Source organism: Streptomyces canus 299MFChir4.1 (genome assembly GCF_000383615.1).
Taxonomy (GTDB): Bacteria; Actinomycetota; Actinomycetes; order Streptomycetales; family Streptomycetaceae; genus Streptomyces; species Streptomyces canus_C.
This window is the reverse complement of record NZ_KB911602.1, coordinates 80,783-138,453: the sequence shown is the minus strand read 5'-3', so window position 1 is coordinate 138,453 and position 57,671 is coordinate 80,783. Positions and strand designations below refer to the sequence as shown.

Here is a 57,671-nt window from a genome sequence, read left to right as displayed (position 1 = left end):
AACTGCCCGTCGACCCGGCCCACCCCCTGCAGTCCTTCGAGCAGGAGCAGGCGACCCTCTGGGACACCCCGCTCAAGGACCACGCCATCCAGAACACCCTCCAGTTCGTGCTCGGCAAGCGCCCGATGTCCGAGTGGGACGCGTATCTCGCCGAGTTGAAGGCGAAGAACATGCAGCAACTCGTCGACCTGCACAACAAGGCGCACGAGCGGTTCAGGAAGGAGAACGGGTGATCCTCCGCGTCCCCGCCGAGCCGGGCCGTACCGGCCGGGTACGGGCGGCGACCGGTCGTGCCAGGGCGGGGTCCCACGACACCCCGCCCGCCGACCGACCCGGCACCGCCCCGCGCCGCCCGCCCGCGGGGCAGCGGCCGCCGGAGGACCGCGAACCCCCCGCCCCCTCCTTCGGCACCGGCTCCCTCTCCCGCGCCGCAGCCCTGATCCACACCCTCCTCACCGTCGAGGCCCTGCTCCTCGTCGCCGCCTCCCCGGGCCTGGCGGGACTGCTCCTGCTGGGCCCGGCCCCGGCCAACCTCCCGCTCGCCGCCGTATGCCTGCTGCCCCTCGGTCCGGCGACGGCCGCCGCCCTGTACGCCCTCGACCGCCGTGACCGCGACCTCGCCGACCTCCACCCGGCCCGCTGCTACTGGCGCGGCTGGCGGCTCAACGCCGTCCCCGCCCTGAAGCTGTGGACACCCATGCTGGCCTGGCTCACGGTCATCGCGTTCACGCTCACCCACTTCACCGCCACCGGCCTGCCCCGCTGGTGGGCGGTGCTGCTCGCGGCCGTCGGCGTCGGCTCCCTCCTGTGGGGCGCCCACGCGCTCGTCCTCACCGCCCTGTTCGCCTTCCGGGCCAGGGACACCGCACGCCTCGCCGGGTACTTCCTGTTCCGGCACGGCCGCGCCACCCTCGGCGCCGCCTCGCTGCTCGTCCTGACGGCCGCCGGGACCGCCGTACTGACCGAGGCGCTGCCCGCCCTGCTCGCGGCCCCGCTGCTGCTGTCCCTGCTGCACAGCAGCCGTCCGGTGATCGCCGAGACCCAGGAGGACTTCACCGCATGAGCCCGTCGAGCTCCAAGATCCCCTATGGCGGCGACTACAACCCCGAGCAGTGGCCGCAGGAGGTCTGGGACGAGGACCACCGGCTGTTCACCCGGGCCGGCATCGACACCCTCACCGTCGGCGTCTTCTCCTGGGCGCTCACCCAACCCGCCGAGGACACCTATGACTTCACGGTCCTCGACCGCGTCCTGGACCGGGCCGCGGCCGAGGACCGGCAGGTCTGCCTGGCCACCGGTACGGCCGCCCTGCCGCCCTGGCTCGCGAAGAGGTACCCCGAGGTCAACCGGACCGACTTCGAGGGCCGCAGGCACCGCTACGGCCAGCGCCACAACTTCTGCCCCAGCTCACCGGCATACCGCCGACTGGCCACGGAGATGGCGTCCCGGCTCGCCGAACGGTACGCGGATCACCCGGCGTTGCTCGCCTGGCACATCAACAACGAGTACGGCGGGACCTGTTACTGCGACCTGTGCGCCGCCGCCTTCCGTGACTGGCTGCGGGATCGGTACGGCACCCTCGACGCCCTCAACGACGCCTGGTGGACGACGTTCTGGTCGCACCGCTACACCTCTTTAGAGGAGATCGAACCGCCGAGCGCCCTCACCGAGCACTGGCGAGGCCCCGACCACACCGCCTTCCAGGGCATCACGCTCGACTACTTCCGCTTCACCACCGACGCGCTGCTCGGCTGTTTCCTCGCCGAGAAGGAGGTGATCCGCGCCCGTGATCCGGTCACCCCCGCCACGACCAACTTCATGGGCATGTTTCGCCCCCTCGACTATCACCGCTGGGCGTCCCACCTCGACTTCGCGTCCTGGGACAGCTACCCGCCCCTGGACGCCCCGCCGCCCTGGGCCGCCCTGGCCCACGACCTGATGCGCGGCCTCAAGGACGGTGCCCCCTTCTGGCTGATGGAGCAGACCCCGTCCACGACGGCCAGCCGTGACGTCAACCCATTGCGCAGACCGGGGGAGTTGCGCCTGGCCACCTTCCAGGCGATCGCGCACGGCGCCGACGCGGCCCTCTACTTCCAGCTGCGGGCCTCCCGGGGAGCCTGCGAGAAGTACCACGGAGCGGTCATCGGCCACGCGGGCCGCGACGACACCCGGGTGTACCGGGAAGTGGCCGCGTTGGGCGCGGAGGTGGAGCAGCTCGGGGATGCCTCCCTCGGCGCCCGCACCCCCGCCCGCACCGCCCTGCTCTTCGACTGGGACAGCTGGTGGGCCCTGGAGATCTCCGACGGCCCGTCCCGGCTGGTCAAGTACCTGGACGTGGTTCACCCCTACTACCGGGCCGCCCGCGAGGCAGGCGCCGACGTGGACGTCGTGGCGCACACCGCCGACCTCACCCCGTACGACGTGGTCCTCGCCCCCGCCCTGCACATGGTCAGGGGCGACCTCGCCACCCGCCTCGAAGCGGTGGCGGAACGCGGCGGCACGGTCCTCGCCACCTTCCTCTCCGGTCGCGTCGACGAACACGACCGGGCCTTCCTCGCGGACGTCCCCGGTCTCCTCGCGCCCCTGATGGGCATCCGGATCGACGAATGGGACTCCCGCCAGGCGGAGTTCGCCCAGCCCGTCCCCGAAATCGGATCATCGGGACGCCTCGTCTTCGAGATCGTGCAGCTGAGGGGCGCCGAGACCATCGCCACGTACGGCACGGACTTCTACGCGGGCACCGCCGCCGTCACCCGCAACCGGTACGGGCAGGGCGAGGGCTGGTACGTCGCCACCGCCCTGGACCAGCCCGGCGTGGACCAGGTGGTCCGCCGCGTTCTGGCCCGCCACGGTCTCATCGGCCCGTACGCCGATCACGAGGGCCTTGAGACCGCGACCCGTGTCGCGCCCGACGGAACCCGCCTGCGCTTCCTCCTCAACCACACGGCTGAGCCGGTCGAGTTGACCGCTCACGACACCGCGACCGACCTGCTCACCGGCAAGCGGACCGAGGCGGGCGACCCGCTCACTCTCGACCCGAGGGGCGTCGCCGTCCTCAGGCTTCAGTAGACGGTGCGCCCCCGCGCATCCGGCACCCCGGACTTCCGGAAGAAGTAACTGTTGACCTGATCGCGCCATTCGCGGGCACTGCGGAGCTGCTCCTCGAACCGCTCAGCCACCCGCGCGTGGCGCGCGGGGTCCACCAGGTCCACCAGCGAGGCCCACACCCGCTGGGCCGCCTCCACCTCCTCCACGCCCTCGAAGTGCGTGTCGTAGATGTGCTGGATCACCGTCTTCCCACTCTTCAACATGTGCCCGTACGACACGTGGTGGAAGAACAGCAGCAGCTCGTCCGGGCAGGTCTCCGCAGACTCGTACACCTCGGCCCAGGGCTTCGCGTACTGCCCCGCGTACCCGGTCCCGCTCGCCACGCTCCGGTCGACACCGACGCCGTCGCGGTCGGCGAAGTGGTAGGTGCCCCAGGGGCTGTACTCGTACCCGTCGACGCTCGGCCCGTAGTGGTGCCCCGGCTGCACCATGAACCCGATCCCGAGGGGAGCGGTGTACTTCTCGTACGTACGCCACGAACCGTCCAGAATCGAGCGCAGACCCTTCGCGAGCCCAGGGGCGCTCCCGAAGGTGAGCCCGGTCCATTCGTCGAGGAACCGATGCGGATCGCCGCCCGGCTCCCAGGCCAGCCGCCCGAACGTGTACAGGTTCGCCTGGGCCAGCGGATGCCCGGTCCAGAACGGGTCGTCCCCTACGTTGGACACGGCCACGAGCCCGCCGCGCGCCGACGCGCCGACCGTGGACTCCCCGGCGATCCCGAAGCGCAGCACCTGGCTCCACATCGGCCCCAGCCAGCACACGTGCCGCTGCTGCCCGGTGTACTCCTGGGTCGCCTGGAGCTCCACCGCCAGCCGCGTGCCCGGCATCGCCCCGATCAGGGGGGAGACCGGCTCCCGCACCTGGAAGTCCATCGGCCCGTGCTTGACCTGGAGGACGGCGTTGTCGGCGAACTCCCCGTCCAGCGGCACGAAATGGTCGTACGCGGCCCGCGCCCGGTCGGTCGAGCGGTCCCGCCAGTCCTGGCGGTGGTCGTAGACGAAGGCCCGCCAGTGGACCGTACCGCCGTACGGCTCCACGGCGGCGGCCAGCATGTTGGCGCCGTCGGCATGGGTGCGCCCGTACGCGAACGGGCCCGGCTGTCCCTCCGAGTCGGCCTTCACCACGAAACCGCCGAAGTCGGGGATCGCCGCGTACACCCGGGCGGCCGCCCCGGCCCACCACGCCGACACCTCCGGGTCGAGCGGATCGGCCGTCGACAGACCGCCCAGCACCATCGGCGCGGCGAAGGTCACCGACAGATGGACACGAATACCGTACGGCCGCAAGGCGCTCGCGATGTCGGCCACTTCACCGAGCCGCTCGGTCAGCAGCCGTGCCTCGGCCGCGTGCACGTTGACGTTGTTGACGGCCACGGCGTTGATCCCGCAGGCCGCGAGCAGCCTGCCGTACCGCCGCACCCGGTCGAGGTCCCCGCGCGCCCGCCCGTCCTCCCAGAACAGCGACCCACCCGCGTACCCGCGCTCGACCTGGCCCATGACCGGGTGCACGGCCACGTTGTCCCAGTGGTCCAGCATGCGCAGCGGCAACTGCGGTTCATGGAACGCAGGTTGAGCCTCGCCCCGGAGCGCCGCCTCCCCGAGCCGTACGACGTGGAAGAACCCGTACAGCAGCCCGCGCGCGCCGGACGCCGTGACGGTCGTACGGCCGTCACGGCGTCCGCAGGTGAACGCCTCGCCGGCGTCGTCCCCGATCAGCTCCAGGACGAGATCGGGGTCTTCGCGCACGACCGCGCCCCCGAACCGCTCGCAGGCCTCCGCCACCTCACCCTGGACCGTGTCCACCAGCGGACCCGAGCCGCGGATCAGGGTCCGCCGGGTGCCGATCGGCCGGAACGCCACGTCCGGCAGCCAGGCCGGATCGACACCCTGCATGAGACCCCCAACGCTTCTGCTCAGGCGAGCAGTTCGACTTCCGAGACCACCGCCTCGCCGTCGAGCACGAGACGGTACTTCCCGTACGTACCCGGAGACCTCACCGAGAACGCCCGTGTCTGCCGGTCCCAGGCGAAGGACTCCCCGGACCGCTGGTCGAGGGTCTTCCACGTGGTCCCGTCGTCCGAGCCCTGGAGCGTCCAGCCGGTCGGGGCCTTCGCGCGGTCCGACGACGAGGTCACCGTGTACTGGACTCCCTTGACCTCACCGGACACCGGAAGGTCCACGGAGGTCACGGTCGCGTCCGTCGCCGAGGTGTTGTCGAACAGCGCCCCGTCCCCGGCGAGCACGTCCGCACGCGGCGTCGGCACCTTGTCGTCCTGGGTGATCGACACCGGGGCGGCGTTCTTCCCGGTGCCCCACTTGGACGGCCGCGGCCCCATGTCGAAGTCCAGGACGGCACCCTTGGACAGGACCGAGTGGGGGAGCGAAGTCGACGTCCAGGGCTTGCCGTTGACCCTCAGGCCCTGCACGTACACGTTTCGCGCACTGTTCTTCGGCGCCCTGACCACCAGGTCCCGGCCGTTCTCCAGATGGACCGTGGCCTTGGTGAACAGCGGTGAGCCGACGGCGTATTCGCCGCTGCCCATCACCAGCGGGTAGAAGCCCAGCGCCGAGAACAGGAACCAGGCCGACTGCTCGCCGTTGTCCTCGTCCCCGTGGTAGCCCTGCCCGATCTCGCTGCCGACGTACAGCCGCGACAGCACCTCACGGACGTTCGCCTGCGTCTTCCAGGGCTGGCCGGCCGCGTCGTACATGTAGTTGACGTGGTGGGCGACCTGGTTGGAGTGCCCGTACATGCCCATCCGGACGTCCCGTGCCTCCGTCATCTCGTGGATGACACCGCCGTAGGAGCCGACCAAGTCCGGCGAGGCCGTCTCGGGCGTCGCGAAGTACTCGTCCAGCTTGTCGGCGAGACCCGAGCGGCCGCCGTACAGGTTGGCGAGGCCCCGGCTGTCCTGCGGGGCGGTGAAGGCGTAGCCCCAGCCGTTGGTCTCGGTGTAGTCGTACCCCCACACGCGCGGGTCGTACTTCGAGGACTCGACGCGCCACTCACCCGTCTCACCGCGCCCCTGGAAGAAACCGGCCTTGGAGTCGAAGAGGTTCACGTAGTCCCGGGCCCGGTTGAGGAAGTACGCCGACTCCTCCTTGTAGCGCTTCTCGCCGGTCTTCGCGTACAGCGCCTGGCCCATCCGCGCGATGCCGTAGTCGTTGAGGTATCCCTCCAGCGCCCAGGACAGGCCCTCGTGGGTGCCGGTGCTGGTGTAGCCGAGGAAGGGCGAGGTCTCCATGCCCTTGCGGCCCACACCGGAGGACGGGGGCGCGACCGTGGCGTTCTTCAGGGCCGCGTCGTACGCCGACTTCGCGTCGAAGTCGACACCCTTGACGTACGCGTCCGCGAAGGCCACGTCCGAGGAGGTGCCGGTCATCAGGTCCGCGTAACCGGGGGAGGACCAGCGCGAGGTCCAGCCGCCGTCCTTGTACTGCTGGACGAACCCGTCGACCATCTCGCCCGCCTGAGAGGGTGTCAGGAGCGAGTAGGCCGGCCAGGTGGTCCGATAGGTGTCCCAGAAGCCGTTGTTGACGTACACCTTCCCGTCCACGATCTTCGCCCCGGTGTGCGTCGGGGTGTCCGGAGAGGGCATCGGGGAGAACGGGGACGCGTACTGGTACTTCGAACCCACCTTCTCGAAGCCGGAGTTGGGGTACAGGTACAGCCGGTACAGACTGGAGTACAGCGTGGTCAGCTGGTCCTGCGTGGCGCCCTCGACCTCGACCTTGCCGAGCAGCCGGTCCCACTGCCCCCGGGCCCGGTCGCGGACCTTCTCGAAGGAGGTGCCGTCCGGGATCTCCTGGCGCAGGTTGTCCTTCGCCTGGTCGAGGCTGATCAGCGAGGTGGCGAGCCGCAGTGTGACGGTCCGGTCGGCGCCGGCGTCGAAGCGCAGATAGCCCTTGACCCCGCTCGACGAGCCGTCCGTCACCGGCCGGTCGAAGACGCCGTAGACGAAGAGCCGGGTGGCGCCGGTCGACAGCCCGGACTTCACGTCCGAGTACCCGGTGAGCACGCCCGCGTCCTTGTCGAGCGTCAGCCCCGCCTGGTCCGTCACGTTGTCGAAGAGCACGCTCGCGTCGTCGCCCGGGTAGGTGAAGCGCAGCGCCGCCGCGTGGTCGGTCGGCGCCATCTCCGTCTTCAGCCCGTTCTCGAACCGCACCCCGTAGTAGTACGGCCGCGCGGTCTCGTTCTCGTGCCGGAAGGCCAGCTCCCGCGCCTCGCGGCCGGTGTCCGGGGCGCCTGAGGCAATCGACGGCATCACCTGGAAGGTCTGCCGGTCACCCATCCACGGGCTCGGCTCGTGGCTCGCGCTGAACGCCTGGATCGTCGGCAGGTTGTCGCCGTTGTTCGCGCGCGCGTAGTCGTACAGCCAGCTCAGCGAGGACGCGTTGGTCACCGGCGTCCAGAAGTTGAAGCCGTGCGGCACGGCCGTCGCCGGGAAGTTGTTTCCGCGCGAGAAGCCGCCGCTGGAGTGGGTGCCCCGGGTGGTGAGCGCGTAGTCGGACAGATGCGCCTTGGGCTCCTCCGGCGCGGCCCGCTCCAGCGTCACGTCGTCCAGCCAGCCCCGGAACTTCGCCGGCCCGCTCGGGGAGTCGTAGGCGACGAGGATCCGGTCGACGGTCTTCCCGGCCGCGACCGCTCCGATCCGCGCGACCACGTTGTTCCACTGGTTGACGTAGAGGGCCTTCGAGGCGCCCTGTCCCTGCGGCGAGAGCGGGAATCCGTGCTGGTCGCGTGCCCCGAGATCGCTGAGGAAGGTGCCGTCGGTGAAGGCCAGGTCCACGGAGACGTTGGTCGCGTCGTAGTCCCGGTCGCCGTCCGCCATCGACGGGAAGATCCGGTAGGACAGCCGGGTGAGCGCGTCGACCCGCACGTCCACGTCGAAGACCTTGTTGTACGAATACGCCCGACCGTCCGCGATGTGCCGACCGGCGTAACGCAGAGCTCTCTTTCCGGTGAATCCGGCGCTCGCCTTCGCGGTGGGCGATCCGCTCGGACCACGGTCGACCAGCGAGAGCATCTCCGGTGGCACCGGCCCGTCGCCGCCGCCCGTGGAGAACTGCACGTCGGCCAGCTGCAGGATGTCGGAGGCGCCGTTGTTCGCGGTGATGTCGAGCCGGAAGTGCTGGTACTCGGCGACGGCGGCCGCGGGGATGTCGTACGACTTCGTCTGGAAGCGTTCGGCGAAGGTCTCGCCCGCCCGGGTGTCGAGGGTCTTCCAGTCCTTGCCGTCCGTGGAGCCCTTGAGCGTCCAGTCCCTGGGGTCGCGCTCCGCGAAGTCGTTGGCCGAGGTGAGTGCGTAGGTGACCGCCTTCACGGGTTTGTCCAGATCGAACTCCACCCAGCCGGTGGAGGCGAAGGCCAGCCACTTGGTGCCCGGCTCGCTGTCGGCGAGATTCTCCTTCACCTCGCCTCCGGAGGTGTTCTCGGCGCTCGCCCGGACATCGGTGACCCGGTCGGTGACACTGCCCGGGATGCCGGTGCGGTAGCCGCCGTCGACGCCCGAGGCCCGGCCGTGATCGACGGTGCTGATCCAGTCGGGGGCCGGTTCTCCCGCCTCGAAGGAGGAGGTGAATCCCTGGTCGGCCGGGGTGGGAGCCTCGGGCAGGGCGACCGCAGCGCCCTGGGAGCCCACCGTCATGACAAAGGCGGCCGTGAAGACGACCGCCGTACTCCGTCTGAGCCGAGTTCTGTACCGATCCATCGGCGAGTACCCTCCCTGCACAAGGACGGACAACGTTGTCACACAATCCGTGCAAGGATCAGTAGGGGCCCAAGTGGACGGTGATGTCAAGGGTGTTGGCTGTGGCATTCGAGGCGTATGTCGCGGATTTTTCCGGCAAGCTTCGCACAGGGCGCTCATATTTCCGCGAGGTCTCAACTCGAACACACCCAAGACCAACATTGCATTCGATCTTGCTACGCCGACCGGAAGTGGACTATACCTGTCGGCGATTCACCCCACTTGCACGAACCTCCTGCACGAACCTGCTTGACCTGACCGCGGTGCCGGGGAGGATCCGGTTCACCGCCTGAGTCCTGGAGAAGGCGAGGACTTGAGCATGGGATCCACTTCCGCAGACAGCCACGGTGATGAAGGTGTCGGCCGCCGCGATCTGATCAAGCGTTCGGCCGCGCTCGGACTGGCCGCCGTCCCCGCGACCGGTTTTCTGTCCGCCTGCGCCAGCGGCGGCGGCGACGATTCGAGCGACAAGAGCACCAAGGGCACCACCTCGAAGGACAACCCCTTCGGTGCGGCCAAGGGCAGCAAGCTCGACGTCGTGATCTTCAAGGGCGGCTACGGCGACGACTACGCCAAGGCGTGGGAGGCCGACTTCCAGAAGAAGCTCGGGATCACCTCCACCCACACCGGCACCCAGGAGATCACCGGAAAGCTCCAGCCGCGCTTCAACGCTGGCAACCCGCCGGACATCGTCGACGACTCCGGCGCCCAGCAGATCAAGCCCGACGTCCTCTACAAGAACGGGCAACTGCTCGACCTCGCCGAGGTCCTGGACGCGCCCGCGATCGACGACCCGAGCAAGAAGGTCCGCGACCTCATCATCCCGGGGACCCTCGACGCGGGTCTCCAGGAGGGCAAGATCGTCGCCCTCAACTACATCTACACCGTCTGGGGCCTGTGGTACTCCGGCAAGCTCTTCAAGGAGAAGGGCTGGGAGGAGCCCAAGACCTGGGACGACTTCCTCGCCGTCTGCCAGGACGCCAAGAAGCAGGGCATCGGCGGCCTCGCCCACCAGGGCAAGTACCCGTACTACATCAACGTCGCCATCATGGACCTGATCGCCAAGAAGGGCGGTCTGGACGCCATGAAGGCGATCGACAACCTCGACCCGAAGGCCTTCGTCGGCTCGGACGCGGCCCAGGCCGGCGTCGAGGCGATCTACGAGGTGGTGGAGAAGGGTCTGTTGATGCCGGGCACCAACGGCCTCACCCACACCGAGTCCCAGACCCGCTGGAACCAGTACAAGGCCGCCTTCATCACCTGCGGTTCCTGGCTGGAGAACGAGCAGCTCAAGCAGACGCCGGCGGACTTCGACATGAAGTTCATGCCGATGCCGCTGCTGCCCGGCAGCGCGCTGCCCTTCGAGGCGATCCGGGCCGGCTCCGGTGAGCCCTTCATCATCCCGGCCAAGGCCAAGAACCTGCCGGGCGCCAAGGAGTTCATGCGGCACATGCTCTCCAAGGAGTGGTCGACGACCTTCGCCAAGGAGGCCAACTCCCTCACCATCCTCAAGGACGGCGTGGATCCGAGCGTGAAGCTGCGCCCCGGCACCCAGTCCACCGTCGAGGCATCGAAGGCGGCCGGTGGCAACACCTTCCGTTACCTGTACACCGAGTGGTACAGCGAGATGGGAGCGGCGATCGAGGCCGCGTCCAACGAGCTGATGGCCAAGCGCATCCAGCCGAAGGAGTGGCTGAAGCGGGCCCAGGCCGCGGTCGACAAGCAGGCCAAGGACCCGGCCTCCAAGAAGAACCACCGGGACTGACCGCACGCCGTTTCCCGGGCCGGAGCACTCCGGCCCGGGAAAGGACCCCAGGGGCAGGAATCGCCAATGCACAAAGGGCAGTACAGGTTCGTCGCGGGATTTCTCTTCGCTCCCGTGGCGCTCTACCTGATCTTCGTGATCTGGCCCTACATCCAGACGATCGGCTATTCGCTGACCGACTGGAAAGGGCAGTCGCAGACGTTCAAGTTCATCGGCCTGGACAACTACAAGGCGCTGTTCCACGACGACGTCTTCATGCAGGCGATCTGGCACAACATCCTGTTCCTGATCTTCATCCCGGTGATCACCATTCTGCTCGCGCTGTTCTTCGCGTTCATGCTGAACGCGGGCGGCCGCAGCAAAGCCGGCGGAGTGCGGGGAGTCGCCGGATCGCAGCTCTACAAAGTCGTCTACTTCTTTCCCCAGGTGCTGTCGCTGGCGATCGTGGCCGTGCTGTTCAACGCGGTGTACCGCAGTGACGGCGGCGGACTCCTCAACGGAATCCTGATCAAACTCGGCCTGGTCGACGCCGAGAATCCGGTGGAATGGCTCAACGAGCCCAACCTGGTGCTGTGGATGCTGGTCATCGCCGTGGTGTGGCACGGAGTCGGCTTCTACCTGGTGTTGTTCTCGGCCGCCATGCAGTCCATTCCGAAGGACATCTACGAGGCCGCGCTCATCGACGGCGCGGGCCGCAACCAGTCCTTCTTCCGCATCACGCTGCCGCTGCTGTGGGACACCGTGCAGACCGCCTGGGTCTATCTGGGCATCGTCGCGATGGACATGTTCGTGCTGGTGTCGTCGATGACCCAGAACATGGGCGCCTACGGAGGCGGCCCCGACCATCACAGCGACGTGATGTCGACGGTGATGATGCGCAACTTCCAGTACTTCGGCAAGAGCGGATACGCCTGCGCGATGGGCGTCGTCATGCTGCTGCTCACCCTGGTCCTGTCCGTGGTCATGCTGCGTGCCACCCGCCGCGACCGCGTCGAGTTCTGAGCGGGAGAGATACGACGATGAGCGCACCCATCAAGGAGACCGCCGCCGTCCCGGCACAGCGGGCCACGGGCACGGCCCCGGCCCGTCCGGGCGGCGAGCGCAGCGAGGGCGTCGTCCTGAACGCCTTCTCGCACGGCTTCCTCGCGCTGTGGGCCCTGCTGATCGTGCTGCCACTGCTGTGGCTGGTGCTCAGCTCCTTCAAGACCGATGCCCAGATCGGCGGTTCGGCCTTCGGCTGGCCGCAGAACTGGTCCCTGGACGTCTTCGGACGGGCCTGGGAGAAGGGCATCGGCGACTACTTCCTGAACACCGTCATCGTGCTGGTCTTCTCGGTACCGCTGACGATGCTGCTCGGCTCCATGGCCGCCTACGTCCTGGCCCGCTACCAGTTCTGGGGCAACAGGTTCCTGTACTTCTTCTTCGTCGCGGGCGCGATGTTCCCGGTGTTCCTGGCTCTGGTCCCGCTGTTCTTCATGGTGAAGCGGCTGGACATGCTGAACACCTACCAGGGGCTGATCCTGGTGTACGTCGCCTACTCGATGCCGTTCACGGTGTTCTTCATGCACGCGTTCTTCCGGACGCTGCCCACGGCCGTCTTCGAGGCCGCGGTCCTCGACGGCGCCTCGCACACCAGGACCTTCTTCCAGGTGATGCTGCCGATGGCGAAGCCGGGCCTGATCAGCGTCGGCATCTTCAACACCCTCGGTCAGTGGAACCAGTTCATCCTGCCCACGGTGCTGATGCAGCCGCAGAGCGGCGACGATCCGGAGCGCTATGTGCTCACCCAGGGCCTGATCCAGCTCCAGCAGCAGATGGGATACGCCTCGGACCTGCCCGTGCTCTTCGCCGGGGTGACCATCGCGATGATCCCGATGCTGGTGGTGTACCTGTCCTTCCAGCGCCAGGTGCAGGCGGGGCTGACTTCGGCGACCTTGAAGTAGCGCTGCGCGAGCGCACACACGCGCACCGTCCCCGGTTCCGGTGACGGTGCGCTCACGTGTGCCCTACGCCCCGGATACTGTTCAACCTCTTGACGGGAGGCGACCCGAACGGCTCAGCTTAGAGTTCACTAGTTGGACATAGACGGGGCCTCATCGCTGCGGTCCCGTGCGCAGGAGGTCGTCGTGGAGACTCCGGGGTCGCAGTCGTCGCTGCACCGAGCCAACCTCGAGCGGGTCGTACGTGCCGTCCGGCTGGCCGGGTCGCTCACGCAGGCGGAGATCGCACGGACCACGGGACTGTCCGCCGCGACCGTCTCCAACATCGTGCGCGAGCTCAAGGACGGCGGAACCGTCGAGGTCACGCCGACGTCGGCGGGTGGCCGACGGGCCCGCGCGGTCTCCCTGAGCGGAGACGCCGGCATCGTCATAGGGGTGGACTTCGGGCACACCCATTTGCGCGTCGCGATCGGGAACCTCGCCCACCAGGTGCTCGCCGAGGAGTCCGAGCCGCTGGACGTGGACGCCTCCTCCACCCAGGGCTTCGACCGGGCGGAACAGCTGGTCAACCGGCTGATCGAGGCGACCGGTGTGGACCGTACGAAGATCGCCGGGGTGGGCCTCGGCGTGCCCGGGCCGATCGACCTGGAATCCGGCTCCCTGGGCTCCTCCGCCATCCTGCCGGGCTGGATCGGCACCAAGCCCGCCGAGGAGCTCGGGGGGCGCCTCGGCGTACCTGTCCACGTGGACAACGACGCGAATCTGGGCGCCCTCGGTGAACTCGTCTGGGGGAGCGGCCGGGGGGTGCGCGATCTGGCGTACATCAAGGTCGCGAGCGGTGTGGGCGCCGGTCTGGTGATCAGCGGCAAGATCTACCGGGGCCCAGGTGGCACAGCGGGAGAAATCGGGCATATTACTCTTGATGAGTCCGGCCCCGTCTGCCGTTGCGGCAACCGTGGCTGCCTGGAGACGTTTGCGGCCGCGCGCTATGTGCTTCCGCTGCTCCAGTCGAGTCACGGCACCGATCTCACCATGGAAGGCGTAGTTAGACTCGCGCGGGACGGAGACCCAGGCTGCCGTCGGGTGATCGCCGACGTCGGCCGACACATCGGCAGTGGAGTCGCCAATCTCTGCAACTTGCTGAACCCGAGCCGAGTCGTCCTGGGCGGTGATCTCGCCGAGGCCGGTGAGCTGGTGCTCGGTCCGATCAGGGAGTCTGTCGGCCGCTACGCGATCCCCAGCGCGGCCCGTCAACTGTCCGTGCTTCCAGGGGCACTTGGAGGCCGTGCGGAGGTGCTCGGAGCGCTCGCCCTCGCACTCAGCGAGATGGGTGATTCGACCCTTTTGGACAGCACGCTGCATGCAGCGACACCTGCCTTCACTTAGAGAACGCAAGACGTCGTTGCCATCTCGTTAAGTATTTACTTCTTGACGTCGCACGTGTGGCCGAGTTGACTTCCAGCCACCTCGGCCGCAACGACGCGGCCTCGTCAGGGAGGTTTCTCAAGTGAACACGCTCAAGCGTCGTGTGGCCGTATCCATCGCGATCTCGGCACTCGCCGTCTCCGCCGCGGCCTGTGGCAAGGCCGGCGACGACAACGGCAGCGACAGCAGCAGCTCGGGCTCCGGCTCCGGCGGCAAGTCGATCGGCCTGCTCCTGCCCGACAACGTCACCGCGCGGTACGAGAAGTTCGACAAGCCGTACTTCGAGGCCAAGGTCAAGGAGCTGTGCAGCGACTGCACCGTCTCCTACGCCAACGCCGCGGCCGACCCGGCCAAGCAGGCCCAGCAGATGAGCAGCATGGTCACCAAGGGCGTCAAGGTGATCGTGGTCTCCGCTCAGGACTCCGCCGCCATCAAGTCCTCCATCGCCTCCGCGGTGAGCAAGGGCGTCAAGGTCGTCGCGTACGACCGTCTGGCCCAGGGCCCGGTCTCCGCGTACGTCTCCTTCGACAACGTCAAGGTCGGTGAGCTCCAGGGCCAGGCCCTGCTCGACGCCCTCGGCTCCAAGGCGACCCCCAAGGCGAACGTCGTCATGATCAACGGTGACGACGCCGACCCGAACGCCGCGCAGTTCAAAGAAGGCGCGCACAAGGTCCTCGACGGCAAGGTCAAGATCGCTTACGAGCAGTCCGGCCTGTGGAAGGACACCGTCGCCGCGCAGAAGATGTCCGCGGCCATCACCCAGCTGGGCGCCAAGAACATCGCGGGCGTCTACGCCGCCAACGACGGCATGGCCGGCGGTATCGCCAACACCCTCAAGGGCGCGGGCATCAGCACCATCCCGCTGACCGGTCAGGACGCCGAGCTCGCCGCCATCCAGCGGATCGTCGCCGGCACCCAGTCCGCCACGGTCTACAAGGCCTACAAGCCCGAGGCCGACAACGCCGCCGAGCTCGCGGTCAACCTCCTGCAGGGCAAGGACATCAAGTCCCTGGCCGACACCGAGGTCACCAGCGGCTCCGGTGACAAGGTCCAGGCGAAGCTGCTGACCCCCGTCTCCGTGACCGTCAAGAACATCAAGGACACGGTCGTCAAGGACGGTCTCTACACCGTCGCCCAGATCTGCACCGCGGACTACGCCGCCGCGTGCAAGAAGGCCGGCCTTCAGTAAGAGCCGCTGAGCCCCGGGGCGCGTCCTTCGACGGACCCGCCCCGAGGCAGGCACCCAAGCCTGTCCGGCGCCCGCACCGCCTTCATACCCCGCTGCGGGGCGGGCGCCGGACGGAAGCATGACGGACGCAGCCGTTGCCAAGAGGCACCGGTCGCGCGCATGTTCGACAGTAAATCCGTGCTTACGGCACAACTCGTCAGTCGAGTGCTACGAGCCTGAGTGCCACGAGCGCAAACCCTCCGCGCCTTACCCCAAGCGCGGCATCCCCGCCGGTCAGGCGGCGAAGGAGATGGTTCACGTGTCCGCTACGCCCGTGCTGGCGTTGCGCGGAGTCTCCAAGCGATTCGGTGCGGTGCAGGCCCTCACCGATGTCGAACTGGAGGTCCACGCCGGAGAAGTGGTCGCCCTGGTCGGCGACAACGGCGCCGGAAAGTCGACGCTGGTCAAGACGATCGCCGGTGTCCACCCCATCGATGAGGGCGTCATCGAATGGGACGGCAACCCGGTCAGCATCAACAAGCCGCACGACGCCCAGGGACTCGGCGTCGCGACGGTCTACCAGGACCTCGCCCTGTGCGACAACCTCGACGTGGTCGGCAACCTCTACCTCGGACGCGAGCTGCTGCGCCGCGGCGTCATCGACGAGGTAACGATGGAGAAGAACTCGCGTGAACTGCTGAACACGCTCTCCATCCGCATCCCGAGTGTGCGCATCCCGATCGCGAGCCTCTCCGGCGGTCAGCGCCAGGTCGTCGCCATCGCGCGCGCCCTGATCGGCGACCCCAAGGTCGTGATCCTCGACGAGCCCACCGCCGCCCTCGGTGTCGAGCAGACCGCACAGGTCCTCGACCTGGTCGAGCGGCTGCGGGAGCGCAACCTCGGAGTCATCCTCATCAGCCACAACATGGCCGACGTGAAGGCAGTCGCCGACACCGTCGCCGTGCTGCGGCTGGGCAGGAACAACGGTTCCTTCTCGGTGAAGGACACCAGTCAGGAAGAAATCATCTCCGCGATCACGGGTGCCACGGACAACGCCGTGACCCGTCGTGCGGGACGTCGCAGCGCGGAGGCGGCAAAGTGAGCGACACGTCGAAGGTTTCCAAGGCGGACGCGGAGGCGCAGGACACGGTCGCCCCCGCCGACGACCCCACCGCGGCACCGGTGTCGGTGGTCGACCCCCGGCTGCTGGTCCGCGAAGAGGGCTTCAAGGGCTACTGGACCGAGTTCACGCGCAAGGTCAAGGGCGGTGAGCTGGGCTCGCTGCCGGTGGTGGTCGGTCTGATCGTCATCTGGGCGATCTTCCAATCCCAGAACTCCCGCTTCCTGAGCGCCGACAACCTCTCCAACATCAGCTACTACATGTCGGCCACCGGCATGATCGCCATCGGCCTGGTGTTCGTGCTGCTGCTCGGCGAGATCGACCTGTCGGTCGGTTCCGTCAGCGGTCTGGCCTCCACCCTGTTCGCGGTGTGGGTGGTCAACCACGGCATGAACGTCTGGCTGGCGCTGGTCCTCGCGATCATCACCGGTATCGCCATCGGCTCGCTGCACGGCTGGTTCTTCGCCAAGGTCGGCGTACCGGCGTTCGTCGTCACGCTGGCAGGTCTGCTCGGCTGGAACGGCCTGATGCTGTGGCTGCTGGGCTCCAGCGGCACCATCAACATCCCGTCCGACTCGGGTCCGATCCACCTGTTCGGCCAGAGCTCGTTCTTCATGAACCAGGCGATCGTCGGCGCTTACCTGCTGGCCGGCCTCGCCGTCGTGCTGACCCTCGTCGGCAACCTCAACGAGCAGCGGCGCCGCAAGGCCGCCGGCGTGCCCTTCCGGCCGACCGGCGAGATCCTGGTCCGCGTCGGCGCGCTCGCCGTCGCCTCCTTCCTGGCCGCCGCCGTCCTCAACAACGCGGCCGGCGTCTCCAACTCGCTGGTGATCTTCCTGGCGGCGCTGGTGGTCGTCGACTTCGTGCTCCGCCGCACCACGTACGGCCGTCAGGTCTTCGCGGTGGGCGGCGGCATCGAGGCCGCGCGCCGTGCCGGTATCAACGTGCCGATGGTCCGGATCACCGTGTTCGCCATCTCCGGTGGGTTCGCCGCGATCGGCGGTATGTTCTTCGCCGGTCAGACCGCGAGCGCGACCCTCAGCGCCGGTGGCGGCAACACCCTGATGCTCGCCATCGCGGCGGCCGTCATCGGTGGTACGAGCCTGTTCGGCGGCCGCGGTTCGGTGTGGTCGGCCCTCCTGGGCATGCTGGTCATCCAGTCCATCACGACCGGTCTGGACCTGCTGAACATGAACGCCTCGATCCAGTACATGATCACCGGTGGTGTTCTGCTGGGCGCCGTCGTCATCGACTCGGTGTCGCGAAGGTCTCAGAAGGCCTCCGGCCGCGGATAACACCGCAGGGGAGCGCCCCTCCAGATCGATGGTCCTGCCCGGCACCCACGAGGTGCCGGGCAGGATTGTTCTCGTGGAACATTAGACTCGACCCGCCCGGCAAAGCTCGATCAGCTCTAACGCAAGGAGGCACGGGTGCCGCTGCTGACCCGTATCAGGGGACCGCGCGATCTGGACCGGCTCAGCCTCGAGGAGCTGGACCAGCTGGCGGAGGAGATCAGGAGCTTCCTCGTCGGCGCGGTCTCCAAGACCGGCGGCCACCTCGGCCCCAACCTCGGTGTGGTCGAGCTGACCATCGCGCTGCACCGGGTCTTCGACTCGCCCAAGGACCGGGTGCTCTTCGACACCGGCCACCAGGCGTACGTGCACAAGCTGCTCACCGGCCGGCAGGACTTCTCGAAGCTGCGCTCCAAGGGCGGGCTGTCCGGCTACCCCTCGCGCGCCGAGTCCGAGCACGACGTCATCGAGAACAGCCACGCCTCGACCGTCCTCGGCTGGGCCGACGGGCTCGCGAAGGCCAACCAGGTGCTCGAACGCGACGACCACGTCGTCGCCGTCATCGGTGACGGTGCCCTGACCGGCGGTATGGCCTGGGAGGCGCTGAACAACATCGCCGACGCCAAGGACCGGCCCCTGGTCATCGTCGTCAACGACAACGAGCGCTCCTACGCGCCGACCATCGGCGGCCTCGCGAACCACCTGGCGACCCTGCGCACCACCGACGGCTACGAGCGCTTCCTGGCCCGCGGCAAGGACCTCCTGGAGCGCACTCCGGTCGTCGGCCGGCCCCTCTACGAGACCCTGCACGGCGCCAAGAAGGGCCTCAAGGACTTCATCGCGCCCCAGGGCATGTTCGAGGACCTCGGACTGAAGTACGTCGGCCCCATCGACGGCCACGACATCGAGGCGCTGGAGTCGGCGCTGGCCCGCGCCAAGCGGTTCGGCGGCCCGGTCATCGTGCACTGCCTCACCGAGAAGGGCCGCGGCTACGAGCCCGCCGAGCAGGACGAGGCCGACCGCTTCCACGGCATCGGCCCCATCCACCCCGACACGGGCCTGCCCATCAAGGCCTCCGCCGCCAGCTGGACCTCCGTCTTCGGCGACGAGATGGTCAGGCTGGGCCGCGAGCGGAAGGACATCGTCGCCATCACGGCGGCCATGCTCCAGCCGGTCGGACTGAAGAAGTTCGCGGACACCTTCCCGGACCGGATCTACGACGTCGGCATCGCCGAACAGCACGCGGCCGTGTCGGCGGCGGGCCTCGCGACCGGCGGCCTGCACCCCGTCTTCGCCGTCTACGCCACCTTCCTCAACCGCGCCTTCGACCAGGTCCTCATGGACGTCGCCCTGCACAAGTGCGGTGTGACCTTCGTGCTCGACCGGGCCGGCGTCACCGGCGACGACGGCGCCTCGCACAACGGCATGTGGGACATGTCGATGCTCCAGGTCGTACCGACGCTGCGGCTCGCCGCCCCGCGCGACGCAGAGCAGCTCCGCGCCCAGCTGCGCGAGGCCGTCCAGGTCGACGACGCGCCGACCGTGTTGCGCTACTCCAAGGGCGTCGTCGGCCCCGCCGTACCCGCCGTGGGTACCGTCGGCGGCATGGACGTCCTGCGTGAGCCGGGCACGGACACGCCCGACGTGCTCCTCGTCTCCGTCGGCGCCCTCGCCCCCATGTGCCTGGAGATCGCCGGTCTGCTGAACAAGCAGGGCATCTCCACCACCGTCGTCGACCCGCGCTGGGTCAAGCCCGTCGACGAGGCCATGGCCCCGCTCGCGGAGCGGCACCGCGTGGTCGTCACCGTCGAGGACAACAGCCGCGTCGGTGGTGTCGGCTCGGCGATCGCCCAGGCCCTGCGCGACGCCGGCGTCGACGTCCCGCTGCGCGACTTCGGCATCCCGCCGCGCTTCCTCGACCATGCCTCCCGCGCAGAGATCATGGCGGAGATCGGGCTGACCGCGCCCGACATCGCCCGCCAGGTCACGGGCCTCGTCTCGAAGCTGGACGGCCGCTACGACAGCGCCCCGGCCGAGGCGCAGCCCGCCCGCGACTAGCGCCTTCGGAACTCGGCCGTACGGGCCGGTCGGACCACTCTTGACAGTGGTGTGACCGGCCCGTTCGCGTGAATCCGGCCGCGCCGGGGCATACGACCTACGCCCCCTCTCGATCATGTCGAGGACGACACAGCGTGGGAGGTCCCCGTGAGCAGCACCCTCTTCCGGACGAAGAAGGTCGAGCAGTCCATCCTCGATACCGAGGAGCCAGAGCACGCGCTCAAGAAGTCCTTGTCCGCGCTGGATCTGACCGTCTTCGGCGTCGGCGTCATCATCGGCACCGGCATCTTCGTCCTGACCGGCACCGTCGCCAAGAACAACGCCGGCCCTGCGGTCGCCCTGGCCTTCGTCGTGGCCGGCGTCGTCTGCGCGCTCGCCGCGCTCTGCTACGCCGAGTTCGCCTCCACCGTCCCGGTGGCCGGATCGGCGTACACCTTCAGTTACGCCTCCCTCGGTGAACTGCCCGCCTGGATCATCGGCTGGGACCTGGTCCTGGAGTTCGCGCTGGGCACGGCGGTGGTGTCCGTCGGCTGGTCCGGCTACATCGCCTCGCTGCTGGACAACGCGGGCTGGCATCTGCCGGCCGCGCTCGGCAGCCGCGACGGGGCCCACGGCTTCGGCTTCGACATCCTCGCCGCCGCCCTCGTCCTGGTGCTCACGGCCATCCTCGTGCTCGGCACCAAGCTCTCCGCGCGCGTGACCTCGGTCGTCGTCGCCATCAAGGTGACGGTCGTACTGACCGTGATCATCGCGGGCGCCTTCTTCATCAAGGGCGACCACTACGACCCGTTCATCCCGAAGGCCCAGGAGGTGCCGGCCGGTGACAGTCTCCAGTCGCCGCTGATCCAGCTGATGTTCGGCTGGGCTCCCTCCAACTTCGGTGTGATGGGCATCTTCACCGCCGCCTCCGTCGTCTTCTTCGCCTTCATCGGCTTCGACGTCGTCGCCACCGCCGCCGAGGAGACCAGGAACCCGCAGCGCGACATGCCCCGCGGCATCCTCGGCTCCCTGATCATCTGCACGACCCTCTACGTGGCCGTGTCGATCGTCGTGACGGGCATGCAGAAGTACACGGACCTGTCCATCACCGCCCCGCTCGCGGACGCGTTCAAGGCCACCGGCCACCCCTGGTTCGCGGGCTTCATCAGCTTCGGCGCCGCGGTCGGCCTCACGACGGTGTGCATGATCCTGCTGCTGGGCCAGACCCGGGTCTTCTTCGCGATGAGCCGCGACGGACTGCTGCCCACGTTCTTCTCCCACGTCCACCCGAAGTTCCGGACCCCGCACCGGCCGACCATCCTGCTCGGCGTGATCATCGCGATCGTCGCCGGCTTCACGCCCCTGAGCGAACTCGCCGAACTGGTCAACATCGGCACCCTGTTCGCCTTCGTGGTGGTCGCCATCGGCGTGATCATCCTCCGCAAGTCCCGCCCCGACCTGCCCCGCGCCTTCCGCACCCCGTGGGTGCCGGTCATCCCGATCCTGTCGGTGGCGGCCTCCCTCTGGCTGATGCTCAACCTGCCGGCCGAGACCTGGCTGCGGTTCGCGATCTGGATGGTCATCGGCTTCGCCGTGTACTTCCTCTACGGCCGTACCCACAGCCGTCTCGGACAGCGCATGGCGGCCACGGCAGACAACAGGGAGTAACACATACGTTCTCCCTCTCCGGCCCCGTATGTCCTGCTCACCCAGGAGATACGGGGCCGGATAGCGTTCCGCGCATGCCCGCAGAGCTCCTGCTCCCGTCACCCTCCGTACCCGGTTCCCGTACGGCGTACTGGAGCCGACTGCTGCCCCCGCTCGCGGCCCTGGCCTGCGCGACGAGGATCCCGTCCTTCACGCGCCCCCTCTGGAACCCGGACGAGGGCTATCTCGCCGTCCAGGCACGGCTGCTGGCGCACGGCGGGCAGCTCTACGAGACGGTCGTCGACCGCAAGCCGCCCTTCGTGCCGTGGCTCTACGAGGCCACGTTCGCGGTGACCGGCTCCGGCACGCTGGCCGGCGTGCGGGTTCTGGCGGTCCTGGCCCACCTCCTCACCGCAGCCCTGCTGGCCTCCCTGGCCCGCCGCCGCTGGGGCGACGCGTCCGGCCGTACCGCGGGTGTGCTGTACCTGCTGATCTCCGTCGGACTGAACCCCGAGGACGCGCAGGCCGCGACCTTCGAGGGGTTCCTGCTGCCCTGCACGGCAGCGGCCATGTGGTGCGCGGACCGGCGGCGCTGGGGCGCGGCGGGAACGGCGGTCGCGTGCGCCTTCCTCACCAAGCAGACGGGCGGGGCGGTGCTGCTGCCGGTGGTGTGGCTGTACGTCACCTCGGGCGCGGGGCGTGGTGGCCTCGGGCGGCTGGCCGCGGGGGCGGTGCTGCCGGTGCTGGGCGCGGCGCTGGCCACGAACCCGGTCGGCTTCCTGTTCTGGACGGTGACGGGCTCGGGCGCGTACGCGACCCTGACCGGCTCCGAACTCCACGTACTGGCAAGAGGATTGGTCAACACCGCGATCGTGTCGGTGGCCTGCGCGGGCCTCGTCGCACCGGTCGTGCGGGCCCGGCGCGCGCCGACGGCCGATCTGTGGCTGTGGCTGCTCGCCTCGGCGGGAGCGGTGCTGCTCGGCCTGCACTTCTTCGGCCACTACTACCTCCAACTCCTCCCGCCGGTCGCGCTCCTGGCCACGGCGGCGCTCCGCGCGCTGCCGTCCGACCGCACGGTCACGGCGGTGCTCACGTCGGCCTGCGCGTGCGTGCTGTTCCTGACGTGGGGTGCGCTGGCCCCTCGCCCGGACCTCGACCACGCCCGCCGAGTCGCGCAGGCGGTGTCGTCCCGCACGGCGCCGGGCGAGCCGGTCCTGATCTGGGGGATGCACCCGGAGACGTACTGGCTGGCCGACCGCGCCCCGGCCACCCGCTATCTGACGGCGGGTCTGCTCACGAACTACAGCGGGGGCAGGGACGGCGGGCGAGTGGGGGAGAGATACGCGGTGCGGGGCGCGTGGACGGTGTTCCGGCGGGAGACGGAATCGGCGGTCCTGGTGGTGGACGACTCCAGCGGCAAGCCGTACGCACCGGAACGGGTGCGGGGCCTACGGCGGTTGTTGGCGGCGAGGTACGAGGAGGCGGGGACGGTGGACGGGGCGGTGCTGTATGTGAGACGGCGGTAGCGGGTGCGTTGTCGGGCGCTGGCCGGTGGGGGCTGGTCGCGCAGTTCCCCGCGCCCCTGAGGTACTTGCACCGGACCCGCCTTCAGAGGCGCACCGCGCGTCACGGTCGAACCGTGCGCGGTCCCGCCACCTCCGCCCCCAACTCCTCGACCCGCCGCCGAAGTTCACGATCCGCCGTCACCACCAGCACCGGCCGCTCACCCGCCTCCGCCACCAGCTCCACGATCCGGTCGTCCCCGCTCCCCGCCGCGGACTCCACCCGGACCCCCGGCACGGACTCCACCCCCCGAGCCGCCCCCTCCGCCACCAGCACGATCTCCGCCGGCCCGGGCCGCCCCGGCACCCCGTCCACCGCCAGCCGGTCCCGCAACCGCTCCGCCGCCCCCCGACGGTCCCGCCACCACCCGTCCGGCACCGAGCCGACGACGTTCGCGGCATCCACGACGACCAACAGCACGTCACTCATGCCCCCAGCGTCCCACGACCGGCCCACCCGAGGACGGCACCGACCGCCCGATTAGAGTGGAGCCGTGTCAATGGTCCGTACAGTGAACGGCGACTGGCTCATCCGCGCCCGTGACGGCCGGCTCGGCGTCTACGCCATCCGCGACGAAGCGGTGTGGTGCAGGGCGGAGCGCCGACCGGGCGGCGACACCTGGCTGCCCTGGCGCAAGGTCGGCGGCGACCAGCGCCTGCACCCCGGGCTCGCCGTGGGACACGGCGCCGACGGCTACGCACACCTCGTCTCCTGGCGGCCCACCAAGGCCCAGGAGTCCGGCCTGGTGCACTCCACGCATTTCCGGGTCCACCTCGCCGCCCTCGACTGGAGCCCGCTCGGCCACCCCGACAAGGCCGGTGCGCGTACGGGCGTCCCCGCCGTGGCCGTCGACGCGGAGGGCCGGGCCCATGTCTTCGTCCGCAACCGCGGGGACAGTGTGCGCGCCCTCATCCAGAAGGAGCGCGGCGGCTGGAACGCCTGGGCCGACCTCGGTGGGACCGGCGTACACGAGCAACTGTCCGCCGTGACAGGGGAGTCGGGCCGCGTCGAGCTGTTCGGCACCGACCCTGACGGCATCCTGCGCTGGCTCCAGACGGACGCGGGCGCCCCTCCGGTGCCGGCCGACCCGCTTGCGGTGCGCGTCGAGCCGGGCACGCTCAGCGCCCTGCCCACATCCAAGGAACACACCACCCTGTTCTTCTCGGACCCCGAGGGCATGCTCTACGCCTGGCGTCCGGACACCGAGCCCGCCCCTCTGCTTGCGGCGGCCGGGCCCGGCCCGGCGGCCCTGCTGCGCTGCACCCTGGAGGGCCACGACTGCACGGTGCTCGCCCAGCGTTCGGCCTCCGGCCGGGTCGCCTTCGCCGCCTGTCCGGCAGAGCGGGAGTCGGCGGGCCTGTGGTGGACGGAGTCCGGACCGCAGTTGCCGGCGGGCACGGCCGTCGCCCTCGCCGAGGACGCCGACGGCCGGGTCGTCGCGGCGACGGTGACCCCCGACGGGGAGCTCAGGATCGCCCGGCAGAAGGACGAGCCGGGACTGGCCCTGGCCGCCTGGCAGGAGGTCTGAGCGCCCACCCGCCCCATGCGGTCCACGGTGAACGGCAGAGGGCCCCCGCCGAAGCGGAGGCCCTCTGCACGTGCGGGGAGTTACGCCGGAACCGACGCCACACCCGGAGCCAGGAACTTCTTGCCGTTCACGCGCTCGGAGACACCCTCGCGGTCCAGGTACGGCGTGATGCCGCCCAGGTGGAAGGGCCAGCCGGCGCCCGTGATCAGGCAGAGGTCGATGTCCTGCGCCTCGGCGACGACACCCTCGCCGAGCATGAGCCCGATCTCCTGGGCGACGGCGTCCAGGACGCGGTCACGGACCTGCTCCTCGGACAGGACGACATCGCCCTGCTTGAGGAGGGCGGCGACCTCGGGGTCGAGCTCGGGCTTGCCGCTGTCGTAGACGTAGAAGCCGCGCTTGCCCGCCTTGACGACGGCCGCGAGGTTCGGGGAGACCGTGAAGCGGTCAGGGAAGGCCCGGTTGAGGGTCTCCGAGACGTGCAGACCGATCGCGGGACCGACCAGCTCCAGGAGGACCAGCGGGGACATCGGCAGGCCCAGGGGCTCCACCGCCTTCTCCGCCACGGCGACCGGGGTGCCCTCGTCGATGACGTTCTGGATCTCGCCCATGAAGCGGGTGAGGATGCGGTTCACGACGAACGCCGGGGCGTCCTTGACCAGCACCGCGGTCTTCTTCAGCTTCTTGGCGACGGCGAAGGCGGTGGCCAGCGAGGCGTCGTCGGTCTGCTCACCGCGGACGATCTCAAGCAGCGGGAGGATCGCGACCGGGTTGAAGAAGTGGAAGCCGACGACCCGCTCGGGGTTCTTCAGCTTCGACGCCATCTCGGTGACCGACAGCGAGGAGGTGTTGGTGGCGAGGATCGCGTGCGCCGGGGCGACCGCCTCGACCTCCGCGAACACCTGCTGCTTGACGCCGATCTCCTCGAACACGGCCTCGATGATGAAGTCCGCGTCGGAGAAGCCCTCGGCCTTGTCCAGCACACCGGTGACCAGGGCCTTGAGGCGGTTGGCCTTGTCCTGGTTGATACGGCCCTTGCCGAGCAGCTTCTCGATCTCGGCGTGGACGTAGCCCACACCCTTGTCGACGCGCTCCTGGTCGATGTCGGTCAGCACGACCGGCACCTCCAGGCGGCGCAGGAAGAGCAGCGCGAGCTGGGAGGCCATCAGACCGGCGCCGACGACACCGACCTTGGTGACCGGGCGGGCCAGGTTCTTGTCCGGGGCGCCGGCGGGTCGCTTGCCGCGCTTCTGCACCAGGTTGAACGCGTAGATGCCGGAGCGCAGTTCGCCACCCATGATCAGGTCGGCGAGGGCCTGGTCCTCGGCGTCGTAGCCCTGCTGGAGGTCGCCGTTCCTCGCGGCCTCGATGATGTCCAGGGCGCGGTACGCGGCCGGAGCGGCCCCGTGCACCTTGGAGTCCGCGATGAAACGGCCCTTGGCGACGGCCTGGTCCCAGGCCTCACCGCGGTCGATCGCCGCACGCTCGACGACGATCTCGCCCTTGAGGACGGACGCCGTCCACAGCAGGGACTGCTCCAGGAAGTCCGCGCCCTCGAACAGCGCGTCGGCGATGCCCAGTTCGTAGACCTGGGCGCCCCCCAGCTGCTTGTTCTGGTTGAGCGAGTTCTCGATGATCACCGAGACCGCCTTCTCGGCGCCGATCAGGTTCGGCAGCAGGGTGCAGCCGCCCCAACCGGGCACCAGGCCGAGGAAGACCTCGGGGAGCGAGAAGGCGGGCAGGGCCGCGGACACCGTGCGGTACTGGCAGTGCAGACCGACCTCGACGCCACCGCCCATCGCGGCACCGTTGTAGTACGCGAAGGTCGGCACCGCGATGCCCGCGAGGCGCTTGAAGACCTCGTGGCCGCCCTTGCCGATGGCGAGCGCGTCCTTGTGCTCCTTGAGGAGCTCGACGCCCTTGAGGTCGGCGCCGACGGCGAAGATGAACGGCTTGCCGGTGATGCCGACACCGACGATCTCGCCGGCCGACGCCTCCTTCTCCACCTGGTCGATGGCGGTGTTCAGGTTCGCCAGCGAGGCCGGGCCGAAGGTGGTCGGCTTGGTGTGGTCGAAGCCGTTGTCCAGCGTGATCAGGGCGAAGCGGCCCGCGTTGAACGGCAGATCCAGGTGACGTACGTGCGCCTGGGTGACGACCTCGTCCGGGAACAGCTCGGCCGCACCCTTCAAAAGCTCCGTGGTGCTCACTTGCTGCCTCCGGCGTCCTTGTGGTTCGGGTTCTCCCAGATGACCGTCGCGCCCATGCCGAAGCCGACGCACATGGTGGTGAGGCCGTAGCGGACCTCCGGCTGCTCCTCGAACTGGCGGGCCAGCTGCGTCATCAGCCGGACGCCGGAGGAGGCCAGCGGGTGGCCGTACGCGATGGCGCCGCCGTACTGGTTGACGCGGGCGTCGTCGTCCGCGATGCCGTAGTGCTCCAGGAAGGCGAGGACCTGGACCGCGAAGGCCTCGTTGATCTCGAACAGGCCGATGTCGGAGATGGACAGACCCGCCTGCGCGAGGGCCTTCTCCGTGGCCGGGATCGGGCCGTAGCCCATGACCTCGGGCTCGACACCCGCGAAGGAGTACGAGACCAGGCGCATCTTCACCGGCAGGTCGTGCTCGCGGGCGAAGTCCTCGGAGGCGATGAGGGAGGCGGTGGCGCCGTCGTTCAGACCGGCCGCGTTACCGGCGGTGACCCGGCCGTGCACACGGAACGGCGTCTTCAGCCCGGACAGGTTCTCCAGGGTGGTGCCCGGACGCATCGGCTCGTCGGCGGTCACGAGGCCCCAGCCGGTCTCACCGGCCTCCGGGTTGGTGCGGCGTACCGAGATCGGCACCAGGTCGGCCTGGATCTTGCCGTTGGCGTAGGCCTTGGCGGCCTTCTCCTGGGAGCGCACGGCGTACTCGTCGGCGCGCTGCTTGGTGATCGTCGGGTACCGGTCGTGCAGGTTCTCGGCGGTCATGCCCATGAACAGGGCGGACTCGTCGACCAGCTTCTCGCTCACGAACCGGGGGTTCGGGTCCACGCCCTCGCCCATGGGGTGGCGGCCCATGTGCTCGACACCACCGGCGATGGCGATGTCGTACGCCCCGAAGGCCACGGAGCCGGCCACCGTGGTGACGGCGGTCAGCGCGCCGGCGCACATGCGGTCGATGGAGTAACCGGGCACGGACTGCGGCAGACCGGCGAGGATCCCCGCCGTGCGGCCGATGGTGAGGCCCTGGTCACCGATCTGCGTGGTCGCGGCGATGGCGACCTCGTCGATCTTCTTCGGGTCGAGACCCGGGTTGCGGCGCAGCAGCTCCCGGATCGCCTTCACGACGAGGTCGTCGGCGCGGGTCTCGTGGTAGATGCCCTTCGGGCCCGCCTTGCCGAACGGGGTGCGGACGCCGTCGACGAAGACGACGTCCCTGACGGTACGAGGCACGATGGCTCTCCTCCAGATGCGGGATCTGCACTGCTGCGATGCGCTGAGCGCGCGCTCAGGACCCATGCTACTTATGAGTAACGTGACTGCCCACCCCTGGCGGCGGGAGCGGCGAAGGTCACATCGCGGGAGGCGCCGTGGAACCCCTCGGTGTCAGCACCGGATTGGGCACGGGATGCGATCCCGGTCCCTCCCCGGTGATCACCCCGAACAGCGTACGAGCCGCCTCCGCGCCGAATCCATGCACGTCGTGGCTCATCGCGGAGAGCGTCGGGTGGGTGAGCCGGCACAGCTGCGAGTTCCAGATCGTCAACAGCTTCGGCATGTCCGACTCGCTGTGGGCGCCGATCGTGCTCTACATGGGCACAGACATCGTCTCGATCTACATCTGATCGTGAAGGGCATCACGCTCTACAACGACTTCTCCATCCCGTTCCTCTACATGCCCTCGGAAGATCTTGGCGTGATCTCGACGTCGCTGTTCCGCTTCAAGGGCCCGTACGCGGCCCACTGGGAGGTCATTTCGGCGGGAGCGGTCCTGGTGATCCTGCCCACGCTCATCGTCTTCCTGTCGTTGCAGCGCTTCATCTACAACGGCTTCATGCGAGGAGCGACCAGATGACCTGCCGGGGCCGAGGCTAGGCGGACAGCGCGGCCACCAACACAGGAGTCACCTGTTCAACCTGCCAGGCCCGAGCCCCGTAACCGGCCAACGCCGCCCCGACCGACTCCGCACTCACCACACCCGGCGGCTCCCAGCAGACCCGCCGCACGGTGTCCGGGGTGATCAGGTTCTCCTGAGGCATGTTCAGGGTCTCGGCCAACGCGGACACCGCCGCCCGCGCCGCGGACAACCGAGCCGCAGCCGCAGGATCCTTGTCGGCCCAGGCGCGCGGCGGCGGAGGTCCCGTCACCGACTGCCCGGGCTGCGGCAGCTGCGCCTCTGGCAGGGCCCTGGCCCGGTCGACGGCCGCCTGCCACTGCTCCAGCTGCCGCCGTCCCGTCCGGTGCCCGAACCCGTTCAGCGCGGCCAGCGCGTGCACGTTGACCGGCAGGGCCAGCGCGGCCTCGACGATCGCCGCGTCGGACAGCACCTTGCCCGGCGACACGTCCCGCCGCTGGGCGATCCGGTCCCGCGCCTCCCACAGCTCGCGCACCACGGCCAGCTGCCGCCGCCGCCGTACCTTGTGCATCCCGGAGGTCCGGCGCCAGGGATCCTTGCGCGGCTCGGCGGGCGGCGCGGAGGCGATCGCGTCGAACTCCTGAAGCGCCCACTCCAGCTTCCCCTGGCGGTCGAGCTCCTTCTCCAGCGCGTCCCGCAGGTCGACGAGAAGCTCCACGTCGAGGGCGGCGTAGCGCAGCCACGGCTCGGGCAGCGGACGGGTCGACCAGTCGACGGCGGAGTGCCCCTTCTCCAGGACGAAGCCGAGCACTCCCTCCACCATGGCGCCGAGCCCCACCCGGGGGAACCCGGCGATCCGCCCGGCCAGCTCGGTGTCGAAGAGACGCGAGGGGATCATGCCTATCTCGCGCAGACACGGAAGATCCTGTGTGGCGGCGTGCAGCACCCACTCGGCACCGGAGAGCGCCTCGCCGAGACCCGAGAGATCGGGACAGGCCACGGGGTCGATCAGCGCGGTCCCCGCGCCCGCGCGGCGCAGCTGCACGAGATACGCGCGCTGTCCGTAGCGGTAGCCGGACGCCCGCTCGGCGTCGACGGCGACGGGGCCGGAGCCCGCGGCGAACGCGGCGATCACCTCGGCGAGCGCGTCCTCGTCGGCGATCACGGGCGGAATGCCCTCGCGCGGCTCCAGCAGAGGGATCGGAGCCTCCGCGACAGAAGATCCGCCATCGTCCGGAGGGGCGCCTCCGGTGGTTCGCAGTGAAACGTCTGCTGCGGTCTCTTGGGCGTCGGTCACATGTCAAGGGTATCTGTGTATGGACAGCGCCTGCCGACGGAACGTTCCGTCGGCAGGCGCCTGGGGGTCGTAAACCAGTCAGCCCGGTGAAAGCTCTGGTTCACGTCCGTGAACAGTGAGGCTCGGACGGAGCCTCAGTGGATGATGCCGGTACGGAGAGCCACCGCCACCATGCCGGCGCGGTCTCCCGTGCCGAGCTTGCGGGCGATCCGGGCGAGGTGGCTCTTGACGGTCAGTGCGGACAGGCCCATCGAGACGCCGATCGCCTTGTTGGACTGCCCTTCGGCCACCAGCCGCAGCACCTCGACCTCACGGCCGGAGAGCTCGCGGTAGCCGCCCGGGTGGCTCGGGGCACCCGGGGGGCGGCGGTGCATACGGGCGGCGGCGGCGCCGATGGGGGCGGCTCCCGGTCGGGTGGGGAGCCCGAGGTTGGTCCGGGTGCCGGTGACGACATAGCCCTTGACTCCGCCCGCGAGGGCGTTGCGTACGGCGCCGATGTCGTCGGCCGCGGAGAGGGCGAGCCCGTTGGGCCAGCCCGCGGCGCGGGTTTCCGACAGCAGGGTCAGGCCGGAGCCGTCGGGGAGATGGACGTCGGCGACGCAGATGTCTCTGGGACTGCCGATACGGGGACGGGCCTCCGCAACGGACGAGGCCTCGATGACATCGCGCACACCGAGCGCCCAGAGGTGACGGGTGACGGTGGAGCGGACGCGCGGGTCGGCCACGACCACCATGGCGGTGGGCTTGTTCGGGCGATAGGCGACCAGGCTTGCGGGCTGCTCGAGGAGAACGGACACCGGGCCTCCTGGGGTGCGGGACGGCTTGGAAGGTCACAGACGTCTTCGGCACCGAACCCGGCGTCCTTTAGAGAATGATCACGATCTAGTGAGTAACAATTAGTGCAATTCGGACGTACGGTCGATCGTTCGGTGAACATATCGGTTCGTTCGATGGCTCACTCCTGACTGAAAGTGGCCGTATCGACAAATTGATGCTCCATGTGGGTGGACGGTACGGCTGGTCAGGCAGGGGGTCAGCGGGCCTGCGGGTCCCGCCGCTGCGGCAACGTCACCACCGAAGCGTCACCCGGCCCGGCCGGGGGGAGGCCCGCGACCTGGGACAGCAGGTCGCACCAGGAGGCCAGGTGCCCCGCCGTGTCCGGCACCCCGCCCAGGCCCTCACGGGGCGTCCACGAGGCCCGGATCTCGATCTGCGAGGCCGCGGGGCGCTCGGACAGACCGCCGAAGTAGTGCGAGCTCGCGCGCGTGACGGTGCCGCTCGGTTCGCCGTACGACAGCCCGCGCGCCGAGAGCGCGCCGGTCAGCCACGACCAGCAGACCTCGGGCAGCAGCGGGTCGGCGGCCATCTCCGGCTCCAGCTCGGCGCGCACCAGCGTCACCAGCCGGAAGGTGCCCCGCCAGGCGTCGTGGCCGTCCGGGTCGTGCAGCAGCACGAGCCGCCCGTCGGCGAGGTCCTGGTCGCCGTCGACGACGGTCGCCTCCAACGCGTAGGCGTACGGAGCGAGCCGCTGGGGAGCCCGGGTCGGCTCGATCTCGATCTGCGGCCGCAGCCGACTGCCGCGCAGGGCTTGAACCGCGGCCTGGAAGGCCGGCGGAGCCGCACCGCTCCCATCCCGGTCACTCCCCTTCGCGTCGTCCATTCCGCCCGTGTCGTCCGACAGTCGTCCCTGTGCCGCAGCCATGCCGGAAGGTTAAGGGGAACGGGGGCCTGGTGCGGGCCTAGACACCCTGACTCGGCTCCATGCCCACACAGACACCGCGCATCGGGCACGCATCGCACCGTGCGAGACTTTCCGACGTGAGTGCACACCAGACGCCGCCGTCAGCCACGTACGAATCCGCCTTCCTCAAGGCCTGCCGGCGCGAACCCGTGCCGCACACCCCCGTGTGGTTCATGCGCCAGGCCGGGCGCTCGCTGCCCGAGTACCGCAAGGTGCGCGAGGGCATCCCGATGCTCGAGTCCTGCGCGCGGCCCGACCTGGTCGCCGAGATCACGCTTCAGCCGGTGCGCCGGCACAACGTGGACGCGGCGATCTACTACAGCGACATCGTCGTCCCGCTCAAGGCCATCGGCGTCGACCTCGACATCAAGCCCGGCGTCGGCCCGGTCGTCGAGCGCCCGATCCGCACCCGCGCCGACCTGGCCCAGCTGCGCGACCTCACCCCCGAGGACGTCTCCTACGTCACCGAGGCCATCGGCCTGCTGACCCGGGAGCTCGGCCCGACCCCCCTCATCGGTTTCGCGGGCGCGCCTTTCACCCTCGCGAGTTACCTCGTCGAGGGCGGCCCGTCCCGCACGTACGAGAACGCCAAGTCGATGATGTACGGCGACCCCGAGCTGTGGGCCGACCTCCTCGACCGCCTCGCCGAGATCACCGCCGCCTTCCTGAAGGTCCAGATCGAGGCCGGCGCCTCCGCGGTCCAGCTCTTCGACTCCTGGGCCGGCGCCCTCGCCCCCGCCGACTACCGCCGCTCGGTACTGCCCGCCTCGGCGAAGGTCTTCAAGGCGGTCGAGGGATACGGCGTCCCGCGCATCCACTTCGGCGTCGGCACCGGTGAGCTGCTCCAGCTCATGGGCGAGGCCGGGGCGGACGTCGTCGGCGTCGACTGGCGCGTCCCGCTCGACGAGGCCGCCCGCCGCGTCGGCCCCGGCAAGGCGCTCCAGGGCAACCTCGACCCGACGGTCCTGTTCGCCTCCACGGAGGCCGTCGAGGCCAAGACCCGCGAGGTCCTGGACTCCGCCGAGGGCCTGGAAGGCCATGTCTTCAACCTCGGCCACGGCGTGATGCCGTCCACCGACCCGGACGCGCTGACGCGCCTCGTCGAGTACGTCCACACGCAGACGGCCCGATAGGCCGCCTCACCACGTGTGCCGGGGCCGCGCCTTCCTGCCGAACAGCAGACCGCGCGGTTCCGGCGGCGGGGGAGTGCCCGGCTTCAGCGGCCAGGCGAGCAGCATCCCGACGAGGAAGCCGACCACGTGCGCCGCGTACGCGACCGTGCCCGCGGCGGAGACGCCTTCGCCGGACGAGTAGAACGCCTGGAGCACGAACCAGAAGCCCAGCACCAGCCAGGCCGGCAGTCTCAGTGGCAGGAAGACCAGGAAGGGCACCAGGACCCACACCCTGGCCTTCGGATACAGCACCAAGTAGGCGCCCAGGACACCGGCGATGGCCCCCGAGGCGCCGATCAGCGGATCGCTCGAGTCGGCGTTGAGCAGCGCGAAGCCGTACGACGCCGCGTAGCCGCAGACGACGTAGAACAGCGCGAAGCGCACATGCCCCATGCGGTCCTCGACGTTGTTGCCGAAGATCAGCAGGAACAGCATGTTGCCCAGCAGGTGCAGCCAGCCGCCGTGCAGGAACATCGCCGTCAGGACCGACAGGGCGGGGGACTTGTCGTAGTCCGGCGGGGCCACCACACAGCCCGCCGCGCCCTGCGCGCTGGTGCCGACCTCGCCCGTGGGGACGAGTCGCGGCATCTGATGGTGGATCAACTCCTGCGGGATCGCCGCCCAGTGGTCCAGGAACGCCTGGAGGTGGCACAGCTGCGACACGCTGCTGTCGCCCGCCACGGAGCCGGCCAGGCCGGGCGTGTACAGGAACACGAGGACGTTCGCGGCGATGAGCGCGTATGTCACCACGGGGGTGCGGCGCACGGGGTTCACGTCATGGACGGGGATGACCACAAGGAACTACTGCCCGCGATGGGCCCGGCGAATCGGTGAGGTCCCGGTGAACACCCGCACGCACGCGTGCGTATGTCTCCTCAACCGCCCGCGGCACGGGGAAGGCGGGCCGCGGGGACTACGTGAGGAACAGCGATGAACGACCGTACTACGCCTGCGATGCACGCTCTTCCCGACGGTGAGGCCGAACTCTCCCTGGTGGTGCGACTGCCGTGGGAGGACGTGGCCAGGCTCGGTCAGGAGGCCGGGCGGCTGGCGTCCCAGATGCAGCGGCCGGTGACGCTCGACGAGGCGGTGAGCAACCGGCTCCGGTCCACCCGGTCCGCGGCGCACGCGAAGCCGGCCGGTGAGCAGCCCACCGCGATGCCCGCCAGCACCAGCGCCTCCGTCTCGGCGCTGCCGCCCCGGCCGCCCGCCGACCAGGCCCGCCAGGCCATCGAGCGGATCAACGGAACGGCCTAGCCCTCAGGAGCCCCGCACCTTCGCGACGGCCTTTCTGGCCGCCACCAGCACCGGGTCCCACACCGGGCTGAACGGCGGCGCGTACCCCAGGTCCAGGGCCGTCATCCGCTCCACCGTCATCCCCGCCGTCAGGGCCACCGCGGCGATGTCGACCCGCTTGCCCGCCCCCTCTCTCCCGACGATCTGCACGCCGAGCAGCCGCCCCGTGCGGCGCTCGGCGAGCATCTTCACCGTCATGGGGGAGGCGCCCGGGTAGTAGCCGGCCCGGCTGGTCGACTCGATCGTGACCGACACGAACTGCAGGCCCACCCGGCGCGCGTCCTTCTCGCGCAGCCCGGTGCGGGCGATCTCCAGGTCGCAGACCTTGCTGACGGCCGTGCCGACCACCCCGGGGAAGGTGGCGTAGCCGCCGCCGACGCCCGTGCCGATGACCTGGCCGTGCTTGTTGGCGTGGGTGCCGAGCGCGATGTGCCGCTCCTGCCCCGACACCAGGTCGAGGACCTCCACGCAGTCACCGCCCGCCCAGATGTTCTCGTGGCCGCGCACCCGCATCGCGAGGTCCGTCAGCAGACCGCCGTGGCTGCCCAGCGGCAGTCCGGCCGCCCTCGCGAGCGCCGTCTCGGGGCGTACCCCGATGCCGAGCACCACCACGTCCGCCGGATACTCCGCGTCCTGCGTGGCCACCGCCCGCACCCGGCCGTCCTCGCCGGTGAGCACCTTGGTCACCTCGGTGTCGTTGACCATGGTGATGCCCAGGCCCTCCATGGCCTCGTGCACCAGGCGGCCCATGTCCGGGTCGAGCGTCGACATGGGCTCGCTGCCCCGGTTGACGACCGTCACCTCGTAGCCGCGGTTGATCAGCGCCTCGGCCATCTCCACGCCGATGTACCCGGCGCCCACCACCACCGCCCTGCGGCCACGCGCGTGTGCCAGCGTGTCGATGAGCGCCTGGCCGTCGTCGAGGGTCTGCACCCCGTGCACACCGGGGGCGTCGGCGCCCGGCATGTCCGGGCGGATCGGGCGGGCGCCGGTCGCGATCACGAGCTTGTCGTACGACGTCCAGGTCTCGGTGCCCGAATCGAGGTCACGCGCGCGTACCCGCTGCCGCTCGACGTCGATCTCCGTGACCTCGGTGCGCATGCGCAGGCCGATGCCGCGCTCCCGGTGCTCTTCGGGCGTACGGGCGATCAACTGGTCCGGTCCGGCGACGTCCCCGCCCACCCAGTACGGGATCCCGCACGCCGAGTAGGAGGTGAAGTGGCCCCGCTCGAACGCCACGATCTCCAGCTCGTCGGGGTCCCTCATCCGGCGGGCCTGCGACGCCGCGGACATCCCCGCGGCGTCGCCGCCGATCACGACCAGACGTTCCCTCGTGTCCCGCGTACGGCTCATGTTCATGCGAACACGCTACGAGGGCGGGGCATTTCAGTCCCGCTCGCCCCGCTCCTGCGCGCCTCCCGGGGCCTGGGCCTGCGCGCCGCCCGGGCCCTGCGCGCGTTCCGGGTCCGGGACGGGACGCGCCATGGGCAGCGGGCCCAGCGCGGTCGAGGCACCCGCGGGCGCAGGCCGGCGCGGCAGCCGGGGCCGGACGACCCGCAGCCACACCAGCACGAGCAGCGCGATCCCGGCCAGGAACGGCAGCACCGCGGCCAGCGCCACCACGATCCAGCGCAGCATGGTCACGAACGCGTCCCAGCCGCCCGCCAGCGCGTCCACGACGCCGGGGTCGTCGTCCTCCTCGGCCTTGACGACCGGCGACTCGGACAGGGACAGCGTGATGGTGGCCAGGCTCGTGCGGTCCTTAAGGGACGCCTGGCGGGCCAGCAGCGACTCCAGATCGGCCTGACGGGTGCTCAGTTCGCCCTCCAGGGTGACCACGTCGCTCAGCTTGGTCGCCTTGTCCATCAGGTCCCGGATCCGCGCCACACTCGCGCGCTGCGTCGCGATCCGGCTCTGCACGTCGACGACCTGGTCGGTGACGTCCTGCGCGTTCGCGGTGCGCTCCAGAAGCTTGCCCGCGCCCTCCAGGTCGGAGAGGACCTCGTCGTACTTCTCGACGGGCACCCGCAGCACCACCTCCGTCTGCTCCCGGCCCTCCTCGTCCCGGGAGGTGGACTCCTTGCCGACGAACCCGCCCGCGTTCTCGGTGGTGGTGCGGGCCGCGGCGAGCGCCTTCGGCACGTTCTTGACCCGCACGGTCAGCGTGGCGGTGCGGATGATGTGGTTCGCGGCGGGCTGGGGCGCGGTCGTGGCCTGCTTGCCGCCCGTGCCGGCCTCGGCGCCGGCCGCGCCCTTCTCGTCGGCCTGCGAGGCGGCCTTGTCGTCCTGGGCGAGGGCGCTGCCGTCGCTGCCGGAGTCGGCGCCCGCGCTGCACCCGGTCAGCGCGAGGGCCGCGGCCAGCAGGAGCCCGGCGAGTGCCTCGACGGGGCGTACCGAGCTTCGTGAACGGCGTGAACCTGGTGTGCGCATGGGCGTTCCCCCGAGGGTCGTGAACAACTGACGCTCCTTCGACGCCCGAGGGGGCGCGGACGTTGGACTTCGGTGGTTCCGATGCGGTCACGGTCAGGACTCGTGAAGGACACCGGGTCGCCGGTGGACTGTCAGTGGGGTCTGAGAGGCTGGGTCCATGAGCGGATCACAGGTCGTCGTCATCGGAGCCGGCATCGCGGGACTCGCCGCGGCCCACCGGCTGACGCGGCGCGGCGCGCGCGTCACCGTGCTGGAGGCGTCGGACCGTGTCGGCGGCAAGCTGCTGCCCGGCGAGATCGCGGGCGCGCGCGTGGACCTCGGCGCCGAGTCGATGCTGGCCCGCAGGCCGGAGGCGGTGGCCCTGGCGCGTGAGGTGGGCCTCGACGGGCGTCTCCAGCCGCCGGCCACCGCGACCGCCTCGATCTGGACCCGCGGCGCCCTGCGCCCCATGCCCAAGGGCCACGTCATGGGCGTCCCCGGCACCGCCGAGGCCCTGGCCGGAGTGCTGTCCGAGGAGGGCCTCGCCCGCATCGAGCAGGACGCCGAGCTGCCCCGCACCGAGGTCGGCGACGACGTGGCGGTGGGGGAGTACGTGGCGGCGCGCCTGGGCCGCGAGGTCGTCGACCGCCTCATCGAGCCCCTGCTGGGCGGGGTCTACGCGGGCGACGCGTACCGCATCTCGATGCGCTCGGCGGTCCCGCAGCTCTTCCAGGTCGCGAAGACCCACGCCTCACTGACGGAGGGCGTCCGCGAGATCCAGGCCAGGATGGCGGCCAACCAGCAGACCGGGCCGGTGTTCATGGGCCTCGAGGGCGGTGTGGGCACCCTCCCGCTCGCCGTCGCCGACGCGGTCCGCGCGCGGGGCGGCGAGATCCTCACCGGCGCCCCGGTGACCGAGCTGCGCCGCGAACCCTCCGGCGGCTGGAAGGTCGTCACCGCGGACTGCGTCCTGCACGCCGACGCCGTGATCGTCGCCGTCCCCGCCCCGGCTGCCGCCGGCCTGCTGCGCGCCGAGGCCCCCGAGGCCGCCACCGAGCTCGACACTGTGGAGTACGCCTCCATGGCCCTGGTCACCCTCGCCTACCGCCGCTCCGACACGGACCTTCCGGCGGGCAGCGGTTTCCTCGTCCCGCCGGTGGACGGCCGCACCATCAAGGCCTCCACCTTCGCCTCCCAGAAGTGGGGCTGGATCGCCGACGAGAACCCGGAGCTGGTGGTCCTGCGCACCTCCGTCGGCCGCTTCGGCGAGACGGAGATCCTGGAGCGCGACGACGCCGCCCTGGTGGACGTCTCCCGCCACGACCTCGAAGCGGCCACCGGCCTGGCCGCCACCCCTCTCGAAACCCGGGTCACCCGCTGGACCGACGGCCTGCCCCAGTACCCCGTCGGCCACCACGCGCGCGTGGCCCGCATCCGTGAGCACGTCGCCAAGCTCCCGGGCCTCGCCGTGTGCGGCGCGCAGTACGACGGCGTCGGCATCCCGGCCTGCGTCGCGAGCGCCCACGCGGCCGCGGACCAGATCCAGGGCGACCTGACCGCGGTGCGGGAGCTCACCGCCAACCCGGTGCAGAGTCTGCACGGCGGAGCGGGAGAATAGGGGCCATGAGCAACGACGCCCCCACCCCCGAGTCCGGCAGGGTCCCGAACAAGGGCAAGCTGGCCAAGGACCTCAACGAGGTCATCCGTTACACGCTCTGGTCCGTCTTCAAGCTGAAGGACGTGCTCCCCGAGGACCGCACCGGCTACGCCGACGAGGTCCAGGAGCTGTTCGACCAGCTCGCCGCCAAGGACGTCACGATCCGCGGCACCTACGACGTGTCCGGGCTGCGCGCGGACGCCGACGTCATGATCTGGTGGCACGCGGAGACCAGCGACCAGCTCCAGGAGGCGTACAACCTCTTCCGCCGCACGAAGCTGGGCCGCGCCCTGGAGCCGGTCTGGTCCAACATGGCGTTGCACCGCCCCGCCGAGTTCAACCGCTCGCACATCCCGGCGTTCCTCGCGGACGAACATGCCCGCGACTACGTCAGCGTCTACCCGTTCGTGCGGTCGTACGACTGGTACCTCCTGCCCGACGAGGACCGCCGCCGCATGCTCGCCGACCACGGCAAGATGGCCCGCGGCTACCCGGACGTCCGCGCCAACACGGTCGCCTCCTTCTCCCTCGGCGACTACGAGTGGATCCTGGCGTTCGAGGCCGACGAGCTGTACCGCATCGTCGACCTCATGCGCCACCTGCGCGCCTCGGAGGCCCGCATGCACGTCCGCGAGGAGGTCCCGTTCTACACGGGCCGCCGCAAGGACCTCGGCGACCTCGTGGCAGGTCTCGCCTGATCAGCGCGTCGGCTTGCCGGCCGCCTTTCGCGCGCCGGCCGTCGGCTTCGGCTGAGGCTCGGGGTGCGGGGCGCACGCGGCGCGCCGCATCGGGAGGCGGCCCTCCAGCAGGTAGGCGTCCAGGTATCCGTTGACGCAGGGGTTCGGGCCGCCCGCGATGCCGTGCGTGCCCGCGTCCCGCTCGGTCACCAGCACCGACCCGGACAGCCGCCGGTGCAGCTGCAGGGCGCCGTCGTACGGAGCCGCCGCGTCCCTCTCGGCGGCCAGGATCAGCGTCGCGGGCAGCTCGCCGGACCCGGTCCGCACGTCCAAGGGCTCCTGCCGGGCCGAGGGCCAGTACGCGCAGGGCAGGTTCATCCAGACGTTGTCCCACGTCTCGAACGGGGCCACCCGCGCCAGCCGTGTGTTGTCCCGGTCCCACACCTTCCAGTCCGTCGGCCAGGGCGCGTCGTTGCACTCGACGGCGGTGTAGACCGCGTTCGCGTTCTCCGCCTCCTTCGCCGCCTCCTGATGCGGCGCCGCCTGCTGGATCAGCGGCTTCGGATCGCCCTTGAGATACGCCGACAGGGCCTGCGCCCGATGCGGCCAGAAGTCGTCGTAGTACCCGGCCGACAGGAACGCCCCCTGAAGCTGCCCCGGCCCGACCTTCCCCCCGGCCGGCTCGGCGGCCAGCCGCGCCGCCGCCTTCTCGTAACTGCGCAGCACCTCCTCGGACGTGGCCCCGAGCCCGTACACGTCGTCGTGCCGGGCCACCCACTCCCGGAAGTCCGCCCAGCGCCCCTCGAACGCGGCCGACTGGTCCAGGTTGTTGCGGTACCAGACCTGCTCCGGGGCCGGGTTCACGGCCGCGTCGAACACCATCCGCCGTACATGGGAGGGGAAGAGCGTCGCGTACAGCGCGCCGAAGTAGGTGCCGTACGACGCCCCCATGAAGGTCAGCCGCTGCTCGCCCAGTGCGGCCCGCAGGACGTCGAGATCCCGGGCGTTGTTCAGGGAGCTGTAGTACGGGAGAGCCGCGCCCGCCCGTTGCGCGCATCCGCGCGCGTACGCCTTCGCCTGCGCGACGCGTTCCTTCTTGTACGACTCCGAGGGGTGCGTCGGCGCCTGCGTGGGCGCATGGAAGTACTGCTTCGGGTCCGCGCAGGACAGCGGCGCCGAACGGCCCACCCCGCGCGGGGCGTAGCCGACCAGGTCGTAGGCCGCGGCGAGCCCCTTCCACTCGGGCAGCGCGCCGATCAGCGGGAAGTACATGCCGGAGCCGCCGGGACCGCCGGGGTTGTAGACCAGGGCGCCCTGCCGGGGCACCCGGCGCTTGCTGTTGTGCGGGTCCTTCTGGGTGGCCCGCACCCGGCTGACGGTCAGTTTGATCTGGCGGCCGTCGGGGTGCGCGTAGTCGAGCGGGACGGACACCGTGCCGCACTGGACACCGCCGGGCAGGTCCTCGACCGCGGGGCAGGCGCCGAAGCGGACGCCGGCCGTCCCCGCCCGCGCGGCGGCGACCGCGGTGCCGTGCCGCTCGGCCGTACCCGGAGCGGCCGGGGCGCCCCCGGCCGGTGCGGCGGCGAGCGTGGTCAGGAGCAAGGCTCCGGCGGCCGTGTGGAGGGCGGGAGCTCTCATTGGTGTCCCTTCGGTGCGCGGCAGCGACAAAAGGGATGTTTGGTTCGGTCGCGGGGGAAGGCAAGCACCGCCTCGCCGGTGTCGGCCCCAATGCCTCCGTGCGCCCCCGGGTGGGTTGGGTCGCGCCGGTGCCGAGGGAGGGCGGTGCTTCGCGGTGGGGGCGCGGATGACGGCCGCGGTGCGAGCCGAGCACGCCGCCGGTCAGAGGGTGTCCCGCCGCCGCAGCTCACGCGCCTGTCCCCGGGAGGCACCCCCGCACCCGGCTCACCGCACCGCTGCCCGCCGCACCCTCCGGGGTGGGTTCAGTCGCGCAGGTGCGGGCGGCGGTGGTCCTCGCCGTGTCCGCCGGGGCGCTGCCCTCGCCGTTCCTCGTGGTGCGGGCCGTCGTGCTGCTCACGGTGGGCGAAGGCCGCGCGCAGGTCCGGTTCGCCGATCGCGCTGATGCCGCGCACGGCGACGCGGGTGAGATACGTCCGCTCGTCCGTGCCGCCCGGGCGCCGGGTCAGGGTGCCCAGGAGCCGCTGGCCCGCCGGGGACGCCCAGCGCGAGTACGGGTGGACCTCCATCCGCGCGATGGCCAGACAGCTCACGGTCAGCGCGAACGGCAGCGCGAACCAGAGGGCGACCAGATGCCGCGGCATCTCCGACGGGGCGGGCGTCAGCAGCGCGATCGCGCCCAGCGCGACGACGGCCACCGCGGCCAGCCGCACCTGGCGGATCCCCGCCGCGATGCCGGAGCGGGTGCCGGCGGGCACGGCGAGCCCCGCGGCCACGAGCCGGTCGGCGAGGCCGCGCACCGCCTCCGCCGAGGCCGCGACCGCCCGCACCGGGGCGATCCGGGACTGCCCCTCGGGCCCGATGGCCCCGATGACCGTGCGCTCCATCTCGTCCCGGCCGCGCGGGTCGACGACGGTCGCCCAGCCGGTGTGGGCCAGCAGCAGCCGGCGCTGCCGGGCCATGGAGACGAGCGTCAGATCGGCGACCCGCCGCGGGCCGCCGGACAGGAACGCGGCCTCGTAGAGCGTCAGATCGTGTCCCCGGGCATCCCCGTCCGCGGCCGCCGCGTGTACGGCGGCCAGGCACAGACGCGTGCACGCGGTGCCGGCGGCGGCCCAGGCCAGCAGCAGAAGAAGAACCCAGAACATGCCGAGTTTCTATGCCAAAGGCTCCTGGCGGCGCCATGGGCTGTTCACGATCCGGACGGAGTGTTGTCGGTGTGTGACGTTCCGTTTGTCCGGAAGCGGACTACGACGGCACGGGCACCGGAGGTGGGCTGGAGGCGGCCGGGGGCAGGGTGAAGGTCGTGGAGAACGGCGACCGGGTGACCGGGACGACAGGGCCCGGGTCGGTCGTCGGGCCGGGCGGGGCCGGAGAGCTGGTGATCGGCGGGGTGCTGCTCATGGCCATGTCCCGGGCCAGGGCGCCGAAGTCGACATACCCGGTGGCCTCCAGGATCTTGATGTGGTCCAGCACAGTGCTGTTGGCGTCGTCGGCCAGGGTGCGGACCAGGGAGTTCTGGGTGCTGGCGCGGACCTCGGCGACGACGGAGAACACCCTGCCGTGCGCGAGGCGCAGGATGTTGGCGAACTGGCGGTCGTAGTCGACGCCCTGGGCCTGGTCCAGGGTGGTGAGCCACTGCTTCTGCTGCTCGTTGGGCTCGTTGGGCAGGGCCAGTCCGAGCTTGGACGCCACGTCCCGCACGCGTGCGTCGAGGAACGTGTGCCCCTCCACGAGGTGCTGCCCCGCCGTCCGCACGGCCCGCGTCGTGCCCTTCTGCTGCGCCTGCTGGCCCGCGGGCAGCTCCCACAGCCCCGCGAGGCGCACCTTCGTGACGAACTCCCGGTCCAGCGCGGAGAGCGGCCCGTACGGCGTCGTCACGGTTTCGGCGTTGAGCACGCTCAGTCCCGTGCCGGAGCGGTCGGCGTACGACCAGATCGGGATGAGCAGGGCCACGAGGGTCGCCGTCAGTCCGGCGATGATGACGCCGGTGCCGGTGAAGATGCCTCGTCCCTTGACGGGCGGACGCGGTCGCGGTCGCATGGTGCCTCCTGTTGCGGCACCGCACGCTAGGGGGTCTCAGGTGCGGGGTTGACATATTACTGCCGGGTCAATGTCCCCTTCCGGCGTGTTCGCCCGGCCACGACGGCTTGGCCCCGGGCCCCCGCACCTGTCCGGGGCAGCGGTATCCGCCGTGGACATCCGCACCTGTCCGGGGCAGCCGTACCCGCCCCGGCCCCCCGCACCCTCACCGCCGCAGCAGCACCCGCCGTGTGGCCCGGGCCAGCCGGACCCCCGGCCTCCGGGACCTCGGCGCCGGTCCCGACCGCTCCAGCCACCACTCCCGCAGCTCCCGCCGCACCCGCGCGTCCCCCGGCTCCCCGCCCAGCAGGAGGTGCTCGGCGAAGTCCAGCGCATCGCGCCGATAGCCGTCGGTCATCGGCGCCCCCTGCGCATACGCCAGGAACGCCGGCCGGTAACCCGCACCGAGGATCACCGGCAGCTCGGGCGCCACCTTCGCCACCACGTCGGCCCGCTTTCCCGCGAGCGCCCGCGCCTGCACCCCCAGCCGCACCCGGTCGAACCCCTCCGGCACCGGCGTCCCCGCCACGAGCGCGGACAGCAGCGCGGTCTGGGCGAGCGCGACCCGCTCGCGGGCGGGCTCGGTCGAGACGCTCGACGGCTCCGCGGCAGCGCGCCACGCACCGTCGGCCCGCGCCCCGCCCCCCTTCTCCACCGCTTCCCGGATCGCCGCCAACTCCCCCTCCAGCTCGGCCGGTTCGGGGAAGTTCTCGTCCCGCTCCAGCAGCACTCCCGGCGGCGAGACCCGGGACGCGAGCTCGGTGAGGATGTCGAGGACCGGCCGCGGAACCGGGTGGGCGTGGCTGTCGTGCCACACCCCGTCCCGCTCGAACCCGCCCGCGACATGGACGTACGCGATGGCCTCCAGGGGAAGTCCGGCCAGTGCCTCGGCCGGGTCCTCGCCGCGGTTGACGTGGTTGGTGTGCAGGTTGGCCACGTCGATCAGCAGCCGTACCCCCGTCCGGTCGGCCAGCTCGTACAGGAACTGCCCCTCGGTCAGCTCCTCGCCCGGCCACGCGATCAGTGCGGCGATGTTCTCGACGGCGAGCGGCACCGGCAGCGCGTCCTGCGCGATGCGGATGTTCTCGCAGAGGACGTCCAGGGCGTCCCGGGTGCGCGGGACGGGCAGCAGGTGCCCCGCCTCCAGGCGCGGAGAGGCGGTCAGCGGGCCGCCCGCCCGGACGAACGCGATGTGCTCGGTGACCAGCGGCGAGCCCAGTGCCTCGGCCCGCTCGGCGAGCGCCAGGAGCCGCCCGGCGTCGGGCCGGTCCGCCCCGCCGAGGCCGAGCGAGACGCCGTGCGGCACCACGGTCACGCCACGCTCGCGCAGCCGCCGCAGCGACTCGGGCAGGTGCCCGGGGCAGACGTTCTCGGCCACGGCCTCGACCCAGTCGATGCCCGGCATGTTCTCCACGGCGTCCGCGATCTCCGGCCGCCATCCGATCCCCGTGCCCAGTCGCTCCATGGTCCGTCCCCTCCTCGGCCGCGCCCGCATCCGCTCCGGTCGTCGCCCGCCCGGCGTGACGGAGGTATGGCCCCGGGGTCCGGGCCCGAACCGCGCCGGGGGGACGTTCAGAGCAACATTTGAGGTTCGCGGGGGTGGGGTCACCTGCCCGTCGCGGGCCACGCGTGCGGCTCGCGGCCCAGCAGCCGCAGTGTCTCCTCCAGCGGCCCGGTCCCCTCCGGAACCTTCAGCGCGGGCGCGAACGCGAACCCCGGGCCCCGCCCGGCCGGATCCGTGGGAACGCGCCGGGCCACGGCCAGCGCCGCGACAAGCACCTCGTCGGTGAGCCCGAGCGGCACCCCGAGCGTGGCCGCCACGTCCCACGCGTGCACGACGCAGTCGACGAGGTGAAAGCCGATCGCCGTACGGCCCGCGAACCCTCCGCCCAGCTCCGGCAGCACGAACTCCCTTTCCGGCACGCCCGGTTCGGCGAACGCCGAGAGCACCGCGTCCGCGGCGGCGCGATGCGCCCGGCCGGGCTCGCCGACCTCCCGCCCCGCTCTTGCTCAGCTCCAGCTCTCCGCGAGCCGCCCCACCGACAACGCCTCCAGCCCCTCGACCGAGGCGATGTCGACGGCCCGCCGCAGCACGGTCCGCCGGGTGCGGGTGCCCCGCTCGACGCGTCCGTCGACCTTGGTCATCGCAGTGCCGGATGGTCCGCGACGACTGTGCAGGAGCCGGGTGCGATCTCGGTGAAGCCGGCGTCCCGGACCAACGGCAGCCCGCCGGCGGTGAGTTCGGCCCAGCGGCCGGGAGTCGCGGTCCGTACGGTGAGCGGGAAGCCGGCGTCCCGCCAGGCGGCCCGCTCCTCGGCCGACAGTTCCCACCAGGCCAGTTGGGCGCCGTGACCGGCCTGGGCCATCGCCTTGCCGGCCGACATGTCGAGGTCCGGGCTGAGCCACAGCACGGGCACCGACGGGTCCGCCGCCGCGGGCGGCTCGGGATCGTCCAGATCGGTACCGGAGACCTGGAGCTTGGCCAGCTCCTTGGGCCACCCGTCGAGCGGCACGGGCGGAAACACCCGCACCTCGGCCGCCTTCCCCGTCACGGTGATCCCGGGCAACGCCTCGGCCCGCCGCCACTCGGCCCCCCGGGCCCGCCGTACGACCTTGCGGATCCGGGCGTCCTGCCAGTCCCGGACCACCTCGGCCCACTCCCCGTCGCCGACCGAGCGCTCGTCGGCGAGCAGGACGAGAACGGCGCGGGCGGCGGTCTCGAGGGCGTCGGTACGAGCGGGCGGAGCGGCCTTCTCGATGCGGACGACCAGGGGCAGCACGAACTGGGGTGCCTGGTCGCGGGCGGTCGGCTCGGAACGGAAGGGGCTGTCGGTCGAGGGCGTCACGTCGTGGCTCACCCGCACAACCCTAAGGTCACCCCGAGCAAGCCGTCCGCTGAGCCTCCTGTCACTCGCACACCGGGCACAGCGTGATCCCCTTGTACGACTCCGGATACTCGGTCGGCTTCCGGCACAGCACGCTCCCCCACTCTCGGCTTCGCTCGAGCGGGGGGACCCCCATCGCGTACGGCGGCCCCTCGGCGACCTGCGGCCTCGGCTCGTCGCCGATCGTGCAGTGGTCCTCGCTCATCCCTCCAGCCTAGGATCCGATCAGCTCGGACACCTTCACGAACCGGAACCCCCGCGCCCGCAGCTCGGGCACCACCGTCCGCACCACCCGCTCCGTCGTCGGCGCGGCACTGCGCGTGCAGTGCATGACCACGACCGACCCCGGCCGCACGCCCTCCAGCACCTGCCGGGACACGGCCTCCGCGTCCGTCGCGAACGCGTCCCCGCTCACCACGTCCCACTGCACGGCGGTCACGCCGACCGGGGTCAGCGCCTTCAGCGCCCGCCGGTCGTAACACCCGCCGGGGAAGCGGAAGTACGGCCTCGCGTCCGGCACCCCGGCTTTCCGGAACGCCGCGTACGCCCGCTCCACGTCCGCCCGCATCCGGTCGCCGGAGACGGTCGGCAGTCCGTAGCAGTCGTCGGTGAAGGCGTAGTGGCTGTAGGAGTGGTTGGCGACCTCGAAGAGCGCGTCCCGTCCGAGGGAACGGGCCTGGTCCGGATACTCCTCGGCCCACCGCCCGGTCATGAACACGGTGGCCGGCACCTTCAGGGCGCGCAGCGCCGCGATCAGCCCGGGATTGTCGAAGTGCTCGCCGGCCGCCGCGCGCGGCCCCTGGTCCGCGGTCATATCGGCGTCGAAGGTGAGCGCGACCGTTTTGCCGCGGTCACGGGAGCCGTTCTTGAAGACGGGGGTCAGGCCCCCGGGGCCGGGGGCGAGCGTGGGGGGTGCGGAGGTCGCGGAGGGGGCCGGGCGGGCTACCCGGGGGGCCTGAGGGGCCTGGTGGGGAGTGGCGGCGCAAGCCGTGAGGGCGGCGCCGAGGACGCAGGCGGCGGTGACGCGTCGTACAAGAGTGATCACCATATGAAAATATGGCGAACTGTCCTCTTTGCCGGTCACCCCGGCCGTGACGTCACCCGCTCAGATGTCCCGCTGCTCCAGCGGCTTGGTCGCAGGACCCTGGATCACCTTGCCGTCCGTGGCGAAGCGGGAGCCGTGGCACGGGCACTCCCAGGCGTCCTCGGCGCCGTTGAAGGAGACCAGGCAGCCCAGGTGGGTGCAGCGGGGGGAGACGGCGTGGAGGTTGCCGTCGTCGTCGCGGTAGACCGCGAGCCGGTCGCCGTTCACCCTGACCACCGCGCCCTCGCCCGGCGGGAGGGACTCCAGCGGGGGTGCCGGGCGCAGCCGGTCGCCGACGAAGTGGCGGGCCACCTGGGCCTGGGTCTTGAGGAAGGTCGGGGCCTCGCGGACCGTCGAGCGCAGGCGGCGCGGGTCGTACAGCTCACTCCACGCGCACTCCTCGCCGGTGATCTGGGCCGCGAGCAGGCAGCCCGCCATGATGCCGCCGCTCATGCCCCAGCCGCCGAACCCGGTGGCGACATAGGTGTGCCGGGCCCCCGGGTGCAGCGGGCCGACGAGCGGCACGGTGTCGGTGGGGTCGTTGTCCTGGGTGGCCCAGGCGTGGCTGAGCTCGACGCCCGGGAAGTTCTGAGTGGCCCAGTCCGAGAGGTCGTCGAACCGGGCCCGGGTGTCGCCCGTGCCGGGGGTGAAGTGCTCGCCGGTGACGATGAGCAGCCGCCGGTCGGCGTCCCAGGGAGCCGTGCGGACCGAGCGGGTGCCCTCGTCCGGCGTGATGTACATGCCGTCCGGATCCCGCTCCCGCTCGATCGTCCCGGCGACGACCAGCTCGCGGCGCGGGGAGAGCCGGGTGAACAGCAGGGCCCGGTCGAAGATCGGGTAGTGGGTGGCGACCACGACGTCCCGGGCCGTCACCGTGGCCCGCGTGTCGGTCGACAGCCGGCACGGCTCGCCCTCGTCGAGCCCGAGGACCGCGGTGTGCTCGTGCACGGCCGCACCGGAGGCGACCAGGTCCTCCGCCAGGGCCAGCAGGTACTTGCGCGGATGGAACTGCGCCTGCCCGGTCACCCGTACCGCGCCCGCCACCGGGAACGGCAGCCCGGTCTCCGTCACGAAGGACGCCGGCAGCCCCGCCTCCAGGGCGGCCGCAGCCTCGGCCCGCAGCTCCTCGACGCGGCTCTCGTCATGGACGTAGGTGTAGGCGCTGCGCTGTTCCCAGTCGCAGTCGACACCCAGTTCGTCCGCGATCTCGGCGGCCCGTTCGATGGCCTCGCTCTGCGAGCGGGCGTACAGCCGGGCGCCCTCGGGGCCGCGGGTGCGGCGCAGCTTGTCGTAGACCAGGGTGTGCAGGGCGGTCAGCTTGGCGGTGGTGTGCCCGGTGACGCCGGCGGCCACCTGCCCGGCCTCCAGGACCGCCACCCGCCGCCCGGCCCGCGTCAGCTCCCATGCCGTGCTCAGCCCGGCGATGCCGGCGCCGATGACGGCCACGTCGACGTCGAGGTCCTCGGTCAGCGGCGGCCGGGGTCCGCCGGGTGCCGTCTCCAGCCAGTACGAGCCCTTGACGTGCCGGTTCTCGGTCATGTGCCCCGAGTACCCCGGGATTCACTGTTCGAGCAGCCGCCTCCTGGCTTCCGTCACGTCGAAGTCCGCCCTCGGATACCGCGGGTCCAATTCCAGCAGGTGTTCGAGCAAGAGTCGGCTGATCGCCCAGTTGCGGTACCACTTGCGGTCGGAGGGGATCAGGTACCAGGGGGCGTGGGCTGTCGAGCAGCGCTCCAGTGCCAACTCGTACGCCTGCTGGTAGGCGGGCCACAGGGCACGCTCGTCGATGTCCGAGACGTGGAACTTCCAGTGCTTGTCCGGGCGGTCGAGGCGCTTGAGCAGGCGATCGCGCTGTTCGTCGTACGAGATGTGCAGGAAGCACTTGATCACGGTGACGTCGTTGTCGGCGAGGGACTTCTCGAAGCGGTTGATCTCGTCGTAGCGGCGCTCGATCTCGTCGGTCCGGGCGAGGGCGTGGACGCGGGCGACGAGGACGTCCTCGTAGTGCGACCGGTCGAAGATGCCCAGCTCACCGGCTTGCGGGAGGGCCCTGGTGATGCGCCAGAGGAAGGGGTGCCCGAGTTCCTTGGGCGTGGGTGCCTTGAAGGCGTGGACACGGCAGCCGGACGGGTTGAACAGGCCGATGACGTGCTTGACCGTGCCGCCCTTGCCGCTGGTGTCCATGCCCTGGAGCACCAGCAGGATCCGGCGCCGGTCGCCCGCCGTGCTCGCCGCCCACAGGCGTTCCTGGAGGTCGGCGAGCGGGTCGGCCAGCTCGGTCATCGCGGCCAGGCCCGCCTGCTTGTGAGAGGGGCCGGCCGGGGTCTCCCGGGGGTCGTGGGCGGCCAGGTCCACCGGCTTGCCGCCCGGTACCCGCAGCAGCTCGCGCAGGGCGGGGCCGTCCCCGCCCTGCGCGCCCTTCTTCGCCTCGCGGGTCTTCGAGCCCTTCTTCGACATGGGGCACCCCTTCCGGTCCGGGTCCGGCCCCTCGATCGTGCGCCGGGGGACCGGGGCGCGCCAGCCGTCGTCCAGGCGGCTACCTGCGCCAGGGCCCCGTCACCGCGAAGGTCGTCCCGGGCGTGTAGCAGTTGACGTACATCGTCTGCCCGTCGGGGGAGAAGGTGACGCCGGCGAACTCGCCCCATTCCGGCGCCTCCGGCGTGCCGATGTTCTGCCGGCCGCGGGCCATCGCGTAGACCTCGCCGTGCCGGGTCACGCCGAAGACGTGCTGGGCGCCGCTGCCGTCCTCGCACACCATCAGGCCGCCGCTCGGCGCGAGGCAGATGTTGTCCGGGGACTCGCCGGGCAGCTGCACGTCGGTGTCCGGGCCGAAGACGATCACCAGGGTGAGCCGGCGCGCCGAGGGGTCGTAGCGCCAGATCTGCCCGAAGTGGTCGGCGCCCGAACCGTCGGCGCTGCGCGCGAACGACGAGACGAAGTAGACGCTCCTCCCGCCCCAGTAGCAGCCCTCCAGCTTCTGGGCGTGCGTGATGCCCCTGGGGCCGAAGTCCTGGAGCCGGACGGGGGTTTCGGTGGCCAGCGGGTCCGGTACGTCGACCCACTCGATGCCCTCGAAGCAGGCACCGGTCTCCTGGATCACGGACAGGTCCGGTACGCCGGGCACCCGCATCGCCTGGAGCCGGCCGCCCGCCCGCAGTGAACCGAGGCCGCCCTCGGGCCTGTTGGGCAGGAAGCGGTAGAAGAGGCCGAAGGGCTTGATGAAGGCGTCCTCGGTCTCGTAGACGATGCCGCGTTTCGGGTCGATCGCGATGGCCTCGTGCTGGAAGCGGCCCATCGCGGTCAGCGGGACCGCGCCACTCCTGTGCGGGTCCGTCGGATCGACCTCGAAGATGAAGCCGTGGTCCTTGGTGTAGCCGTTGGTGCCGGCCTTGTCCTCGGTCTCCTCGCAGGTCAGCCAGGTGCCCCAAGGCGTGGGCCCGCCCGCGCAGTTGACGGCGGTGCCGGCGATGGCGACACGCTCCGACAGCACGTTGTTGCGGGAGTCCAGCGTGAGGGCCGTACAGCCGCCCTTGCCCGCGGGGTCGTAGGTCAGGCCCGCGACGGTGGGGACGGCGATGGCCGCGGTGGGGCGGTTCTCGTGGTTGCGGACCAGGTGGACGCGCCCGTGTCTGCCGGGCAGAGCGGTCATGCCGTCGTGGTTCGAGGGGACCTTGCCCTCGCCGGAGCGGAGCTGGTCGCCCTCGCGGGACAGGACCTGGTAGCGGAAGCCCTTCGGGAGGTCCAGCAGGCCCTTCGGGTCGGGGACGAGGGGGCCGTAGCCGGTGTGTCCTAGGGACTGGGCGGCGGCGGTGCCGGCGAAGAGTTCGGAGAGGGCGCCGGTGAAGGCGATGCCCACGCCCAAGGCGCCGGAGCGGGCCAGGACCTGACGTCGTGTCGCCGGAGAACCGGACAGAGACATGGCGAAGCAACCTTCCTGCTGGCGGACAGGACTGTGACGTCGCTGTGTCTATCACCTGGGTCGGCCCGCGGGAACCACGCGCGTAGCGTGTCCCGTGTCCCGTGTCCCGGCCCGTCAGGTCCCGGTCGGGTGCTCCTGCGCCCGCTCCAGGAAGCGCAGCAGCTCCACCGGGAAGGGCAGGACGAGCGTCGAGTTCTTCTCGGCGGCCACCGCCACGACCGTCTGCAGCAGCCTGAGTTGGAGTGCGGCGGGCTGCTCGGACATCTGCTCGGCGGCCTCAGCGAGCTTCTTGGAGGCCTGGAGTTCGGCGTCGGCGTTGATGATCCGGGCCCGCCGCTCACGGTCGGCCTCGGCCTGCCGGGCCATCGACCGCTTCATCGCGTCCGGCAGCGACACGTCCTTGATCTCGACGCGGTCCACCTGCACGCCCCAGCCGACGGCCGGGCTGTCGATCATCAGCTCCAGGCCCTCGTTGAGCTTCTCGCGGTTGGACAGCAGGTCGTCCAGCTCGCTCTTGCCGATGATCGAGCGCAGCGAGGTCTGGGCCATCTGGGAGACGGCGAACTTGTAGTCCTCGACCTTGACCAGGGCGCTCGCCGCGTCGACGACCCGGAAGTAGACGACCGCGTCCACGCGCACGGTCACGTTGTCCCGGGTGATGCCCTCCTGGGCCGGCACCGGCATCGTGACGATCTGCATGTTGACCTTGTGCAGCCGGTCCACCATCGGCACGACCAGCGTGAACCCGGGCTCGCGCACCTGGCCCCCGAGGCGTCCGAGGCGGAAGACCACCCCGCGCTCGTACTGCTTGACGACCCTGGCCGCCGCCGCGAGGTAGACGGTTCCGGCGGCCGCGGCCGCCACGGCCGCCGTCAACAGTTCCTGGAGCATTCCGACCTCCTCGTCCAGAGGTCCGTATGTCTGCTCCTGCAACGATATGCCCGGTTCCCGGTCCGGGGCCACGACGGGCCCCGGACCGGGCGGGAGAGCACTAGGCGGCGGTGGCCTTCGCCGGCTCCGGCTTCGTGACCCGGACCGGTTCCGTGCCGACCGCGCTGTGCCGCTCGGCCCAGTTCTCCAGGGCCGTACGGCAGGCGTGGTCCAGGTGGTGCAGACCGGAGAGGTCCAGCTCCACCGGCCGGTCCTGGGGAAGCGCCTCCAGGCTGTCGAGGATCTTCGGCAGCCTGAGGAAGGTCGCGTTGCCCGTCAGGTGCGCCTGGATCGGGCCCGCGCCCTTGTCGACGATCTCCAGCTTGAGGTGCGAGGCCTCCCACGCGGTCTTGACGACCGACAGGGCCAGACCGATCAGGACGCCCTCGAACATGTTCACCGCGACGATCGAGACGGCCGTGGCCACCAGGATCACCGCCTCACCGCGGTGACCGCGCCACAACGACACGATCTCCCGGAAGGGGATCAGCTTGAAGCCCGCGTGGACCAGGATGCCGGCGAGCGCGGGCAGCGGGATGAGCGCCAGCGTCGAGGGCAGCAGGGCCGCGAACAGCAGCAGCCACACGCCGTGCATGACCCGGGACGCCTTGGTCTTCGCGCCCGCCTGGACGTTGGCGGAGCTGCGCACGATGACCGCGGTCATGGGCAGGGCGCCGAGCGCGCCGCACACCGTGTTGCCCACGCCCTGGGCCATGAGCTCCTTGTCGTACTCGGTGCGCGGACCGTCGTGCAGCCGGTCCACCGCGGCCGCGCTGAACAGCGATTCGGCGGAGGCGATCAGCGTGAACGCGATGATCGTGCCGAAGATGGCCGGGTTGGCCAGTTCGCCGAAGGCGTCCATGCCGGGCGGCTGGACGGAGGCCAGCAGGCCGTTCACCTCGACGGTGGCGATCGACAGACCGAAGACCTGGGTGACCAGGGTGGCCAGCAGGACCGCGGCGAGCGCGCCGGGCACGGTCTGCGCCTTCTTGGGCAGCTTTTTCCACAGCACGAGCACCGCGACGGTGCCCGCGCCGACGGCGAGCGAGGTGAGCGCGGTGGCGCTGCCGAGCGCGTCGACGGCGGCACCGGGCAGCCCCAGGATCTTGTCGATGCCCGTGGTGGGCGCCTTGAGACCGGCCGCGGAGTACAGTTGGCCGGCGATGAGCACGAGGCCGATGCCGGCCAGCATGCCTTCGACGACCGAGACGGATATCGCCCGGAACCAGCGCCCCAGCTTCAGGGCGCCCATGGCGAGCTGGATCAGTCCGGCGGCCAACACGATCACGCCGAGCGCGGGCAGCCCGAACTCCTGCACCGCCTCGAAGACCAGGACGGTCAGACCGGCGGCGGGACCGGACACCTGGAGGCTGCTGCCCCGCATGAATCCGGTGACGATGCCGCCGACTATGCCGGTGACGAGGCCCAGTTCGGCCGGGACACCGGAGGCGACGGCCACGCCCACGCAGAGCGGGAGCGCGACCAGGAAGACGACCAGGGAGGCGGCGAAGTCCTGCCGCAGGTGAGGGTATTTGGCCATCATGCCGATCACAGACCCTCGAACGCGTCGGTCTCGGCGCGGTGGACGCGCACCGCGCCCGTGTGCACCTCGTAGTACCAGGCGTGCAGGGTCAGTTGGTCCTCCGCCAGCTTCTTGTCGATGAACGGGTACGACCTGAGGCGCAGCACCTGGGCCAGGACGTGGTTCTGCACGCCCTCGGCCACTTCCGGGTCCTCGGTGGTGCCGGCCGGGCGCGGGGTGGCGTGGTTCAGCCAGGCGCGCACGGCGGGAACGGCGTCCAGGTCGTCGCCGCGGACCAGGGCGCCGACGGCGCCGCAGTGCGAGTGCCCGCAGACCACGATGTCGCGGACGCCCAGCACCTCCACGGCGTACTCGATGGTGGCCGCCTCGCTGGTCGGGTGCTCCGAGGCGTAGGGGGGAACGATGTTGCCCGCGGTGCGCAGCTCGAAGAGCTCGCCCGGGCGGGCGCCCGTGATCAGGGCCGGGACGACCCTGGAATCCGAGCAGGTGATGAACAGAACCTGGGGGGACTGGCCTTCGGCCAGCTTGGCGAACTCCTCAGGGCGCTGTCCGAACGTGCGGGCGTTGTCGATGAGGGGCTGCATGTGGTGACTCCTCCTGGCGCGCCGTGGGGGCGCGTCGGGCTTACCAGGCGCGCCGAAGGGCGCGTCGGTTGACATGACAGGTGGGGGAAACAGAGGTGGGGGACTGCTCTGCTGTCAGCAGCGGAACACTTGAAGTGCCGCCGGAGCGTGCGCTGTCGAGGGTCTCGACAGGGGGAACTCGCCTGCTGCGACCCGCTCGGGCGTGGCCGCCGGCTGCTGAGCCGCCAGGGGCCGTTCGGGCCCCTCGGGGGCGAAGTCGACGGCGCGGTGCCGGTCGCGGGTGCGCAGGGGACCGGTCGGGTCCCCGACGTGGTTGCAGTGGCGTTTGCCCGAGGCCTTGGCGCGGGCCCCCTTGCCGGAGAGCTTGGTTCCGGCCTGAGCTTTGGCCTCAGCTTGACGGGCTGTGTGCGCGGTTGCGAATCCCTCGGTGGAAGCGAAGAACGGGAGCGCCAGAAGGACGGCGGTGAGGACCGCTACCACGGTCCGTGCCGTCGCACCTCGGAACATGCGCCCCCCTCTCGGCAGTTCACACTTCTAGTCCAGACCAACCCTTGGTCAACGGGTGGTCAAGAAACACCTTAACTCGGCAAAGTTGTTTGCTGGGTTAACTTAACGTTTCCGGCTGAAGAGAGGCTGAAGCGTGCCGGGTCGCTGACGCGAACTGGCCCTTGACGTGCGAGGTTTCGCTGTGATTAAGCGACGAGACCCTTGGCGTCGCGCGCCAGCGCGGTCAGCCGGGATATCGCGCGGAAGTACTTCTTGCGGTAACCGCCGTTCAGCATCTCCTCGCTGAACAGCCGGTCGAAGGGCTGCCCGGAGGCCAGCACCGGTACCTCGCGGTCGTAGAGACGGTCGGCGAGCACCACGAGCCGGAGCGCCGTCGACTGGTCCGGCACCGGCTGCATGTCGGTGAGGCAGACCGCCCGGAGATCGTCGGTCAGGGCGCCGTACCGGCTGGGGTGGACCCTGGCGAGGTGCGCCAGCAGGCTCGGGAAGTCGTCGAGCGAGGCGCCCTCGGTGGCGTACGCCGCCCTGGTGACCTCCTCGTCGGTGAACGGCGCCGGTGCCTCGGGCAGCCCGCGGTGGCGGTAGTCCTCGCCGTCGATGCGCAGCGGCCGGAAGTGCGCCGACAGGCCCTGGATCTCGCGCAGGAAGTCGACGGACGCGAACCGGCCCTCGCCGAGCTTGCCCGGCAGGGTGTTGGAGGTGGCGGCGAGCGCCACGCCCGCGTCGACCAGCCTGCCGAGCAGGGTGGAGACCAGGACGGTGTCGCCCGGGTCGTCCAGCTCGAACTCGTCGATGCACAGCAGACGGTGACCGGAGAGCGTCTGGACCGTCTTCTGGAAGCCGAGGGCACCGACCAGGTTGGTCAGCTCGACGAAGGTGCCGAAGGCCTTGAGGGAGGGTTCGGCGGGGGTGGCGTGCCAGAGGGAGGCCAGCAGGTGGGTCTTGCCGACGCCGTAGCCGCCGTCGAGGTAGACGCCACGGGGCCCGGCCGGAGTCCTCGGGGCCCTGGGCCTGCCGAGCCCGAGGAAGCCGCGCTTGCCGCCGCCGACCGCGTGTGCGCCGCCGAGGCCCGCCGCGAAGCCCTCCAGGACCCGGACGGCGTCGGTCTGGCTGGGCTGGTTCGGGTCCGGGATGTACGTGTCGAAACGCACCGAGTCGAACCGCGGCGGCGGCACCATCTCGGCGACCAGCCGGTCCGCGGGGACGTGCGGCTCGCGGTCGCACAGGGACGGCGGGGCGGTGTCGGTCATCGAACCGGACCCGGACGCGGCGGGGGAAGTAGACACGGTTCACCATGCTAAGCGCCGTGCCACACTGCACGACATGCGACGCCTGTTCCCTGTGACCGACGAGACAGAGATCCGGAGCCCCGAGGGGGAGACCGGCCACGACTGGAGCCTCGCCGAGCTGGCCGCCGCCTACGCGTATCCGGAGCTCGGACCCGACCCCGGGACCCCCGAGGTGTGGCTGCGCGCCAACATGGTCTCCACGCTGGACGGGGCCGCCCAGCACGACGGCCGTTCGCAGCCCATCTCCACTGCCACCGACATGCGGATCTTCGGGACGCTGCGAGCCCTGGCGGACGTGGTGATCGCCGGTGCGGAAACGGTACGGCAGGAGGGGTACCGGCCCGCGCGCGTGCGGGACGAGTTCGCGGGGCTGCGGGCGGCGGCCGGACAAGGCCCGGTCCCGGCGATCGCGGTGATCACGGCCAGTCTGGACCTGGACTTCTCGCTCCCGCTGTACACCTCGCCCCTGGTGCCCACGCTGATCCTCACCGGCGCCGCGGCGGCCCCGGACCGGATCGCCGCGGCCGAGAAGGCCGGCGCGCGGGTGGTGATCGCCGGGGACGGTGTCGGTGTGGACCCCGCGCGGGCCGTGCGGGCGCTCGCCGAGCTGGGACACACCCGGCTGCTGACCGAGGGCGGCCCCCGGCTGCTCGGGCAGCTGGTGGCCGCGGGGGTGCTCGACGAGCTCTGTCTGACCCTGTCCCCGATGCTCACCGCGGGGAGTGCGCAGCGGATCGCCGGGGGGCCGTCGGTGGCCGTCCCGGCACGGTTCGAACTGGACTCCCTGCTGGAGGAGGACGGCTTCCTCTACAGCAGGTATCGCAGGCACTGACCGCCCGGACGCGGGTTCGATCGGTACCGCTGAGGCCGACATCGGCGGAATCTGTCGTTCCGTTTAGTTTTCCGGCGGGCACACTGAATCCGGCAGTACCCGTGCGATCACGGGGCAGGATGGTTTCCGCAGTGCGCAGAGAAGGGGACGCCCGGTGTTCACAAGCGTTTTGATGATCGAGAAGGCCCTGACGTCCGCCGACGTGGAGTTCGTCACCACGTTGCACGGCGACGAGGCGGTCGCGTTCCATGTGCTGCTCCAGCCGCGGGGGGACCAGGCCGACAGGCTGCTGCGGGCCATCGACGACGTGGCGATGGGCGAGCTGGACGAGGCCGTACGGGAGCGGGAGACGCCCGAGGGCGAGGACGCGAAGGGGGTGGGGGAGCGGGCCCTGGAGGTGTCCCTCCAGGCGCTCAGAGCCTCCGGGAGCCAGGCGGAGGGGCGGCTCATCGAGGACCACCCCCTGGACGCGCTGAAGGCCCTGGTCGGCGAGATCGGCGCGGACGAGGTGATCGTGCTGACCGATCCCCACTACGTGGAGGAGTTCTTCCACCGCGACTGGGCGTCCCGGGCCCGTCACAAGGTGGGCGTACCGGTGCTGAAGCTGTTCTCGCACAGCAAGGCATAGGCTGAACCCCGCATCCGTACCGCACCACCTTGGGGAGACACACGCATGGCACCCGGCCTTCCTACCGCCATGGACCGACCGCACTTCATCGGGATCGGTGGGGCCGGGATGTCGGGGATCGCGAAGATCCTCGCGCAGCGCGGCGCGAAGGTGGCCGGCAGTGACGCCAAGGAGTCCGCGACCGCGGAGGCCCTGCGCGCGCTCGGCGCGACCGTGCACATCGGGCACGCGTCCGAGCACCTGGCGGCCGACGCCACCTGTGTGGTCGTGTCGTCGGCGATCCGGGCCGACAACCCCGAGCTGGCCCGGGCGGCCGAGCTCGGCATCCCGGTCGTGCACCGCTCCGACGCCCTCGCCTCGCTGATGGACGGCCTCAGGCCGATCGCGGTCGCGGGCACGCACGGCAAGACGACCACGACCTCGATGCTGGCGGTCTCCCTGTCCGAGCTGGGCCTGAAGCCGTCGTACGCCATCGGCGGCGACCTGGACGCCCCCGGCTCGAACGCGCTGCACGGCGAGGGCGAGATCTTCGTCGCCGAGGCGGACGAATCGGACCGCAGCTTCCACAAGTACGCCCCCGAGGTCGCCATCGTCCTCAACGTCGAGCTCGACCACCACGCCAACTACGCGTCGATGGACGAGATCTACGAGTCCTTCGAGACCTTCGTCGGCCGGATCGCCAAGGGCGGCACGCTGGTGATCAACGCCGACCACGAGGGCGCGCGGGAGCTGACCCGGCGCGTCACGGCGAGCGGCGTGCGCGTGGTGACGTACGGCGACGCCGAGGACGCCGACGTGCGGGTGCTCTCGGTCGTGGCGCAGGGCCTCAAGAGCGAGGTCACCGTGCTCCTCGACGGCGCGGAGCTCACCTTCGCGGTCTCCGTCCCCGGCCGCCACTACGCGCACAACGCGGTGGCCGCGCTGGCCGCCGGCGTGGCCCTCGGGATCCCCGCCGCCGAGCTGGCACCAGCACTGGCCGCGTACACCGGTGTCAAGCGGCGCCTCCAGCTCAAGGGCGAGGCGGCCGGGGTGCAGGTCATCGACTCCTACGCCCACCACCCCACCGAGATGACGGCGGACCTGGAGGCCATGCGGGCCGCCGCCGGTGAC

General features: G+C 70.8%; 47 protein-coding genes and 4 pseudogenes (2 of these 51 running past the window's edge). 22 read left to right on the top strand and 29 right to left on the bottom strand.

Features of this window, described 5'->3' with window-relative positions; genetic code table 11:
- The 3 genes in view from H293_RS0133410 to H293_RS0133400 are tightly spaced (each overlapping or abutting the next) and all read left to right on the top strand, a layout consistent with a single transcriptional unit that may run on beyond the window.
- On the top strand, window positions 1-233 hold the 3' portion of the coding sequence (locus tag H293_RS0133410; protein ID WP_020122171.1) for an ABC transporter substrate-binding protein. Its footprint begins 1,423 nt before the window's first position; the window shows 233 of its 1,656 coding nt (coding positions 1,424-1,656); its start codon lies beyond the left edge, outside the window; the stop codon is at window positions 231-233.
- A complete protein-coding gene (locus H293_RS0133405; protein WP_020122170.1) occupies window positions 230-1,063 on the top strand; it encodes a YesL family protein in 834 nt (277 codons plus the stop codon). The genes H293_RS0133410 and H293_RS0133405 overlap by 4 nt, the downstream gene beginning before the upstream one ends.
- Window positions 1,060-3,069: a beta-galactosidase gene (locus H293_RS0133400; RefSeq protein ID WP_020122169.1), complete on the top strand. Its 2,010-nt coding sequence runs from the start codon at window positions 1,060-1,062 to the stop codon at window positions 3,067-3,069. The genes H293_RS0133405 and H293_RS0133400 overlap by 4 nt, the downstream gene beginning before the upstream one ends.
- Here H293_RS0133400 and H293_RS0133395 read toward each other — a convergent pair.
- Entirely contained in the window at window positions 3,063-5,000 is a 1,938-nt protein-coding gene (locus H293_RS0133395) for an alpha-glucuronidase (RefSeq protein ID WP_020122168.1), read from the bottom strand. The genes H293_RS0133400 and H293_RS0133395 overlap by 7 nt on opposite strands.
- 20 nt (window positions 5,001-5,020) lie before the next feature.
- A complete protein-coding gene (locus H293_RS0133390; protein WP_020122167.1) occupies window positions 5,021-8,755 on the bottom strand; it encodes a GH92 family glycosyl hydrolase in 3,735 nt (1,244 codons plus the stop codon).
- Window positions 8,756-9,176: 421 nt separating this feature from the next.
- On the opposite strand from H293_RS0133390, the gene ngcE reads away from it, so the two are divergent.
- The 10 genes from ngcE to H293_RS0133340 all read left to right on the top strand — a co-directional run bounded on the left by ngcE (window position 9,177) and on the right by H293_RS0133340 (window position 22,777).
- Window positions 9,177-10,622: an N-acetylglucosamine/diacetylchitobiose ABC transporter substrate-binding protein gene (ngcE, locus tag H293_RS0133385; RefSeq protein ID WP_020122166.1), complete on the top strand. Its 1,446-nt coding sequence runs from the start codon at window positions 9,177-9,179 to the stop codon at window positions 10,620-10,622.
- A gap of 66 nt (window positions 10,623-10,688) precedes the next feature.
- A complete protein-coding gene (locus H293_RS0133380) occupies window positions 10,689-11,624 on the top strand; it encodes a carbohydrate ABC transporter permease (protein ID WP_020122165.1) in 936 nt (311 codons plus the stop codon).
- Between the two features lie 17 nt (window positions 11,625-11,641).
- Window positions 11,642-12,565: a carbohydrate ABC transporter permease gene (locus tag H293_RS0133375; protein WP_020122164.1), complete on the top strand. Its 924-nt coding sequence runs from the start codon at window positions 11,642-11,644 to the stop codon at window positions 12,563-12,565.
- 183 nt (window positions 12,566-12,748) lie between these two features.
- Entirely contained in the window at window positions 12,749-13,948 is a 1,200-nt protein-coding gene (locus H293_RS0133370; protein WP_020122163.1) for an ROK family transcriptional regulator, read from the top strand.
- Between the two features lie 121 nt (window positions 13,949-14,069).
- Window positions 14,070-15,176, top strand: coding sequence for a sugar ABC transporter substrate-binding protein (locus H293_RS0133365; RefSeq protein ID WP_020122162.1), 1,107 nt, complete (start codon window positions 14,070-14,072; stop codon window positions 15,174-15,176).
- Window positions 15,177-15,465: 289 nt separating this feature from the next.
- On the top strand, window positions 15,466-16,257 hold the full coding sequence (locus H293_RS0133360; RefSeq protein ID WP_063746952.1) for an ATP-binding cassette domain-containing protein: 792 nt from the start codon (window positions 15,466-15,468) through the stop codon (window positions 16,255-16,257).
- Entirely contained in the window at window positions 16,254-17,570 is a 1,317-nt protein-coding gene (locus H293_RS0133355; RefSeq protein ID WP_020122160.1) for a sugar ABC transporter permease, read from the top strand. The genes H293_RS0133360 and H293_RS0133355 overlap by 4 nt, the downstream gene beginning before the upstream one ends.
- Window positions 17,571-17,705: 135 nt before the next feature.
- Window positions 17,706-19,625, top strand: coding sequence for a 1-deoxy-D-xylulose-5-phosphate synthase (gene dxs / locus H293_RS0133350; RefSeq protein WP_020122159.1), 1,920 nt, complete (start codon window positions 17,706-17,708; stop codon window positions 19,623-19,625).
- 147 nt (window positions 19,626-19,772) lie between these two features.
- Window positions 19,773-21,272 carry an amino acid permease gene (locus tag H293_RS0133345; RefSeq protein WP_020122158.1) on the top strand — a complete coding sequence of 500 codons (1,500 nt, stop codon included), beginning with the start codon at window positions 19,773-19,775 and terminating at the stop codon, window positions 21,270-21,272.
- Window positions 21,273-21,346: 74 nt separating this feature from the next.
- Window positions 21,347-22,777 carry an ArnT family glycosyltransferase gene (locus H293_RS0133340; protein WP_020122157.1) on the top strand — a complete coding sequence of 477 codons (1,431 nt, stop codon included), beginning with the start codon at window positions 21,347-21,349 and terminating at the stop codon, window positions 22,775-22,777.
- A 100-nt stretch (window positions 22,778-22,877) separates the two neighbouring features.
- On the opposite strand, the gene H293_RS0133335 is transcribed toward H293_RS0133340, so the two are convergent.
- Window positions 22,878-23,243: a PIN domain-containing protein gene (locus H293_RS0133335; protein WP_028808426.1), complete on the bottom strand. Its 366-nt coding sequence runs from the start codon at window positions 23,241-23,243 to the stop codon at window positions 22,878-22,880.
- A 70-nt stretch (window positions 23,244-23,313) separates the two neighbouring features.
- Between H293_RS0133335 and H293_RS0133330 the strand changes: the two genes are divergently transcribed.
- A complete protein-coding gene (locus tag H293_RS0133330) occupies window positions 23,314-24,342 on the top strand; it encodes a DUF8189 domain-containing protein (protein WP_020122155.1) in 1,029 nt (342 codons plus the stop codon).
- 80 nt (window positions 24,343-24,422) lie between these two features.
- Here the strand turns inward: H293_RS0133330 and H293_RS0133325 are convergent, their stop codons facing one another.
- The 3 genes and pseudogenes from H293_RS0133325 to H293_RS55490 all read right to left on the bottom strand — a co-directional run.
- Window positions 24,423-26,549 carry a 3-hydroxyacyl-CoA dehydrogenase NAD-binding domain-containing protein gene (locus tag H293_RS0133325; RefSeq protein WP_020122154.1) on the bottom strand — a complete coding sequence of 709 codons (2,127 nt, stop codon included), beginning with the start codon at window positions 26,547-26,549 and terminating at the stop codon, window positions 24,423-24,425.
- On the bottom strand, window positions 26,546-27,772 hold the full coding sequence (locus H293_RS0133320) for a thiolase family protein (protein WP_020122153.1): 1,227 nt from the start codon (window positions 27,770-27,772) through the stop codon (window positions 26,546-26,548). The genes H293_RS0133325 and H293_RS0133320 overlap by 4 nt, the downstream gene beginning before the upstream one ends.
- 118 nt (window positions 27,773-27,890) lie before the next feature.
- Window positions 27,891-28,085 (bottom strand): annotated as a pseudogene (locus H293_RS55490) (substrate-binding domain-containing protein); the annotation flags it as partial.
- On the opposite strand from H293_RS55490, the pseudogene H293_RS52980 reads away from it, so the two are divergent.
- Window positions 28,024-28,394: pseudogene (locus H293_RS52980) on the top strand (carbohydrate ABC transporter permease); the annotation flags it as partial. The pseudogenes H293_RS55490 and H293_RS52980 overlap by 62 nt on opposite strands.
- Before the next feature lie 16 nt (window positions 28,395-28,410).
- Here H293_RS52980 and H293_RS0133305 read toward each other — a convergent pair.
- The 3 genes from H293_RS0133305 to H293_RS0133295 all read right to left on the bottom strand — a co-directional run bounded on the left by H293_RS0133305 (window position 28,411) and on the right by H293_RS0133295 (window position 31,393).
- Window positions 28,411-29,691 (bottom strand): ribonuclease D, encoded by a 1,281-nt coding sequence (locus tag H293_RS0133305; protein ID WP_078612747.1) that lies wholly within the window; start codon window positions 29,689-29,691, stop codon window positions 28,411-28,413.
- Window positions 29,692-29,825: 134 nt separating this feature from the next.
- Complete coding sequence (locus H293_RS0133300; RefSeq protein WP_007385400.1) at window positions 29,826-30,488, bottom strand: response regulator transcription factor; 663 nt, start codon at window positions 30,486-30,488, stop codon at window positions 29,826-29,828.
- Window positions 30,489-30,724: 236 nt separating this feature from the next.
- Window positions 30,725-31,393, bottom strand: coding sequence for a DUF3000 domain-containing protein (locus H293_RS0133295; protein WP_078612746.1), 669 nt, complete (start codon window positions 31,391-31,393; stop codon window positions 30,725-30,727).
- A gap of 116 nt (window positions 31,394-31,509) precedes the next feature.
- Between H293_RS0133295 and hemE the strand changes: the two genes are divergently transcribed.
- The gene (hemE, locus tag H293_RS0133290; RefSeq protein ID WP_020122150.1) at window positions 31,510-32,565 is read left to right on the top strand and encodes a uroporphyrinogen decarboxylase; all 1,056 of its coding nucleotides are present in this window, start codon (window positions 31,510-31,512) and stop codon (window positions 32,563-32,565) included.
- 6 nt (window positions 32,566-32,571) lie between these two features.
- On the opposite strand, the gene H293_RS0133285 is transcribed toward hemE, so the two are convergent.
- Window positions 32,572-33,399, bottom strand: coding sequence for a rhomboid family intramembrane serine protease (locus tag H293_RS0133285; protein WP_020122149.1), 828 nt, complete (start codon window positions 33,397-33,399; stop codon window positions 32,572-32,574).
- Between the two features lie 135 nt (window positions 33,400-33,534).
- Here H293_RS0133285 and H293_RS0133280 point away from each other — a divergent pair, with 135 nt between their 5' ends.
- Window positions 33,535-33,861 (top strand): hypothetical protein, encoded by a 327-nt coding sequence (locus H293_RS0133280; protein WP_028808422.1) that lies wholly within the window; start codon window positions 33,535-33,537, stop codon window positions 33,859-33,861.
- 3 nt (window positions 33,862-33,864) lie between these two features.
- Here the strand turns inward: H293_RS0133280 and H293_RS0133275 are convergent, their stop codons facing one another.
- Window positions 33,865-35,259 carry an FAD-dependent oxidoreductase gene (locus H293_RS0133275; RefSeq protein WP_020122147.1) on the bottom strand — a complete coding sequence of 465 codons (1,395 nt, stop codon included), beginning with the start codon at window positions 35,257-35,259 and terminating at the stop codon, window positions 33,865-33,867.
- Between the two features lie 27 nt (window positions 35,260-35,286).
- Window positions 35,287-36,330 (bottom strand): DUF4349 domain-containing protein, encoded by a 1,044-nt coding sequence (locus tag H293_RS0133270; protein ID WP_020122146.1) that lies wholly within the window; start codon window positions 36,328-36,330, stop codon window positions 35,287-35,289.
- A gap of 157 nt (window positions 36,331-36,487) precedes the next feature.
- On the opposite strand from H293_RS0133270, the gene hemG reads away from it, so the two are divergent.
- Both hemG and hemQ read left to right on the top strand, forming a co-directional pair.
- Window positions 36,488-37,927 carry a protoporphyrinogen oxidase gene (gene hemG, locus H293_RS0133265; protein WP_020122145.1) on the top strand — a complete coding sequence of 480 codons (1,440 nt, stop codon included), beginning with the start codon at window positions 36,488-36,490 and terminating at the stop codon, window positions 37,925-37,927.
- 5 nt (window positions 37,928-37,932) lie between these two features.
- Complete coding sequence (hemQ, locus tag H293_RS0133260) at window positions 37,933-38,664, top strand: hydrogen peroxide-dependent heme synthase (protein ID WP_020122144.1); 732 nt, start codon at window positions 37,933-37,935, stop codon at window positions 38,662-38,664.
- Here hemQ and H293_RS0133255 read toward each other — a convergent pair whose 3' ends face one another.
- The 17 genes and pseudogenes from H293_RS0133255 to zapE all read right to left on the bottom strand — a co-directional run bounded on the left by H293_RS0133255 (window position 38,665) and on the right by zapE (window position 55,098).
- The gene (locus H293_RS0133255; RefSeq protein WP_028808421.1) at window positions 38,665-40,281 is read right to left on the bottom strand and encodes an alpha/beta hydrolase; all 1,617 of its coding nucleotides are present in this window, start codon (window positions 40,279-40,281) and stop codon (window positions 38,665-38,667) included.
- 302 nt (window positions 40,282-40,583) lie between these two features.
- Window positions 40,584-41,426, bottom strand: a complete 843-nt coding sequence (locus H293_RS0133250) for a TIGR04222 domain-containing membrane protein (RefSeq protein WP_020122142.1) — start codon at window positions 41,424-41,426, stop codon at window positions 40,584-40,586.
- Window positions 41,427-41,526: 100 nt separating this feature from the next.
- Entirely contained in the window at window positions 41,527-42,321 is a 795-nt protein-coding gene (locus tag H293_RS0133245; RefSeq protein ID WP_020122141.1) for a DUF4142 domain-containing protein, read from the bottom strand.
- Window positions 42,322-42,526: 205 nt separating this feature from the next.
- Window positions 42,527-43,825, bottom strand: coding sequence for an MbnB/TglH/ChrH family RiPP precursor modification enzyme (locus H293_RS0133240; RefSeq protein ID WP_020122140.1), 1,299 nt, complete (start codon window positions 43,823-43,825; stop codon window positions 42,527-42,529).
- Between the two features lie 140 nt (window positions 43,826-43,965).
- A pseudogene (locus H293_RS50485) lies at window positions 43,966-44,331 on the bottom strand (DinB family protein); the annotation flags it as partial.
- A gap of 28 nt (window positions 44,332-44,359) precedes the next feature.
- Window positions 44,360-44,505 (bottom strand): annotated as a pseudogene (locus H293_RS55485) (TetR/AcrR family transcriptional regulator); the annotation flags it as partial.
- Entirely contained in the window at window positions 44,502-45,218 is a 717-nt protein-coding gene (locus H293_RS0133225; RefSeq protein ID WP_020122137.1) for an aminoacyl-tRNA hydrolase, read from the bottom strand. The pseudogene H293_RS55485 and the gene H293_RS0133225, both read right to left, overlap by 4 nt.
- A 49-nt stretch (window positions 45,219-45,267) precedes the next feature.
- A complete protein-coding gene (locus H293_RS0133220; protein ID WP_020122136.1) occupies window positions 45,268-45,450 on the bottom strand; it encodes a hypothetical protein in 183 nt (60 codons plus the stop codon).
- Window positions 45,451-45,459: 9 nt separating this feature from the next.
- The gene (locus H293_RS0133215) at window positions 45,460-46,293 is read right to left on the bottom strand and encodes a polysaccharide deacetylase family protein (RefSeq protein WP_020122135.1); all 834 of its coding nucleotides are present in this window, start codon (window positions 46,291-46,293) and stop codon (window positions 45,460-45,462) included.
- 57 nt (window positions 46,294-46,350) lie between these two features.
- Window positions 46,351-47,868, bottom strand: coding sequence for an FAD-dependent oxidoreductase (locus H293_RS0133210; RefSeq protein WP_020122134.1), 1,518 nt, complete (start codon window positions 47,866-47,868; stop codon window positions 46,351-46,353).
- A 21-nt stretch (window positions 47,869-47,889) separates the two neighbouring features.
- Window positions 47,890-48,786, bottom strand: a complete 897-nt coding sequence (locus H293_RS0133205; RefSeq protein WP_020122133.1) for a PPK2 family polyphosphate kinase — start codon at window positions 48,784-48,786, stop codon at window positions 47,890-47,892.
- A gap of 79 nt (window positions 48,787-48,865) precedes the next feature.
- Window positions 48,866-50,248 (bottom strand): PhoX family protein, encoded by a 1,383-nt coding sequence (locus tag H293_RS0133200; RefSeq protein ID WP_020122132.1) that lies wholly within the window; start codon window positions 50,246-50,248, stop codon window positions 48,866-48,868.
- A 114-nt stretch (window positions 50,249-50,362) separates the two neighbouring features.
- Window positions 50,363-51,139, bottom strand: a complete 777-nt coding sequence (locus tag H293_RS0133195; RefSeq protein WP_020122131.1) for a slipin family protein — start codon at window positions 51,137-51,139, stop codon at window positions 50,363-50,365.
- A gap of 100 nt (window positions 51,140-51,239) precedes the next feature.
- Entirely contained in the window at window positions 51,240-52,721 is a 1,482-nt protein-coding gene (locus H293_RS0133190) for a SulP family inorganic anion transporter (RefSeq protein WP_033415946.1), read from the bottom strand.
- Window positions 52,722-52,726: 5 nt separating this feature from the next.
- Complete coding sequence (locus tag H293_RS0133185; RefSeq protein ID WP_020122129.1) at window positions 52,727-53,305, bottom strand: carbonic anhydrase; 579 nt, start codon at window positions 53,303-53,305, stop codon at window positions 52,727-52,729.
- Between the two features lie 114 nt (window positions 53,306-53,419).
- On the bottom strand, window positions 53,420-53,812 hold the full coding sequence (locus tag H293_RS0133180) for a hypothetical protein (RefSeq protein WP_020122128.1): 393 nt from the start codon (window positions 53,810-53,812) through the stop codon (window positions 53,420-53,422).
- Between the two features lie 185 nt (window positions 53,813-53,997).
- Window positions 53,998-55,098 (bottom strand): cell division protein ZapE, encoded by a 1,101-nt coding sequence (gene zapE / locus H293_RS0133175; RefSeq protein WP_028808419.1) that lies wholly within the window; start codon window positions 55,096-55,098, stop codon window positions 53,998-54,000.
- A 37-nt stretch (window positions 55,099-55,135) separates the two neighbouring features.
- Here zapE and H293_RS0133170 point away from each other — a divergent pair, with 37 nt between their 5' ends.
- The 3 genes from H293_RS0133170 to murC all read left to right on the top strand — a co-directional run.
- Window positions 55,136-55,933, top strand: a complete 798-nt coding sequence (locus H293_RS0133170) for a pyrimidine reductase family protein (RefSeq protein WP_028808418.1) — start codon at window positions 55,136-55,138, stop codon at window positions 55,931-55,933.
- 154 nt (window positions 55,934-56,087) lie between these two features.
- Window positions 56,088-56,561: a hypothetical protein gene (locus H293_RS0133165; RefSeq protein ID WP_028808417.1), complete on the top strand. Its 474-nt coding sequence runs from the start codon at window positions 56,088-56,090 to the stop codon at window positions 56,559-56,561.
- Between the two features lie 45 nt (window positions 56,562-56,606).
- Window positions 56,607-57,671, top strand: partial view of a UDP-N-acetylmuramate--L-alanine ligase gene (gene murC, locus H293_RS0133160; protein WP_028808416.1) — the 5' portion only. Its footprint extends 327 nt past the window's final position; the window shows 1,065 of its 1,392 coding nt (coding positions 1-1,065); its start codon is at window positions 56,607-56,609; its stop codon lies beyond the right edge, outside the window.

What these genes read in the sequence shown, in the direction of transcription:
- H293_RS0133400 (WP_020122169.1), top strand. Translation starts at nt 1,060, where the DNA reads ATGAGCCCGTCGAGCTCCAAGATCCCCTATGGCGGCGACTACAACCCC.
- H293_RS0133395 (WP_020122168.1), bottom strand. Translation starts at nt 5,000, where the DNA reads ATGCAGGGTGTCGATCCGGCCTGGCTGCCGGACGTGGCGTTCCGGCCG.
- H293_RS0133390 (WP_020122167.1), bottom strand. Translation starts at nt 8,755, where the DNA reads ATGACGGTGGGCTCCCAGGGCGCTGCGGTCGCCCTGCCCGAGGCTCCC.
- ngcE (WP_020122166.1), top strand. Translation starts at nt 9,177, where the DNA reads ATGGGATCCACTTCCGCAGACAGCCACGGTGATGAAGGTGTCGGCCGC.
- H293_RS0133380 (WP_020122165.1), top strand. Translation starts at nt 10,689, where the DNA reads ATGCACAAAGGGCAGTACAGGTTCGTCGCGGGATTTCTCTTCGCTCCC.
- H293_RS0133375 (WP_020122164.1), top strand. Translation starts at nt 11,642, where the DNA reads ATGAGCGCACCCATCAAGGAGACCGCCGCCGTCCCGGCACAGCGGGCC.
- H293_RS0133360 (WP_063746952.1), top strand. Translation starts at nt 15,466, where the DNA reads ATGGTTCACGTGTCCGCTACGCCCGTGCTGGCGTTGCGCGGAGTCTCC.
- H293_RS0133340 (WP_020122157.1), top strand. Translation starts at nt 21,347, where the DNA reads ATGCCCGCAGAGCTCCTGCTCCCGTCACCCTCCGTACCCGGTTCCCGT.
- H293_RS0133335 (WP_028808426.1), bottom strand. Translation starts at nt 23,243, where the DNA reads ATGAGTGACGTGCTGTTGGTCGTCGTGGATGCCGCGAACGTCGTCGGC.
- H293_RS0133330 (WP_020122155.1), top strand. Translation starts at nt 23,314, where the DNA reads ATGGTCCGTACAGTGAACGGCGACTGGCTCATCCGCGCCCGTGACGGC.
- H293_RS0133295 (WP_078612746.1), bottom strand. Translation starts at nt 31,393, where the DNA reads ATGGCTGCGGCACAGGGACGACTGTCGGACGACACGGGCGGAATGGAC.
- H293_RS0133280 (WP_028808422.1), top strand. Translation starts at nt 33,535, where the DNA reads ATGAACGACCGTACTACGCCTGCGATGCACGCTCTTCCCGACGGTGAG.
- H293_RS0133275 (WP_020122147.1), bottom strand. Translation starts at nt 35,259, where the DNA reads ATGAACATGAGCCGTACGCGGGACACGAGGGAACGTCTGGTCGTGATC.
- H293_RS0133270 (WP_020122146.1), bottom strand. Translation starts at nt 36,330, where the DNA reads ATGCGCACACCAGGTTCACGCCGTTCACGAAGCTCGGTACGCCCCGTC.
- hemG (WP_020122145.1), top strand. Translation starts at nt 36,488, where the DNA reads ATGAGCGGATCACAGGTCGTCGTCATCGGAGCCGGCATCGCGGGACTC.
- hemQ (WP_020122144.1), top strand. Translation starts at nt 37,933, where the DNA reads ATGAGCAACGACGCCCCCACCCCCGAGTCCGGCAGGGTCCCGAACAAG.
- H293_RS0133255 (WP_028808421.1), bottom strand. Translation starts at nt 40,281, where the DNA reads ATGAGAGCTCCCGCCCTCCACACGGCCGCCGGAGCCTTGCTCCTGACC.
- H293_RS0133250 (WP_020122142.1), bottom strand. Translation starts at nt 41,426, where the DNA reads ATGTTCTGGGTTCTTCTTCTGCTGCTGGCCTGGGCCGCCGCCGGCACC.
- H293_RS0133245 (WP_020122141.1), bottom strand. Translation starts at nt 42,321, where the DNA reads ATGCGACCGCGACCGCGTCCGCCCGTCAAGGGACGAGGCATCTTCACC.
- H293_RS0133240 (WP_020122140.1), bottom strand. Translation starts at nt 43,825, where the DNA reads ATGGAGCGACTGGGCACGGGGATCGGATGGCGGCCGGAGATCGCGGAC.
- H293_RS0133220 (WP_020122136.1), bottom strand. Translation starts at nt 45,450, where the DNA reads ATGAGCGAGGACCACTGCACGATCGGCGACGAGCCGAGGCCGCAGGTC.
- H293_RS0133215 (WP_020122135.1), bottom strand. Translation starts at nt 46,293, where the DNA reads ATGGTGATCACTCTTGTACGACGCGTCACCGCCGCCTGCGTCCTCGGC.
- H293_RS0133210 (WP_020122134.1), bottom strand. Translation starts at nt 47,868, where the DNA reads ATGACCGAGAACCGGCACGTCAAGGGCTCGTACTGGCTGGAGACGGCA.
- H293_RS0133205 (WP_020122133.1), bottom strand. Translation starts at nt 48,786, where the DNA reads ATGTCGAAGAAGGGCTCGAAGACCCGCGAGGCGAAGAAGGGCGCGCAG.
- H293_RS0133200 (WP_020122132.1), bottom strand. Translation starts at nt 50,248, where the DNA reads ATGTCTCTGTCCGGTTCTCCGGCGACACGACGTCAGGTCCTGGCCCGC.
- H293_RS0133195 (WP_020122131.1), bottom strand. Translation starts at nt 51,139, where the DNA reads ATGCTCCAGGAACTGTTGACGGCGGCCGTGGCGGCCGCGGCCGCCGGA.
- H293_RS0133190 (WP_033415946.1), bottom strand. Translation starts at nt 52,721, where the DNA reads ATGATGGCCAAATACCCTCACCTGCGGCAGGACTTCGCCGCCTCCCTG.
- H293_RS0133185 (WP_020122129.1), bottom strand. Translation starts at nt 53,305, where the DNA reads ATGCAGCCCCTCATCGACAACGCCCGCACGTTCGGACAGCGCCCTGAG.
- H293_RS0133180 (WP_020122128.1), bottom strand. Translation starts at nt 53,812, where the DNA reads ATGTTCCGAGGTGCGACGGCACGGACCGTGGTAGCGGTCCTCACCGCC.
- H293_RS0133170 (WP_028808418.1), top strand. Translation starts at nt 55,136, where the DNA reads ATGCGACGCCTGTTCCCTGTGACCGACGAGACAGAGATCCGGAGCCCC.